Here is a 57,671-nt window from a genome sequence, read left to right as displayed (position 1 = left end):
CTTCCGCGAAGGCACCGACGATCGTTGGCGGGATGATGTTCATCAGGAAGCCGGTGACCGACTGCTCGCTGGCTTTTGCGGCATAGGTATTCACGGCCTGGACATCGAGCGAGGCCGGATCAATGTTGAGGCCGGCGCCAGGCTGGACGACATTGGCGACGATGAGGCCGACGATCAGCGCGAGTGTCGAGAAGGTGAGGAAATAGACCATTGCTTTACCGGCGACCCGGCCGACCTTATGAAGATCGTTCATGCCGGCAATGCCGGTGGCAATTGTCAGGAAGATGACAGGCGCGATGATCATCTTGACCAGCTTGATGAAGGCATCACCCAGCGGCTTCAGGCTCTCGCCGGTCTCCGGATAAAAATAGCCAATTGCGACGCCGAGCGCGATGGCGGCAAGCACCTGGGCGTAGAGCTTGGTGTAGAAGGGTTTGCGGGGCGCGGGACTCGCGCCGCGGACTTGTGCAGCTGACACTGGTTCTCTCTCCCTGACCGGATCGAGGTGGCGTGACTTCTCCCGGGCTTCTCCCTATCGCGGCGCTCCGGTCGAACGCTGCACCAACGCCGCCGCAATACCCATGCCAGATGAATCCGCATGACCTGAACTGACGTGGGCTCGCCAATGATGGAGGGATGCGGTGTCAGACCAGCGGGATAGGCCGCGGTCCGGCACGCCCTTGATGTCTCTGGCAGAGTGCTGCCGGTCGATCCCTCTGGCTAGCGGTTTGCTGCACAGAGCGTGGTGGGTTCCTCGTTTTAGCCGGCTTTGGACCGGGCCGCATCGCTGGCGCCAGCGCGTACCAGATAGGTCGCCTGTTCATAAGCCCGTCCAGATGACAGGCTAACTTACCCCTGTTCGGAAGCGCTGTGAGAGGCGAGTTCCTCTCGCCGGAACGCCTGCGCCACATGACGAAATCCGTTGGTCTAGAGGAGGCCGAGAGCTTCGCTTTCCCTGACTAGCCGTGGCACCCATGATGGAATGAATGCGCTGGCACAAGGCGGGAACGACGAGGGTCCAGCACGACCCGTTGATGTTCACTGACAGAGTGCTGCCGGTCGATCCCTCTGGCTCGCGGTTCATCGGTGGCACCAGAGCCGAGAATGGCTGTGCTCTTTGCAGCGCTCCCGCTGCATGAAAGCCACGTCGAGACGTAGAGATTGACGCCGTTGGCGCTGACCACGACGATGCGATCTGGAAATTGCGAGCACCGCCTACCAAGCCGTACTCGACGCCAGCTTCGCGCCTTCACACGCGACACCGCCGCCGCATGATCAACTCGAGCAAAATGGCGGTTGCCGCAAACGACCAGTGCCGTTGGCGGTTATTATCACTTCCGCCCCTCCTTCGCGGGCGCTGGTGAATGGCACGGCCCGGCTTTTACACTCGGCGAGGTCAGCCGCTCGGGCACCGCATCGCCGGCGCAAGTATTTCCGTCGTTCAACGGCAAAAACAGAATTGATGAATTCTATCATATGCCGCGAGGTTTCCTTTCACGAATGAAAGAAAGCTCGATTGACTATCCCGCCTCGCTCCAGTCTGTTGAAAACAACGTGTGGTTGCCTTGGTGCAAGCCGAGACCATGGCCAAGCTTCGTGGAGGGGAGAGCCAAGCGATGCATCAGGGTTCGATCCGCTCTGCACTCGACCAAACGGCGGCGGCACGAGTTCACGTCGGAGTATTTTCGCGCTTGCTCGCGACGTCGCGCGCGCACATGCCGTCGGCCTACGTTTGATGGCGCGAGATCGAGGATCACATGCACCACAACATTTGCAAATCAGAACAAAATGCCAGCGAGTGCGGCATATCGCTGCCGGATGCGATAAGAGGTTGTCCAACGTCCGAGACGAATCCTGCGAATGGGGTATTGCACGAGCGCGCCCTCACCGGAATCTTCGAAATATCGAAAATACTCACCGGTCCCGCCCGGCTCGAACTCACGTTGGCCAAGGTCGTTGATCTCCTGCACTCATTAGTGCAGATGCGGCACGGCATCATCACTCTCTGCGATGCCGAGGCCGGACTGGACATCACCGTGGCCAGCGACTGCGACACGAACAGCAATGAGCCCTCCCGGTCGCGCGTGCCGCGCAACGCCATCGATCAGATCGTGACGACGGACACGCCGCTCATCGCCGAGGACATAGCGATGCATCCGGCCTTCACTGCCGCTGACATCGAGGTGCTTGGGGCCTCCGACACCGTGTCCTTCATCGGCGTTCCCATTCGTGTTGATGGGAACGCCGTAGGCGCGCTGACTATGGACAGGGCTTTGGAAAGCAGGTCAAGCTATCGGCTCGATTACGATGTCCGACTGCTCACCATGATTGCCAACATGGTGGGACAGACAGTCAAGTTGCACCGCTTCTGCGCGGGGGACCGCGAGCGACCGCCGGAGTTGGAAGATCGGGTGCAAACGAAATTTTCAGATGTTAAGCACCCTGCACCCCGGCGCAAAAAAGTTCATGTCGAGGGGATGATTGGTGACAGTCCGGCGATAAGCGCGCTGCTGGAGAAGATCGCTGTCGTAGCCAAGGCAAAAACCACGGTTCTGTTGCGAGGCGAGTCCGGTACCGGGAAGGAGCTGGCTGCCAAGGCAATTCACGAGTTGTCGCCGCGCGCCAAGCGGCCCTTCGTTAAACTCAATTGTGCAGCGCTCCCAGAGACAGTCCTGGAATCCGAATTGTTCGGTCATGAGAAGGGTGCCTTCACAAGCGCATTCAATTCCCGCAAGGGGCGCTTTGAGCTCGCTGACAAGGGGACGTTGTTTCTGGATGAGATTGGCGAGATCTCGGCCTCGTTCCAGGCAAAGCTACTGCGCGTGCTGCAGGAGCAGGAGTTTGAGCGCGTCGGCAGCAATCAGACCATCAAGGTCGATGTTCGCGTGATTGCCGCCACGAACAGGAACCTGGAAGAGGCGGTTGCAAGGAATGAGTTCCGCGCCGACCTATACTACCGCATCAACGTGGTTCCCTTGCTGGTACCAGCATTGCGCCAGAGGCGCAGCGATATTCCGCTGCTCGCAGCTGAGTTTCTCAAGAAGTTCAACGACGAGAACGGCTGTACGCTTACCTTCGATCCGTGTGCGATTGAAGTGCTGATGAAATGTGAGTTTCCCGGCAACATTCGCGAGCTTGAAAATTGCGTGCACCGGACAGCGATCCTGGCCGAGGGACTATCAATCGGGAGAAACGACTTTGCCTGCTCCCAAGGCCAATGCTTTGCCGAGGCGCTGTGGAAGTGCAGATCGGGCAAGGCCGCGCTGCAACCAGCGCCGATCCTGCCGGAGTCAGTGAATCCGGCCACGCCGCCGGATGCGGCAGCCTGTTCGGCCGCGACCACAGTCCCGCGTGCCGGCGCAACATATCCAATTGGCGCGAGGACCCCCGACATAGAGCGCGTCATTGCTGCCATGGAAAGATGTGGCTGGGTGCAGGCAAAGGCAGCGCGCCTCCTTGGACTGACCCCGCGCCAGATTGGCTACGTGCTGAGGAAATACGGCGTCGAGATCAAGCGTATCTGAAACCGAGGAGATGAGCTGAGCTGCTAGCGCCTTGCGGCAGCGATGCAGGTCCGCTTCCACTCGGATTCATCGAGGACAGCCTGGCCGAATTCCCGTGTCTGCGTTGCGACCATCGTGCGAGAGGCAACGCTTCCATCGTCAATCCTGTCCGCCATGTTGCTCTCGTTGCGAGCTCATACGGATGCCCCTGGTGAATGAAACGGAGTTAAAATATGTCCGATGCAAAACTGCAAACTGTGCTTTCGGCTCTTCCGCCAGTGACGCGACAGTTAGATGCTCTGCCGTCCAACGGACCAGCGCCGGACGGAAATTTTGTCAAGCTGAATACGAATGAGAACCCGTTTCCGTTGCCGCCAATCATAATGCAAAGTGCTGTAGCGGCCCTCAAGTGCCAGTATCTATATCCGGATGACGATAACATCAGCTTGAGGGAAGCGGCGTCCAGCACCTATGGCGTTTCCAAGGATCAGGTCATCGCAGGCAACGGGTCGTCTGAACTGCTCGGACTCATCTACAGAGCTTTCCTCGCGCCTGGCGACAAGGTTGCGATGATGTCGCCAGGGTTTTCGTTCAACCGCAAACTTGCCATGATTCAGGGCGCCGAGTTTCTCGAAATCGGATGTCAAGCTCATTCCCTGCCAATGGAGCAATTGCTTTCCGGTCCGGCAAAAGACGCCAAGTTCATTATGTTGGCCAATCCAAACAATCCGACCGGAACATTCCTCCCGATAAGCGATATCGAACGCCTCGTAGCACAATCGGACCGCTTGGTTGTCCTTGATGAAGCCTACGTCGACTTTGCACCCGATCATGGCCTGCGCCTCATCAACCGGTATCCGAACGTTCTGATCTTGAGGTCATTCTCGAAAAGCTATGCCGCCGCCGGCATTCGCGTCGGTTTCGGTTTCGGTCACCCTGAAATTATTGGCAGGCTGCGAAACATCCAGAACGTCTTCAACATGAACGTCATCGGGCATGCCGTTGGTATCAGCGTGCTTGCGCATCGCGGCGCCTACGCAGAGAACCACAAGCACATCAAGGATGAACGAGAGCGAGTGACAGTCGCGCTGTCGCAACTCGGATTTTCCGTAACGCCCTCCCGCGCAAATTTCTTGCTGGCCCGTGTGCCCGCGGGACAGGACGGCTCATGGTGGCAAACAGCATTGGCCAGGCAAAAGATACTTGTCGCGTTTTTTCCGGACAAAGGCTTGGAACACTGCATCCGCGTCAGCATCGGCACAAAAGAGCAGATGGATGCATTTCTTGCTGCCGCTGGCGACATTGCTGGAAGCTTAACGGTGCCAAGCTCCAAGGGCAGGGAAGCGTCAGGCTCTGCTTCTTCGTTACGCTGACGTAATCGGCGATCACACACATCTCTTCCGACTTGCTTGGTCATCCCAGCAAGAGAACAGCCTGCTTTTAAAATCGGGGACTTATCGAGTGACAAACGTCTTTCCTTCAAACCTAGCGTTCGGCATCTTCGATCATCTGGACGAGGATGGCCGCGACATCGGTCGGCAATACGAAGATCGCCTGATATTAGCAGAGGCGTGCGATCAGCTAGGGTTCTACGCCTATCATCTCGCAGAACACCACTGTACTCCCCATGGGAGAGGTCCATCGCCGAATCTGTTCTTATCGAGCGTCGCCCAGCGCACCCGGCGCTTGCGTCTCGGACCCTTGGTGATGCTGCTTGCGCTTTATCATCCGCTGCGTGCGTTCGAAGAGATCTGTATGCTGGACCAGTTGAGCGGTGGCAGGCTCGAACTGGGCATAGGGCGCGGTGCTCTCCCGATCGAATTGGGCTACTTCGGGATTGGTGCGGACGCGGTGCCGGGCCGTTATGCCGAAGCCAGCGAAATCCTCATGGAAATACTTGTTAATCCGATGAAGGTCGGCACGCTATGCTATCAAGGCCACCATTTTGATCTCAATGACGTTCCTTTGACGCTAAGACCTCATCAGCGTCCACATCCGCCGACATGGGTCGCTGCCAATCGACCCGAGTCCGCAGCTTGGGCGGCTGCGAATGGAACAAATATCGCGTGTGTAGGACCTTCCTCTTCTGTTCGCAAAACGACTGATGCGTTCCGCGCCTATCGAGAGGACAACGCTGGCGCGGGGGATCAGGCGCAATTTATCGGATTGCTCCGCATGGTCGTGGTTGGGCGTTGTGACACACATGCCTATTCGCTCGCGGCACCTGCTTACGAACGCTGGCTCAAGAGCTTCCAATTCCTTTACGAGCTTAACGCTATCCCCACTCCACCAAACCTGCCGCTGACCTTCGATGCGGCAGTCGAGAGTGAATTGTGCGTGGTAGGATCAGCAGAATCTGTGCGAAAAGCTCTGTTAGGTCAGTTGGAAGAGGCAGGTGCCAACTACCTGCTTTGTCAACTGGCATTTGGAAATCTGCCGCTAGATGCTTCCCTGTACACTGCGACGACCATTCAATCCGAAATCATGGCTCGATTTGGCTGACCATGAAATTCGCGGTCTGAGGTTGAATCGTTGTACAGCGCTCCCTCACATCCACGTGCTCTAGCGTGCACGTGGTGGACGGGCAATCGGGAGGGAGGCCAAACTGACGACGAGCCGGCGGCACAGAATACCAGGTTTGTGCGTTGGCTGGCGTCTGGGCCATCTTGTGAACCTGCATGATCCTAAGGAGATGATGGCCGAGCGCGTCACGATGCAGGCACGCGTCTGCTCGTCGCGCTCGCGCTACCCGTTGCCCATAGCCCGCCGCAGAGGTTCTTCTCGCCCGGGGCGGCGTCGGTGCGGCGCCTCCAGCTTCATCAGCGGCCCGGCGGTAGCAAAGCCGCCACTCGCTACGGCGCTGTTGAGGGCGCGCTCGCGAGCGGCTTTGCTACGCCCCAGCCACCACCGGGAGCGAGCTCGCCCGATGATGGGTGCACCGCGGTCGGGATACGATGCTGGAGGAAATCGTTCGCAGCCGGTCTTCACGACTGCGAGGAGTGGTTGTCCTTGAATGCTGCCTGCTGGCCGTCTGCGGTGCCTGAGTGGTCCGCCGACACGCCCGAAAGTCAACGCCACTACCACAAGGCCGCCAAAAAGTCAGGTCTGGGAGCCCGCTTGCACGGTGGTCTCGTGTTCGGGGATGTCGTCGAAGGAGGCGTAGTTGAGATAGTAGAGTTTGGAATACAGGCCGCCCATGGCTATTAGCTCATCGTGGTTGCCAGTCGCAACAACTTGGCCATTCTGAAGCACGATGATGCGGTCGGCCCCCCGGATCGTGGCGAGACGGTGCGCGATGACGAGGCCAGTCCGCCCTTCAAGCAGCTTGATCAGAGCCTTCTGAATCTGCAATTCCGTGTAGCTGTCGATGTTGGCGGTAGCTTCGTCGAGCACGAGGATCTTGGCGTCAGCGACGAGGGCGCGGGCGAAACTGATAAGCTGGCGCTGGCCGAGAGATAAGTTGTCGCCGCGTTCGCCAAGTTGGGTCTCATACCCGTCGGCGAGGCTCATGACGAAGTCATGCGCGCCGACCGCCTTCGCCGCCTCGATCACCTTGTCGCGCGTGGCTTCCGTCTTCTGGTATCGAATGTTCTCGAAGACCGTCCCGGTGAACAGGAATGGCTCCTGCAGCACCATGGCGACCTGGCGGCCGAGCGATTCTTGGGTGAGGTCGCGCACATCATGCCCGCCGACCAGCACCTGACCCTGCTGAACATCATAGAAGCGGTGGACCAGGGCCATCGCACTCGATTTGCCAGAACCGCTCGGTCCGACCAGTGCGACCGTCTCGCCGGGGTTGACCCTGAAGGAGACATTTTTCAGAACCGAACGGTTCGGATCGTAGCCGAATGTGACGTCCCTAAACTCGACCGAGCCGTCCATTTCGGGCGAAAGTACCTCCGCATTGGGTTTGTCCTGAACATCGATCTTGACATCGAGCACATCGGTCAGGCGCTTGCCTGAGGCCATTGCGCGCTGCATGATCGAATATTGCAGGGTGAGTGAGCGGATCGGGTCAAAGAAGCGCTGGATGTAAAACAGGTAGGCTACCAACACGCCCACATCTATACGGCTATTCACGACCATCGAGCCGCCGACCACAATAACGGCGGCCAAGGCGAGGCCCGTGAGGCCATCGACGATAGGCACCATGACCAGTGCATATCTGGCAGCGATCAGTTGGGTCCTGAGGTTGGCATGGGCCCGGTCGTCGAAAAGAATGAAATTCACCTGCTGGCGATCCATCGACTGTATGGTCCGCACGCCGTGAATGGCTTCGGCCAGCGCGCCATTGACGACGGAATTGGTTTCGTGTGCAGCCATGAAGGCGTCGCGGGCACGCGGCAGCCAGACAATGCGGACGATCACCAGGATCGGCAGAACCGACAGCGTCAGGAGGCCGAGGCGAAAGTCGAGCCACAGCATTACGAAAACGATGCCGAAGAGAAGTGCAACATCGCCTAGGGAATATACCGAGGTTTCCAGGAACTCCTGTATGGAGTTAACGTCGCCTTGCAGGCGCGACATCAGGCGTCCGACCTCAGTCTTGTCCATGAAAGAGAGCGAAACCTTTTGCAGATGGCCAAACATGGCGCGGCGGATGTCGAACAGGACAGTTTCGGCAATTTTCCCATCCAAGGTTTCCTGCATGTAACCGGCGGCGAAATTGACCAAAATCGCCGAAAGGAACGCGCCGACGGCCGCAAGCTGGGCTGAGCGATCGCTCGCTACCGGGTTCATGCCCTGGTCGATCGCGTAGCGGATGATCAAGGGGATGAGAAGCTGCGTCCCGGTGAAGATCAACATCGCGACAATCGTGACAAATACCTTTGCCCGATAGGGATGGACGAAGCCCCAGATCCGGCGGAGGATGCTCTTGTCGAAAGCCCGGCCGAACATCTCCTCCTCGATCCGGTGCGAGCCGACGACCGCGCGCGGAGGGCGTCTGCCGTCGTCACGTTCGGCTTCGAGTTCGCCGGGGCCCTGGTCCATCAGCGGGCGCCCCCATACTGGGTCATATGCTATCACCTGGGCGCGTCTGGAGATCGTAAAGGGCCCTGTAGCGTCCCCGCTTCGCCAGAAGCTCTTCATGCGTGCCGCGTTCTACGATTTCGCCGTTATCGACAAAAAGGATCTGATCGGCATGCAGAAGCGCACTCAGCCGGTGCGCGATGATGATCGTCACCCGATCCTTGGCGAAGCGCCGCGTCGCCGCGCGAATGCGCTGCTCGGTGCCGGCATCGATCGCGGCCATCGAGTCGTCGAAAACGACGACAGAGGGGCGCAGCATCATGGTGCGAGCAATCGTGAGACGCTGGCGCTGGCCGCCAGAGAGAGAGACGCCGCGTTCGCCCACGACCGTCTCATACCCTGCTGGGAGCCCGAGGATGTAGTTGTGGAGCTGGGCGAATTCGCCAGCGCGTTCAATTCGCTGTCTCTTCGCCCAGGGGTCGCCATAAGCGATGTTGTTCTCAATCGTGGTGGTGAACAGGAACGCATCCTGCTGTACAACGGCAACCGCCTTGCGAAGGCTCTCGAGGGTGACATTGCGTATGTCCTGGCCGTCCAACGTGATGGCGCCACCGGTCACGTCGTAAAAGCGGGGGATCAGATGAGCCATCGTCGATTTGCCGGAACCCTGCGGACCGACGATCGCGATCGTCTCGCCTCTCCGGGCCTCAAAGCTGAGGTTCTTCAGAATGGCGCGGTTTTCGACATTGGGGTACGCAAATGAGACATTGTGGAAGCGCAGAGTGCCGTCGCTTATCTCAAGCGGTCTGGCCTCGAGAGCATCCCTGATCGTGATCTCCTGATCGAGGAGACCGAAAAGCCGCGAACCGCAGCTGGAAGCGCGGGCAAAGGCATTGACCATGAGGCCGATCTGGCGGACTGGCATTTGCAGGATGGTCATGAAGGTCAGGAAGGTCGCCATCGTTCCGACGCTGATCTCGCCAGCGATGAGCTTGTTGCCACCGATCCAAAGCACCAATCCCATTGCGAAAAAGAAGGACAAGGTCATCGCCGACGTGCTGGGTACGTAGATGTCAACGAGATCGTTGGCGAGGCCGAGCGCGGTCTTGGAAGCGCGGTCGAACTTCAGCATCTCATAGGATTGAGCCGCAAAAGCGCGGACCACGCGGATGCCTGCGAGATTTTCCTTCATCACGCGGCTTAGTACCGAAAGGCGCTCATAGAGGTCGAGCCAGGTGGCGCGCAGCCTAAGCTGTGTGGTCGATGAGCGCCAGGCGACAAAAGGCACGAAGCTCAGCGCGACCAGGCCGAGCATGAGATCGATCGAGATCATCATGTAAGCGCCGATCCCGATCAGCATGGTGAGCAGGACCACGCGAACGAGCGCGGTGGAAAAATACATCCGCACGCCTTGGAGATCGAGCATTCCGATGGTGATCAGATCGCCTGAATGGACCCGATCGTGAAAGGAAAAGCTGAGACGCTGGATCTTGTCGTAGTAGGCGAGCCGCAGTTCGTACGCGACATGATGCCCGACGGCTTCGGCAAAATAGTTCTGCGCCATCGTGAAAAGGCCGCGTAGCGCGCTGACGGCGAGCAGCAGGAGAGCCGGGGTCCAGAGCGCTTGTCCTGCCGCGCTCCCGGCGACACCGCCCCCGATGGCTGTCTGGGCCTGGTCGACAGCCCGGCCGAGAAGCTGGGGAATGAGCAACTGGAGGATTGCCGCCATGATCGTCGAGCCCATAGCGAAGGCGACCTGCCAGGGATGCCGAAAATTCATACGCGTTATGCGCAACAGCGTACTCAAATCCCGGCCCCAGCGCGCCGCTTCAACATGGGTCAACGAATTCAGAGCGTCCGTTGCGCTGCCGACAGCATCACTGTTCACGGGTGTATTCCCGACTGCATTTTGCGCCTTCGAGGAAAGCCGAAGGACGCATCATCAAAGGCGACCGCCATTTTAATCCTGTCCACAACCTGCAGCCTTGCCCGTTCCCAGAAGCCGAGCCGCCGCTTGACTAAGTGGCATGTCGATCACCGTGATTCCGCTTGCCGCAAGGAAACGCGCTTCGTTTCTGGTCAGGGTTTCCGCGTCCATTACGGTGCAATAGGGACCGCGGGAGCGCTTCATGATCTGTCTGGCGTAGGTGCGCAGCATTTGATCGTTGAAGCGGCAGCCAACGAAGAAAAATCCACGGGTGATGCGCCGTTCCTTCACCACGTCAGGGATAGGTGTCTGGATATCAATTTCGGTCAGGACTTCGACATAGTCGGAATCTGCGACGAGAAAGTTTTGCGAGGGCCTACTACTCCCGTGAGGTGCATAGAGGACCGTCTTTGCCCCCGATCGGGCGTCGAGCTCCCTCCCGGACAAATCGTAGGTTTTTGTCCAAATGTTGCCGATTTCGTTCGCCCGCGTGACGCCTTGTATCTCAACGACGTCCGTTCGGCCGGTCTCCACGAGAGCCGTGCGCATCGCGCTGTCATACCAGCTGTCGATGATGAGGGAGAGCGGCAGCCTTGCGAGCCAGGCGTGGAGGAGGGTTGGCCTCACCGGCGCTGCGAATATCTCGGTCATCCAAGCTTGAAGCGTCCGGCGATGCCGGCGCTGTTCGATGAACTGCGCAACCGACCACATATTGGTGCGGATCCTGGAAGGGGCGGGCGCACGTGCATTGAGTGCCGCGGCAACGACCTCCGGAGTATGCGGCACAGGCGGTTCCGCACAGTTGAACCCAAGAAGACCCGGACCGAGATAGGGGATCACCTCATCGGCGGCGAGCGCTGCCTTCGCCAGGTCAAGCAGCTTATCGGCAAAACTGTCCCGCACTATGACAAGGTGGCCCGATGTCAGGATCGTATTCATGCTCGTTTCCTCGCGACGCACTTAGCGGCAGCATCAGTCCTCTTCGGAAACCTTCCTTGCCTCGACAGTGATCGGCAGACGCGTATCCCGTGGGAGATCGGGTAAGACGAGCCGCCACCCGTTCCGGAGCGTGATAGTTCCGCCCCACAACTCTTCCTTCTCAAGCTTGATGATCGGCTCTTCGAGGTCTTTTTTGGGGACATACGCCGACAAGCCAGCATCGGTCCTGCGGATCATGACTTTCATCTGGCCGTCCCTTCATTGGAATTGCTTTCAGCACTGCAGGACTCGGCTTTCTCGAGGCTCATCAGTTCACGCGCTCGCATGCCGACGACGGTGCCACGGTCGATCCACTCGACCGCATAGATGAAGAACTGCTGGAGAAAGGTGCCGATGTCGCGCACATATCCCTCGTCGCCCTTGCGCACGAGATTTTCGCCGATCTCCCTGCCAGGATAGGTGCCGTCATTCTTTATGTGGCGAGTGGCACGTACCCGCTCTCCCGGCATGAATCGTGGAGGCCTGCGGATTTCGATCTCCTCTTCGCGTCCGAGCGACATGTCCGTTCCCTGATTTCTCTTGCGGCTGCAGGTTGTGAACAAGGCGTTGCAGGCGTCCTGCGTAGGCAGCCCCGCCCATGTCGGCAGCCCATGTGGTCACGCAGGAACGCAGGTCTTCGGCACCGGACATACCGAGGCACATTGCTGCGCATCGAAGACCCCCTCGCATTCGGTGCACTTCTGTGACTCGATCACGTAGCTCTCGCCTTTGAACTTGATCGCGCCGGAAGGACATTCGAATTCGCAGGCGCCGCATTGGGTGCATTGGGATGCGATGATCTTGAAAGCCATTTTAACTCCTGGTCCGAATGGATGAGACAGCTCAGGCCGTCGCCGCGAGTGCGGGGGCCCCTGACGCGGCGGTGTAAATCGCGCTGATTGCCGTCTCGATATAGGCATGGGCACAAGCGTCGGTGGCTCTGATTCCAGCGTCCGCGAGCTGATCCTGCGGGCAAGTTCCAATCCTGGCGCACAGCACGATATCTATGCCTTGAAGGGCTGCGACGATGCCACCGAGGGCGGCTTCCTTGCCCAAGCCGCCGAGGCAATACTTCTCCACCTTGCGATGCCCGACAAAGCTGATCCCTCTCGGCGAGGCTTCGTAAACCTGGAATTCCTTCGCATGGCCGAAATGTTCGTTGACGCGGCCGCCGCCCTTGGTCGCCACCGCGAAGAGGACGGCTTTGCCGGGCCTCGCTGCCTTGACCAATCCGATCGCTTCACTTCTGGCCGCCACGTGATCACGGCGCTCCTGCGCGACCAGCTCCCGATAGGCGTTACGCTTGCTGGCATCGTAGGTGACCTCGCCGGGAATCCGGTCGGCCCTGAATTCCTGGCCACGATCCTCGCCAAGCATGCCGACGGCATCTGCCCGGCACTGCCGGCAGTGGCGCATCAACTGGGCGCCGCCTTCGAGACGATCCTGAAGAGCCTTCAGCTCCATTGCGTTTGGGCCGCGCTGCCCACTCAGTCCGTAGTGCGTGCCGTGCGCCGGGTCCGAAATCAGCGGCATGAGGTTGTGCAGGAACGCGCCTCGCTCCTTGACCCATCTATTCACCTCGATCAGATGCTCATCGTTCACGCCAGGAATCATCACCGAATTGATTTTGGTGAGGATGCCGCGCGCGGTCAGCATCTCCAGGCCCAACATCTGCCGCTCGTGCAGCATCCGGGCGGCTTCGAGGCCGACGTAGCGGCGATGGTCGTAAAAGATCCAAGGATAGATCTTTGTACCGACCTCAGGGTCGACCATGTTGATGGTGATCGTCACGTGATCGACATTCATGTCGGCAAGCTCATCGACATGGTCCGGTAGCGCGAGCCCATTCGTGGAGATGCAAAACTTGATGTCTGGGATTTCCCTGGCGACCCTGGCGAAGGTCGCCTTCGTCTTCTTCCAGTCGTAACAGGCATCGCCCGGTCCGGCGATGCCGAGCACGGAAAGCTGCGGCACCTCGCTGGCGACCGCGATCACCTTGCGTAGCGCCTGGTCAGGCGTCAGCTTTTCAGAGGCCACCCCAGGCCGGCTTTCGTTGGCGCAGTCATATTTGCGATTGCAGTAGTTGCACTGGATGTTGCAGCCCGGCGCGACCGCGACGTGCATGCGCGCGAAATAGTGATGCGCCTCTTCTGAAAAGCAGGGGTGATCCTTGATCTTCTCCCAGACAGCCGGATCCGTGTCGTCGGGCTTTGTCGACGAGCCGCAGGATGACGCGCAGCCACCGGGTTTCATGGTGCCAAGCAACTGGTCACCGAATGTCGTGCTGAGGCTCTCAAGCGAAATTGCCGGTGCAGACATGAACGGCTCCGTTGCTGCGTGATGTCGCAGTTCAAAGCGCAAGAGCTATGCCAGCTCAAAGAGCTGTTTCGGTTCACGAATAGGCTTGTCGTGTCAGATTCCTTCGGATTGCTCCGACACACCTTTGTCGGGCTTACGACAGTGGACACGCAAATAGGGTCGCGAGGCTACCAGCCTTGGGCGCGCAAAGTGTGAACGAGACCACTCCGGGTTGCTTACGGTTGACGTCATCACGACGTCTAGAATTTCTTCACCACGATACCATGCCGGCGCAGGGCGTAGCCGACTTGCCGCGGCGTGAGCCCGAGGATACGAGCCGCGCTGGCCTGAACCCAACCGGCCTTGTCCATCGCGTCGATCACCCGGTCGCGTTCCGCCAGACGCGGGGGACAAGTGGGATCGTTCGGATCGCCTGCCGTAAAGGGAGATATCTTGCCTGCGGAGGCACCGATGCAACTGGCCGGCAGCCGCAATCCGACCGGCGCTGCGTTGACCCGTGCGAGATCGTCGATGGCATTGCCGCCATTCGAGCGGTCGGCTCGCTTCCAGAGGAGCCAGGAAAGGCACTGGCCCTTCTTACAGGCGAAATCGGATGGAGTGATCGTCCTTGAGCGCGCAAGTGTGGCCGTCCTTTTGACGCAGTTCTCCAGCTCGCGGACGTTACCAGGGAAGTAACATTGCGAGATCAGGTCAAGCGCCGGCGCCGCGAAGGCCAGTGCGCGATCGTTCTCCTTGTTGAACCGGTTGAGGAAGGCGTTCGCAAGGCGTGGAATATCGCCGGGTCGCTCTCTGAGCGGCGGCAGGATAATTGGCACGACATTGATGCGGTAATAAAGGTCGGCCCTGAACTCCCCTTTTATGACGGCCGTCTCAAGGTCCTTGTTGGTGGCGCATATGAGGCGCACGTCGACCTGTAGCGTTTTGGTGCCGCCGACTCGCTCCAACTCGCCTTCCTGCAAGACACGCAACAGCTTGGCTTGAAAGGCCGGCGAAATCTCGCCGATTTCATCAAGTAGCAGCGTTCCCTCATTTGCCAATTCAAAACGACCGGCGCGCTGGGAGATATCACCCGTGAAAGCGCCCTTTTCATGCCCAAACAGTTCTGACTCCAGAACGCTTTCAGACAGTGCGGCGCAGTTCAATTTGACGAAAGACTTCTTCCTCCGACGTGAGAGCTTATGGATGGCCTGCGCAAAGAATTCCTTGCCGGTGCCGCTTTCACCCCGAAGAAGCACGGTGGAATTGGTCCCTGCTACGACCGAGACGGTTTCGAGCACCTGCTTGAGTGCGGGGCTTTCCCCGATGATCCCGTCGATTTTGGCATCCGCATGCCGGGCAGGGTCGTAGGTCCTCCCCTCGTTGGGCGATTTCTCCGGTCCCGATTGCTCATGGCCACACCGCTGACGATCTGTACTCAGGGCGCGATGGAGGCGGATGGTCCGGCCGACAAGGTTGGCGACCATCGTCAGGAAATAAATGTCCTCGTCGTCGCGAAAGTCGGTGGCGCCGTCTCCGGCGCGGTCGATCGACAATGTCCCAAGGATATCATGATCAGCCTTTAGCGGGATACCGATAAAGGCAATTGGGATGGTTCCGATGCTCGAAGACGTTTGAAGGTCAGCCTGAAATAGTTGGGACTTGCGCACGTCCGGTATGAAGAGCGGCGTCCCCGTAGCGACGATTTGATCTGTTACGGCCTGTGGTATGACGCGGCGAGTGCCTGATTGACGTACGTGGGTATTGCCGGCAGTCGCGGCAATCTCCAGCTCTCCTTCAGCGTCCAGGACGACGATTGCTCCGTGACGCATCTGCAGAAATGAAGGCAGGACGTTCACGACATTGGCGAGCGTAATCTCCAGCTCGCTGGGGGCGGTCAGCACCTTCGATATCTCGTAGAGTCCTCTGAGCGCGATATCTGATTGGGGCATGCTTTTGATGGGCGGTTCAGGGCGGGTCTCCCGAGGTCCAACCTCGTCGACCCGATCTTGCGGTCCGTGGGTCATGGAAACACCTCAGGGGTTGTCGTCCAGAGTGCTCCTCCTTTTTTATCTGAATTCTGAAAGCACAGTATTCACGAGCTTCTCTTCGTCAAAGCGACGATCGAAGCAAAGAAAATAGACTTGGCGTTGGGCGAGACCTAAACTGGATCAAGATCAACCCTCTTAATACGTGCGTGCGTCGGTCATCCGAATTTGAAGAGGACTCCGAAACCGCCGCGTGGATAGTTCCACTCGATCTCGCCACTGGTCTCACACAAAATCCGGCAGGTGCCGCACTCCATGCAGCCGTCAGCAGTGATCTCCACTTGACCTTTGTCGTTCAACTCATAACATTTCGCCGGGCAGACGTGGGTAAGCGCGAGCAAGTTCGCGCTTGGCCTCTCGTGCGGCCGCACTTTGATATGCGGGCGGCCGGAATCCACCAAGTAGCGGTTCTGGTAAAGCTTGTCCTCGACACGTGACTTTGTCACTGCGATCGTCATTTCGTCTCCCTTCAGCGCCACGCCAATGCAAGGCGGACCGCGTCGCTGACCAGCCCCCAACGCGAGCGCGCCTTGATGAAGGCCGCCGTGGTCGCCTTTTCCTTCTCGATCTTCGGCGTGCCGTCGACACGCATGAAGTTCTGCGCGGCTTGCGACATCAACCGCGGATAAGTTGTGAAGTAATTGCAGGAATTGGTGTGGAGCAAGGCCGGCATATCTTTGTATTTCTTTAGGTCCTTGACCACGAAGGACTTGTCCAGCATGGCTTTGTAAAGGGCGAGATTCCGTTTGTTCATCGGACCGTTGCGGCTCTTGACCTCGACAATTGCCTCAGCCGCGATGCGGCCGGAGGTCATGGCGAGGTTCGAACCTTCGCGGTGAATGGCGTTGTTCAGTTGCGCGGCATCGCCGACCACGACCCAACCATCGCCAAAGAGCTGCGGAATAGCCTTGTAGCCGCCTTCGGGAATGAGGTGTGCGGAATATTCTTTCACTTCCGAGCCGGCGATCAGCGGCCGGATCGAAGGATGGCTCTTTAAGGCATCAAGGAGAACGTAGGGGCTCTCGACCATCGCGGCAAAATCGGAGACGAGGCAGCCAATGCCCAGTGAGATCGACTCCTTGTTGGTGTAGAGGAAGCCGAGCCCGGCCATGCTGCGGGAGGTCGTGCCCACCGCCTCGATCACGCAGCCTTCATCGCCCTTGACGCCGAACCGCTGCTCAATGACCTCTTCGGGCAGGAAATGCATTTCCTTAACGGCGAGCGCCACGGTTTGCGGCTTCGGCATCTCGCGCAGGCCGGCTCGAGTGCCTAGCAGTCCGCAGACACCTTCTGCGAGAACGACCACGTCCGCGTAGATGGCTCCGCCCGCCCGGTCTGTGCGCACGCCGATCACCCTGTCCTTGGCATCACGGATGAGTTCCGTCACGGTCGTCTCGCACAGAAGCGTCGCGCCGGCCTCGCGCACCTTACGCGAAAACCATTTATCGAACTGGGCACGGATGATCGTGTATCGGTTGGGCTTCGCCTCATTGAAGTCGTCCGACCGATAGTGAATCCCGGTATGGGATGTGTCGTCCATCACCCAAAGCCGCTGTTCAACCAAATGCCGCTCGAGAGGCGCATCATCCCGGAAATCCGGGATGATCTTCTCCAGCATGTCCGCGTACATGATGGCACCCTGGACATTCTTGGAGCCCGGATATTCACCCCGCTCCAACTGCAGCACCTTCAGGCCATGGCTGGCCATGGTGTAAGCAGCTGCGTTTCCGGACATGCCTGCCCCAACAACAATGGCGTCGAAGTTTTCCTCGATCATGTCCATCCCTTAGCTCGCAAGCTTATCGCGACTGTGGGGCGACAGCCGCCGGGTAAAGGCTTCCGTCAGTGCGGGCAGGAAGCGGATCGCGTCGGTGACGATTCCGAGGTGAGCGAAATCGAAAATCGGCGCGTTCGGGTCGGTGTTGATGGCCACGATGAGATCCGCCCCCTCGACGCCAACCCGATGCTGGACGGCGCCGGAAATCCCGGCCGCTATGTAAAGCTTCGGCCGGATGGTCTTGCCAGTCTGGCCGATCTGCCGATCAGCTGGCATCCAGCTCTTCTGGACCAACGGGCGCGAACAGCCGTGCTCGGCGCCGATTGCTCGCGCGAGGTTCTTCACAAGCTGCAGGTTCTCCGCCGCGCCAAGACCAAGGCCTCCCGCAACCACGACGTCGGCATAGGCAAGGTTTGCCTTCGCCGACTGATTGTCCGGCAGGAAGCCGAGGACTTTGGTAGCGATCTCGTCCTCGGCAAGCGAGAGCTTGTGCCGGATGACACGCCCGACCGGTTTATTCGTCCGCTGCGGCATGGGCATGACCCTCGGTCGCACTGTCGCCATCTGCGGGCGGAAATTGAGCGTATAGATCGTGCACAACAAGGAACCGCCGAAAGTCGGGCGCGTGGCGGCGAGCGAACTGTCGGTATCCACATCGAGTTCGGTGCAGTCGGCCGTGAGCCCTGTCTGCAAGGTCGTCGCCACGGAGCCGGCAAGATCCCTGCCGAGTGTGGTGGCACCGAGAAGAAGGATTTCGGGTTTGTGGGTATCGACCAGATCCGTCATCGCCTTGGTGAAAGGCTCGTTCCGATAGTCGGCGAGCAGGGGCGCCTCGGCGATGTAGACAAGGTCAGCACCATAAGCGAATGCTTCGGCAACGGCGTTCCCGACGGCCTCTCCCGGCGGTCCGAGCACGACGCCTGCAAGCTGGACCTCAAGCTTGTCTGCTAATTTGCGGCCTTCGCCGAGCAGTTCGAATGATACGGGATGGACCTGGCCGCGTTCGAGCTCGATGAAGACCCAGACGTGCCGGTAGTCCTTGAAATGGGCGGGCAGCTCCTTCTTTATGCCGGCGCGGCCGGCGGCAGGGCGAGGGGTTTCTCGGTTCGCGGTCGACATCGTTTGCTCCTTGCCGTCACGCGCCGCCGTTGAAGGCGAGCTCATGTTCCAGCGCCGGCTGGCGGGTGAAGATTGCGGTGATGAGTTCGTCAGCGACATCGCGCAAGGGCATCTCGGCGGTGTCGATTAGCGCCGCCTTTTCAGCTCGAGCAGGAGGGGCGAAAACACGCTTGACGACCGTCGGTGAGCCGCGCAGGCCGCATTTGGTGAGATCCTCAATGCCGGCGTCAGCCGCACTCCATTTCAAGATCTGGCTGCGCGCGGCGCACAAGGCGTCGTGGATCGAGCCCCGGCGGATCTCGTTTGTGCCTTCCAGCATGGTGATGAGGCAAGGCAGCCTGCTCTTCAGCATCTGTGTGCCGCCTTCGGAGCGGCGCTCGACCTTGATCTCGCGTGCAGCAAGGTCAATAGAGGGGATCTTCGCGACATAGGTCAGTTGCAGGAGTCCGAGGCGCTTGGCGATGCCGGGCCCGACCTGAGCGGTGTCGCCATCGATCGTCTGCTTTCCGGTGAAGACGAGGTCTGGCGTGCCAAACGTCTCGCCGACCTTCGCGATTGCCTGGGAAAGGGCGAACGAGGTCGCCAGCGTGTCGGAGCCGGCAAAATAGCGGTCGGTCAAGAGCACCGCTCGGTCGGCGCCGTAGCCGAGCGCCTTGCGCAGCGCGTCCTCTGCCATGGGCGGACCCATGGTGAGCACAGTGACTTCGCCGCCATAGGCATCGCGCAGTCTGAGCGCTTCTTCGAGGGCGAACAGGTCGTAAGGATTGATGATGGTCGGAACACCCTGGCGCATGATTGTGTTCGTCACCGGATGGACCCTTATCTGTGCCGAGTCCGGCACCTGCTTGATGCAGATTACGATGTGCATTGGCGGTTTCTCTAGGCTCCTGTCCGGGTGCGGGCATTGCGGTTATCTCCTTGATCCGCATAATTCGTGCCAAGTCTCTTGCGCTGCCCCCTTTCCTACAACTTCGGCTGGTTGCTTCTGACGGCGCTGTGGTGATGACCGGATTTGTCGGCTGCTCGACATTGTCGCGTCGCAACCCTTGTCGGCGGTCATTCCCGTCCGAACCGCTTCAGCACCGAGTCGAACGGGACAAAGGTGTGACCCGGCGCGGCAGGTTTGTTCGGATCGTGGTCTTTGAGCACCTTGAAGACCCGATGCGTGAGCGGCGAGGAAATCGCAAAGTCCTCGTAAGCGCGTTCGAGCGTCGCGCGCACCCTCGCGGCAATCACCTGGTCGGGCAGACCGGAGAAATCTTCTTCGGCAAGGTATTGGCCCACGCGCTTCATTATATGGAGCCGCGAGACATTCAGCACCTTGGGGTCATAGGAGACGCCAAGGACTGAGAAGAACTCCTCCGCGGCCGACAGGCGCTTCAGTCGTGCGAGGATGTCTGTGACATCGATGGGGCGGCTGTCAGCGGAACAATTCATTGCATTCTCCCTGGTCGCAAAACTGTGGCCTTTGCGCGCGCGCGCACGGCTGACCTGGACCCGCACAGCTCGAAGAGGGACGCCTCGCTGCACATTTTATCGTAGAGCTCGACCAGTTGAGTTGCAGTGAGCGTTGATTTGGTCTCGGCCGCCTCGCGCCGGACGCGGGCCACCATCGCGGCTGCCAGATCCGGGTCGAGATCGCGACCGCTTTCGCTCAGCACATGGGCAATCGCAGTGGCGCCGGAATGCTTGCCGATGACGATGCGCCGGCAGCGGCCCACGAGAGCCGGATCAAGCCCCTGATAAGTACGCGAGTCCTTCAGCAGCCCTGCGACGTGAATGCCGGATTCGTGGGTGAAAACATCGGCGCCGACGACCGGCTTAGTGGCCGCGGTCTGCCGGCGGGCGGCCCAAGCCACCTCGGCGGCGAGGCCGGGCAATGCGGTCAGCTCGATGCCGGTATCTGCGCCGCCGAAGACCGCCATCGCGGCGGCCACCTCTTCCAGCGCGGCATTGCCCGCACGCTCGCCGAGCCCCAGGACGGTGACGGAGGCATGGCGCGCGCCTGCGCGGATCGCGGCTAGCGTGTTGGCGCCAGCAAGTCCGAGATCGTTGTGCGCATGAAATTCAAGGTCGATTGGAGACTGCACCACCAGCTGGGCGACAAGTTCGAAGGTTGAAAACGGGTCGAGAACACCGACTGTGTCGGCCAGCCTCACGCGGCTTGCGCCGGCGCGTGCGGCCGTCTCGATGACGCGGGCGAGATGATCCCGATTGGCCCGCGAGGCATCCTCGCACCCCACCGCGACGAAGAAGCCGGCGGCGGCGGCGCGCCTGACCATATCATCGATGACCTGGAGCGCTCCCGCCTTGTCGAGGCCGAGCTTGGCGGCAAGTTGGATGTCCGACGCAGGCAGCGACAAATTGACCGCTTGGACCCCGCTCTCGATCGCTGCATCGAGATCCAACGACGTCATCCGGCACCAGGCCATGAGCCGAACCGGAAGACGCCGCGCGACCACAGCGCGAATTGTTTCGATCTCGTCGACCCCCATGACCGGCGTGCCGATCTCGATCTCTGTCACGCCGGCCGCCGCAAGAGCCTCGGCGATCTCCAGCTTTTCCGTCGTGGTAAAGGCGACGCCCGGCGCCTGCTCGCCATCGCGCAAGGTCGTATCGTTGAGAGAGACATGACGGGTCATGACCGGTAGCCTGTTCTTCTGCCGCTCACGCATAGACCGGATTACCCGGCCCAGAACCGAAAAAGCTGCGCAGCTTCCCCACGATTGCCGGCATGACCTCGAGCACCCGGTCGATATCCTCTTCGCTGTTGTCCCGCGCCAAGGAGAAGCGGACTGCCGCGTGCGGCGTTTTCATCGCGCTTAGGACATGGCTTGGTTCCAGAGAGCCGGAGGTGCAGGCCGAGCCAGAGGAACACGCGATGCCAATGCGGCTGAGGAGAAGTGGAATTCCATCACTGTCCACATGTTCGAAGGAGATGTTTGCGGTGTTGGGCAATCGTTGCAGGGGATCACCAGTGACACAGGTGCCTGGGATGCGCTGGAGGATCCCGCCCTCCAGGCGATCGCGGAGCGACTTTACCCGTGTGGTCTCGTCGTCCATGAATTTCAAGGCGAGTTCGGCCGCCGTCCCGAGCCCGGCTATGCCCGGCGTATTCTCGGTGCCGGCACGCCGATTGTGTTCTTGGTGGCCCCCCTTGATCAGCGAATGGAAGTTCACGCCACGTTTTACGAAAAGGGCACCGATCCCTTTCGGCCCGTGCAGCTTGTGGCCGGAGAGCGACAGCATGTCGATTGCGGTCGACTTCAGGTCCATCGGAAGCTTGCCGACCGCCTGCACAGCATCGGTATGGAATAGGGCGCCCACTTCCTTGGCCAACTCGGAAAGCCTGGCCACGGGGAAGATCACACCAGTCTCGTTGTTCGCCCACATTATGGATACGATTGCCACCTGTGGGGTGAGGGCGGCCATATAGGCGTCGAGGTCGAGCCGACCACGGCAATCCACCGGGATCCTGTGCACCTTGACGCGGCGGGTCTTCTCAAGATGCGCGCAAAGCGTCAGCACGGCGGGGTGCTCGACCGCGGATGTCACGATCTCGGTTCGGTTGGGCGCCGCCTCGAGCGCTGAAAGAAGCGCTGCATTGTCGCTTTCTGTCCCACCCGAGGTGAAGGTGATCTCATCCTCGAACTCCGCGCCGATCAGCGCTTGCAATTGCCTCCGCGCCTTTCTCACCGCCGCACTGACTGAGGCGCCAAGAGCGTGTGCCGACGAAGGGTTGCCGAATTGATCCCTAAAGAACGGCAACATCGCTTGCACGACCGCAGGATCGACCCGTGTGGTTGCGTTGTTGTCGAGGTAGACAGGCTTCATAGGTGCGATCCTCAGTTAAACAGAATGACGCGAGCGCTAGACCGACTCGTTGAGCCTCTGGCTCATGCCGTTGATGATAATGGGCCTGAACTGGCAGCGCGCGCAGACGCCCGGAGTGTTTGCGTAAATCGGATCTCCGTCGATATGGACATGTTCGCAGTGGCCGCAGGTCAGCCCGCAGGTAAGGACGCCCGAACGCGATAACGCTACCGATGAGCCGAATTTGGCGCAGCGGCGCGATTTGTCCGCAAGCAGCTCGGGTGCCACCAGGAACCGAGCTGCTTCGGGAGGCGACTTTCTTTGAATCCTGCTGGGAGCGAATGGCGGTCCCGAGATCGGCTTTGACCTTGTCTTGCTTATTAGGACGCGGACATCTGTTGTGCCGGCCATATAAGTCTCCTCTGCCGAAAATCAGTCTGTCGGCCGCACAGGCGCTTCGGGCGTTTAACTGAAGGACTTGCCGCAGCCGCACTTTTCGCGCGCATTGGGGTTATCGAAGACAAAACCGGAAGATTCGAGCCCGGTGCGGAAGTCGACGGTCATGCCGGCTACATGGGGTTGCGAGCCCGTGTCCACGAACAGCTTGATCCCATCGGTGTCAGTGATCGCGTCGCCCTCGCGCGACACGCTCTCCAGGCCCATTAAGTATTTGAAGCCGGCGCAGCCGCCGGCCTCGACCATGATGCGAAAGCCTTCCGCCGGCTCGCTGGCGCGGGAAAGAGCAGTCTTGAAGGCGGCAACGGCGTTGTCGGTGAGCGTAATCATGGCTCCATTCTCCTCAGTCCAGGACCGGCTTGCGCATCACGCCGCATGCACCGTGCCAAAGCGAAAAAACGTTTCAACACAGCGCGGCATCTCTGACACTGCCGTGCTTCTTGTGAGTGCATTGCAGCGAAGGTGTCGGCAAACCGACACGTACTGTCGGTTTGTCCGGTCCCGCCACCAGGGATGTTGGGCCTGAGTTCCCGGTTGAACTCACATCACCAAGTACAGAACTTCTTCTGAGCTTGCTTCGGCGCAATTGGCACGGTTTTTGAAGCTCCGTTTGGCGAGACGGCAAGAGCATGCCGATCCACAATCATGCCGTGGGTGCCCGCGCGATGGATGGGGCGAAGCAGGGGAGCAACATGTCAGGACCGGGTCAGACACGCGTTGTTTGGCAAAGCAGCGCCGCCCGTGGCATCCGAATGCCCGCTTGGCCGATTGCGACAACACCCACACTCGCTCACCCACCGCCCAGTAGCGGCCGACCGGCTCGATGGGATGCCATTGGCATGTGCCTGCCGCCGGTTTTCGCACGGGTGCGACGCCGTGCGCACGCTGTCCAGCGACACCTTGTTCATGGGCCCGCAGCAGATCAGGATCGAGCATTTCGGCGCGCCTTATCGGCTGAAGATTCCCGGGCAGGGCAGATGATCCTCACACGTCGTAGAAACAGGGGTAAGCATGGACCAACGCGAGAAACCGTCGCCGGACGAAATCCGGCGGGCGTGCAAAGACAATCCGAAGATCCGGGAGCATGATCTCGCCGCTCGATTGGGCATTTCGGAAGTCGAGTTGGTCGCGGCGCATTGTGGTCATGGCGCGGTGCGCATCGAGCCGCGCGTTGATGATCTGCTGACCGGCCTCGAAGCGGTCGGCGAGGTGATGGCAGTCACCAGCAACGAAAGTGCCGTGCACCAAAAGATCGGCGTGTACGGCAAAGTGGTCACCGGCAACCAGCATGCCATATTGCTCGGCGACGGGATCGACCTGCGCATCTTCCCGAAAGCGTGGGCGTATGGCTTCGCCGTCGAGAAGCGCGAGGGAGCCGAGATCCGCCGCAGCCTGCAATTCTTTGATGCCACCGGCGAGGCGATGCACAAAGCTCATCTCAGGCCCGCCTCGAACCTGCAGGCCTATCAGGATCTGACGGCAGAGCTTGTATCCTCCGATCAGGAGCCGATCATATTGCTCGAGGCGAGCGGGGCGCGCGATAACACAGTGAGTCCAGACCACGCCGCCACGGTCGACGACCTACGCGAGCACTGGGGCCGGCTAAGCGACGTGCATCAGTTCTACCATATGTTGAAGACACTGAAGCTCAGCCGCTGCCAGGCTATGCGTACGGCCGACGAGGATAACGCCTGGCTGCTCGACAATGATGCCGTTGGCGCCCTGTTCCAACAGGCGGCCGAAGACGAGATGCCGATCATGTGCTTTGTCGGCAATCGTGGTTGCATCCAGATCCATTCCGGCCCGATTAAGTCGGTCAAGCAGATCGGGCCGCGGATCAATGTGCTCGACGAGACCTTCCATCTGCATCTTAGGACCCATCGCATCCGCGAGGTCTGGGCCGTGCGCAAGCCGACGAGGGACGGTCACGTCACGTCCATTGAAGCCTATGGCGCGGACGGCAAGATGATCATCCAGTTCTTCGGCAGGCGCAAGGAAGGCGAACGCGAGGGCAGCGACTGGCGGTTTCTGGCCGAGAGTCTGCCATGTGTTCCCGGTCCGGATGTGGAGAGTGCCGACAGGCCCTCGGATTGAACCGGCCGCCATAGGACTCGGCAGCACGTCCCGACAGCGGCTCGCGAGGAATTTAGCTCCATGTGCGGAAAGGCTTGCCTTCATAAGCGCATACGGACGGTTGGGTGTGCACGCCGGAACAGACCGCATCGATATAGTCAAGCTCGTCGCGGCCGGACTGCTGCGCACGAGTGCATCGCCGTCTGACCGAAAATCCTTGCAGCGCCTGCGAGCGATAAAACGCATACGCCATCAACGCCGAACCGAAGCGCGGCTCGATCTTGTTGATATTCCCGATCAAACGCCGTCGGGTCTTGTCGGATCGCACCCGATCCTTGCGCTGGATCGCATCGTTGCTCAATCCGGTCCGTGCGAGGCGATCTCCTCGCTCGACCGGAAGGCTGTGCAGCAGCAGCCAGGCCGAACAGCCCGATGTCGCGGACTCGACAAAACCGACCACGGATGTCGGTTGTCGGACGTTGTCCTAAGAATGGTGGACAGGTGATCATCAACTTAGCGGCGGCGGCCCAGTGCAGGCTGGCATTGCTTGGTGCAGCGCCATGGGTACGCCTATCCGGCACGAGACTTGCTTCGACGATTTGATCAGCAGGGCATCAGCAGTGTGTCACGGAGTTCAGAGGTGATTGACCAGCCTCTCAACCCCAACGGGGATAGCGGCGGCTTTGCTTCATGACCGCAGAGCGGCGGAGATGCCCCTTCTGATCGACTTCGCAACCGATCTCATCCGCGCTGGTGCAGGTGGGCTGTATCAGGCGACAGAATCTAGAAGGCCCGACAAGAGACGTGCCCATGCTGGAAATCGACTTTATGAACAGCCGTGCAATCTCAATCGAGCCATGAACGCCAATGTAGAGAAAACAAAATGGCGACCAACCCCGTTCCAGATCATGTCCCACCCGAAATGGTGAGGGACTTCAGCCTGTTTACATCGCCAGGGATGCCACCAACACCCAACGGGGATCCACACGCAGCTGTCGCTCGCGTACATGACGGGCCCCCGATCTTTTACTCCCGCTACAACACGCAAGATGGCCGGGGTACCTGGGTCATCACCCGTGCCGCGGACCAGCGGAGGGTGCTGCAGGACGCAGAGACTTTTTCCAGCCATCGCAGCATCTTCTCCTCCATACTGGGTGAAAACTGGCCGACGATCCCGCTTGAGCTCGATCCACCGGCCCATGGCGTCTTTCGCTCACTGCTCAATCCGCTGCTTTCGCCAAAGCGGGTGTTGGCTTTGGAACCGGCTGTCCGCGAACGGGCGGTCGAGCTGATCGAAAGGATCGCCGCGTCGGGCACAAGCTGCGACGTGATGAAGGATTTTGCCTTTCCTTTCGCGGTGAGCACCTTTCTTCGCTTTCTGGGGTTGCCTGATGACCGACTCGATACATTCGTCGGCTGGGGGAAAGATCTGCTCCACGGCGACGATAAGGAACGACCTGTGGCTGCCCGGACGATCGTGGCATTCATCGACGAACTTGCAGCCATGCGCCGCGATGAGGCGGTTGACGATTTCATGACCTTTATCGTGCAGGCACAGGTCGAGGGCCGCCGGCTGACGGACACCCAAGTCCGCGGCATCGGCGTGCTTGTCTTCGTCGCTGGGCTCGACACGGTCGCAGCAGCTATAGGCTTTGACTTGGCGTACCTCGCACGCAACCTCAAAGATCAGCAATTGCTGCGGAGCGAACCGGACCGCATCCCGCTCGCAACCGAAGAATTGCTGCGGGCCTATCCGCCCATTCAGTTGATCCGCGTGGCCACGAAAGATATCGACTTCGAAGGCGCGCCGATCCGGAAGGGGGACTATGTTTCCTGCGCCACTATGATTGCCAATCGTGACCCGGCGGAATTCGCATGCCCCAACACGATTGATTTGGAGCGGGAGGACAACCGCCACGCAGCGTTTGGCTATGGTCCCCACCGTTGCCTTGGCTCACATCTTGCCCGGCGGGAGATTGTCATTGGCCTGGAGGAGTGGCTGGCGCGCATCCCGGCTTTCAGGATCAAGCAGGGTACGGCGCCGATAACTTCTGGCGGCCATGTGTTCGGGATCGAAAATTTGATCCTGGACTGGTCTTAGGCCCGCCCCGAGCGGGGGCACAGACAATGGAGGCAGCGCCATGCACATCATCGTCCAAAAGGCCAAATGCCAGGGTCACGCGCGATGCGCGGCGCAAGCGCCGGACATCTTCAAGCTTGATGACGAGGGCTACATCCTGCCTGGTGACATTGAAGTTGCGCAAGGGGAGGAACTGCCTGCATCGCGGGGCGCGCGATCCTGTCCTGAACGTGCGCTGGAACTCACCCGCTGCGCGCTGTGAGGACTCATTCAACCGAGAGTCTGGCGGGCTTGAAGCATGTGGCCGCACTCAGCACGCGACCTCTGTCCCGCACGGTTCACGTCCAACTCCGCGGGGGCATTTCCGGCGCCAGTGTTCCCCAAAAGGCGCAAACGGCAGGGCGGGGGCTCGCGAAACGCCTCTGCCAATCACAGAATTTGCGACAGAGCCGATGGAACATACGAAAATTGCCGAACTACTCGACCGCGAGGCGATCCGCGACTGCGTATACCCGAAGAACTGCCCGACCCATGTTGCGGCAGGCCGGATCTCGGCATGATTTGATAGGACAAACCAGGAGAACGCACCATATTTGCCCAACATTATGCCCGGCTCAGCACCGGCCAATGGCCGCACATCGAGCTGGAGAGGAGGTTCGACCAGCATGTACTTGCCTGTGTGCTCTCACGGGCGCTCGAGGAGATCGAGGCCGGCGAGGCGACTGCGACGGAGGCAACCGGACTCTCGCGCGCCGAGCTGCGCGATGTCCTGGCCCGCTGTTTCCCTGCTATTCCTATCAACGCGTTTGCCTTGAAAGAGGTGAGCGAGCCCGAGCCGGATCTGGAGGAAGAACTTCTGCACGGACTGCTGCTGGCGCATGCCCGGCCGGGCGACAAGGCGAGCGCCCGCTTCGCCAGGATCATCGCCCGGCGTGCCATGCGCAATGACCACCTCTGGCAGGACCTTGGCCTTTTTAATCGGACCGAGCTCGGCCGCCTGCTCGCCTCGCATTTTCCGACGCTGGCGGCCGGCAACACCCAAAACATGAAATGGAAGAAGTACTTCTACCGCAAGCTCTGCGAGGCCGAAGGTTTTTCGCTGTGCAGCGCTCCCAGTTGCCGGGAATGCACCGATTTCGAAAGCTGCTTCGGCCCGGAGGAAGGCGAAAGCCGCCTCACACGGATCAAGAACGGCTTCGCCCCGGATTGAGAGCCGCTTCGTCGGTCGTACAGCGCCAGCGCTCGCGCCGCCTCCTAGGTTACTTGTCGAATGCCGACGGGCCTTAGAGAGCGTCATTGTTCGCGCTGGTGCACAGTTTCGCCTCGCTCACCCATTGGGGCGACCAGATTGTCTCCGGCGTGGCCATCAATTTCGTTGCTGCCGGCTCCGCCATCATTCTCGGCCAGGTCCCGGCAGGGCGCGCGCTGGGGTTCCTGGAAGCTTTTCGAACTTTCTGGGTCGCGCCTCAGCCCGAATTGCGGTTGCTTATGGACAAAATAGGACACTAGATTCGGTTTTTGGATAGCTTTGAAGGCATCGACTTCTGGCACATGCGCCAGATAGCGCGTCAGCACGAACTTCCAAGCGTGCTACCTTTTGAACGACAGCTCTGCGCCTCATCCCGGCCATTCTGGCAGACTGCTCTTTGGCCGGAAGCTGCCTTCGCCGCTGATCATCGATGATGGTCGATAAGAGGTCGAAAACGGACTGGCAGTTTCGGGCGACGCCGCCGAGAAGGTTGCTTTTTATCTAATCACCGAGCTTGCGCGGAAACCCAACTTACATACTCGGCTGGTTCAAGCGCTTCGAATTCGCATTGCCAACAGGTTTGCTCGGTGTCGAATCCCCGTCAGAGCCAAGGCGATTGGGTCTGCCTCATGATTCTCGCGCCATAAAGCTTATCCTGAAGGGTTTCGCTTCTGCTCTTGATGGCTTGGTTCAGTACGGTCAGGTTCGTGTCCCAGTGTCGCCCGACCGGAGTCGTGAGCAGCTCAATATCCTTACCCTTGATCCAAAGGTTGCCTCGCCCGTCGATCGTCTTCGCGAGAACTTCGTGGGCGGCAAATGCGGTCGCTTGATCAGCGGCGTGTAGGTAGCGTCGATACCACTCGCGCGCCCATCTGTTTCGACGATAGTGATCACTGCCAGTCGCGTAAACCTCGGCCAGCCAGCCTGTTCGTGGCTTCCTCGCCTCGAACTCGGTCCATATCTTTTCGAATGCGGGTGTCAGATCGCAGAAACCCAGGAGCGTATAAGCCCGCGCGATCCGGGCCGCATCGCCACTGGCCTCGTCATCTCGGATGGTGGCCTCAAGCCAGCTCGATTGGCCGTGCTGGATGGCGGCCCTCGCCATGTCAAGCAACACATTGTCAGTCGTGCAGAGGTCAAGAGCCTCCCGGCGTCCTTCATCTCCGGCAGCGCATGCTGGCGCCTCAACTGGCAACAGGGTTATCCGAGGGTTCTTTATGATGCCTCGGTCCCTTGCGTCATTCAACTTCCGCCACAACGGGATGCCAGCCGCGGGCAAGGATCGAATGAGTCCCTCACACAGGGCAATGAGAGGAAATTCATCGAGCGTATCAACGTTCGAAATGTGGTTACGCTCGTCGAGCCAAGCGTTCAACCAGGCCACGAGGCTCGCCCCTTGCTTCGCAATCAAGATGGTCATCGGCAGGTCGTGGTTTGCCCAATATCTCGGGTAGGACCAGGAGCCTCCCTTTTGATCCAGCCTATCGAAGGCATCGCGAACGAAGTCATGATATTTTTGCTGCGCGACCGGGTCTTCAGGATTTCGTTGAAGCATGACGGCCCAGATTTCGGGATCCGCCTCATCCATCAGTTCCGGGCGTTGCAGAATCTCGCTTGCAGCCAGCAACGCCAATGATCCCCGGCAGCGGTCTTTGAGGTTCTTCGCTTCCGCAGCTTTCCATCCGCTATCGGCGATCGCCTGCAGCACCTGAGTGTCGCGTGTCTCTGGTGCCAGTTCGAAAGCGGCGCCGCGTATTTCTGCGTCCACGCTGCTGACAAGTGGCGCCAAATCTGACCAACCATCCAGAGCCTCTTCATCAGCTATGGCGCCCAGGAGCAGAAGCCCGCTGAGCACGTCATCGCGAGGACCGGTTAGCGGGAATCTGGAAAGGCGCGATCGTATGGCTGATTGTCCACAACGCAGCAGCACCTTCTCGATCCTGGCGAGGATCGGCAGCTTCAGACAATCGTCGAGCACTCTATCCAGCAGTTGTTCCGGTTCGAGGTCCCAAAGACGCAATTCCAGCTCGCGTGCTCGCCACCAAGGAAGATCATCGTCCTTGGCGATGGCCGAGGCGTCGATCAAATCCTTGATGGCATCGGCGATTAGAAGTCTCTCCTCCTGTCTATACAGTAGCGAAAGTCGGTTCGCCTCGGCCACAAGACGTTGCAATTCGAGTTCGTTTCGCCCCGGGGCGCTCAGGGCCGCCAAGCGAACGATTTGTTGCAGGAGATTTGGGTCTGTGCGGGCCAACATAGCTTTTAGGCGCTCAAAACGATTGTCGTCATCACTCGACTGGCGCCCGAGCAGCCAAAGCTGGTCGCCTGCGAACTTGGCATCATGGTTCGCTACGCATGCGTTCGGATCAAGCGGACTTTGGGTATCCGCGCGGTCTGCAAATACTGTAGGTGATTTGTCCTTTACTAACGCAGCCAGGTGCGTCCCGGCGACAGCGTCTCCAAGAGCCTCCAGAAGCCATTGCCCGCCAGTTAGCGCAATGTCATCACCTGTTGCGGTCAGTTCGTCCACGGCTTTCAGCAGCGCGGCATGAAAATCGCCAGATTTGCCGCCGCCCAGGCGCAAGACCCAGGCCAGCTCCTCGAAATGATTGGCGGTGGCCATGATTGCCCGGCTGATTGCCCAGGCCAGGAACGCGTCAGTGAATGCCTGCAGCGGCAGGAACGAAAGAATCCCGAACACCCGGTGAGCGAGCCAACTCACGTCGCCCGTGGCCACCAGTTCAACGGTCGGGCAGGTCGACGATATCGGCGAGTCATTCCATCGTTTCAGGTTGTCATGAGTTCGCTTGCGATTTGTGACCGATCGCTCGGAGTTCGGATCAATCTTACCAAGGAAGCGTCCGTCGTCTGGGTCTGCCCAGAGCCATCCCAGCCAGATCGTCACCTGCCTGACGAGGCGTGGCGCGATCTCTGCGAAGGAATGGGCTCGTGCCAGTCCCTTGATAAGGATTTCATCCATCGATCTGTTGCCGGACCGGGCGAGCCAGGTCTCCTCAGCAATCTGGCAAAAAAGTTCAAAATCCAGGCCGATCAAACGCCAGAAAGCATCATAGTCCACCTGAGAGAAGTTTTGTTCGGCTACCCACCGATGAACGATGGCACGCCGAGCAGGCCGGCCGACAAGCCCGTCCAGGAGCGCGATTGTTGCTGTCGCTCGCAGGATCGAAACGCCGAGCCGTTGCCCCTTGTAGGGATCTACGAACGTGGCGATGATGGCAGCGGCCTCGCCTTCATCGCCCAGGCCTCTCAGTTCAGCCGCCAATATTAGGCCGAGCACGAAAGGCGTAAGCTCCTTGCGGAGTTTAAACCGATGAGGACCGTCACCTGCTTCCAGCCAACGCCCGGCGATCAGCTCCGCCACGGTTTCGCGAAGGTCGTCCTGGCCCTTGCCGCTCTCCCGGCCCAGTTTCGTAACCAGATCAACGCGGGTGAACATTGCGTCATCAAGCGAAACCTTCACGCCGCTGCCGAGATCGCGGATGAAATCTCGGAATTCCTCATCGGAAATCGCCAGTGCTGCTCCGCGCCGGCCTACCCTGTGCTTCCAATCTTCGTATGCGAGCCGCTCGGGCGTTATGTCGCCTGTTGGCGCGAGGGCCTCACGCCGTTCGATAGCCAACTGGGAGAGACGCGGCACCTTCATAAGATCCAGCATCCGATCTCCAAACGCCTCACCCTCCACCGCGTGCAACTTCAACAGCGCTTTCAGCTCGTCGTTGCTGAAGGGACCAACACGAATTTCATCCGGACGGGGAGCCAACGGCGCCAGCCTGTGCAGATCGGCCCAATGGTCTGGCCAGCAGCTGGTCAGAACGGCAAAGCGACCTTTCCAGCGCTCGTCGTAGAGCGGTTGCAGGAAATCCGACCAATCGCGTTTTCGCCAATTCTGGTTCAGTCCATCGACGACCAGAATGAACTGCTGACCGGCGAAATCGGCGCGCTGCCAGAGCCCAACTCTGCGTAGCCAGAACGTCGCATCGCCATGGCCGAGCCGTCTGGCTAGAACCTTGGCCAGCAGCTCCTCGGCGTTGTCGTCCCGGACGTCATTGGCCGAGACGAAAACCGACAGAGGCAGATTACGGCCGTCTGCGGAATTCGCTGCCCACCAGGACAAGAAGGACCAGGTTTTCCCCATGCCTTCATCGCCGAGCAGAACCGCAGGTCGACCGCTGATGAGCCATTTGTCGAGCTGTTCGTTCAGCGATGGCCGTAAGACTTTCCTCACGGCAGGGTCATGCAGATTGTTAAAGCTCCCGCCAAGACGTGATGCCGCGTTCATGGGATTGGACAAACCAACCTCAATCCAGGTCTTCATGGCGCTCACAGCTGCCGCATATCCGATATCGGCGTCCAGCAGCCTTTGGCGGACCCTCTCGCGAGACTTTGCGAAATCCGGGTGGGATCCAATTGCTCTGACCACGTCCCGCAGAGATCGGTCGTTCCCAAAGTGGCGCGCCATGGCGACTGGCGCTTCAAGGCAAAGGACCGCCAAGTCGGGAAGCGAGTCTTTGTGGCTTGGCCAATCGAGGACCAGCACAGCTACTCCCAGGCGGTTTCCGATGTCTCGGAGCGCTTCGATATCGGTGACCGGGATCTCCCGCGAGGCAGCCAGTATCCATAGATCGACAGGGTCGCTTTGAAGAGCGGAGTCGACGACCTTTGCCTTCATCTGATCAAGGCTAAGCCGTGTTTTCGCGCCATATCTTTTGGCTTCCAGACCGACGCGAAATGTATTGTGCTCGATCGTCCGGACATCGGATCCTGCCTGCGGGCCTGATTTGGCCAACCTGAACAGCTGACCTGTGGTTTCTGACAGGACGTCTCGCATGAGACCTTCAAATCCACTCGTGCCGGTCGCATCGAGTTTGCGAAGTCGAGCCGCCAACAAAGTTTTTGCGCGAGCAAAGTCCATCAAGCTTGGTTTTTGGCCGGCGGAAGTGGTCATAAATCCCCCATGGGTTTCAGTCATTGATGGTTGTACTCACGCAGACGACGTGATCTGCAGAACCTGGATATGAATGCTCTGCAAGATTCGAGGTCGAATTCATGAGTAAGCTGACGGAGGCGTTGAGCCAGGACAAGCTCAGTGTTTGCCTTAAATTGGAGGCCTCCGAGGTCAGGCGCGTCTATAGGACCACTGAACTCCTTCCCGACTTCGATTTCATCCCGTACGACGGGGGAACCGATAAGGACTACCCAGTCTGGCACGAGTTCGATCTCTCGGACGAAGCGATTTTCATCCATAGTTTGATACTGGACGACTATGGGTACTTCGTTGACGATGACCCGCACGATGATCCCGAATATGAGCTACCGAAAGCAACTTCTGAAAGCACAGGGAAGCTTGCCTTGGAACTCCAGATGGCAGACCGCTTTGGGTGCCGAGCACTGGTCAGGGGAAGCTTGTCTGGTACTTCCATGGAAATGAATGGATGTGCGCTTCAATTTCATCGTGGCCTCCTACTCCGGAGAAAGCAGTCGTATCGGATATGCTGCGGAAGCGATTGCCGAAGGTTTCGCGTTCGAGGAAGAGGGAAAGCTCAAGCAGGCATTTTTCTCATATTTTTCGGCACTCGACAGCTTCGTTGAATCGGAGCGTGAGAAACTCAACAAGGGGCAATCCGACGATCAGCGGACCAAACCTGACATCCGACTGATGCAGAAACTGCAGGCGATCATAAAGGCGAACATGCCACCGTCTGTCGGCGGCCTCGATAAAGTGAAGATATGGGGAGACGTTAAGAACGGTTTCGACAAGTGCGAAAAACTCAGAAACGCTATCGCTCACAACACGAAAACAGAGCCGATTGCTAAGGCCGACGTTGATCTGTGCTTTGCCGTCGCCGCCATCATCGTGGCGATGGTTAGTGATGATCTCTACGAAGAAAAAGAGATTAGGAAGCACTACGTTGTAGAAAGCCACTGAGTCGGAGTTACGAAATTAAGGCGGATTGGCAGCTTGCGGCATCCACTGGCCATCCGCGGTGCAGGCTTACCAGGAAAGCCGAGACACAAGTCCGCTAAGTGCTAAAAGCAGTCCTACCGGAGCGCAGGAGCGGCGGCAATGCGGTCGAGAGCCGAACCGCAGCCTTCCGCATCCGTTCCCATAAGCGGACTGACCGCTGTCGACCCCTAGGAGGACAGTCAGACGGTTCTACAGTTACCATCGACTGGGCTTCCTGGAAGCTTTTCGAACTTTCTGTCTCTCATCTTCAGTCGAATTGCGTGTGCTCATCCAGGAAGTTCGCGTGTCAGAATCCGTTGCGGAAAGAGCTTGATCGACCCAATCCCTCTGGGGTTCGAGTCGGGAGAGCGCTATCACCTTTCCTCACACTCTGCCTCGCCGCATTTCGCGCTTCGTTGCCACGCGTAGCGCGCAGCGACCAGGGTTGCGACATGGAACTAGCAATTGCCGCGACCTGGCCCAAATTTAACCTGAAGAGCCCCTATACCTTTCGCGGAAGCCGACACTTCATTTGGGGCGCCATAAGTGGCGAAGAGCATTCGAAGCGCTACGAGTGGCGTCGGGCCGTAGCCGAAGCTGTTCCGAATGCAGCGTTGCCATGCGTCGGATCGAGACACCCACCGTGCGCGGCTTGTCTTGGCCATTGATCAACGTTTCCGCTGCCGGAGTTGGGAGTTGGGGCCGAACGCTACGTCGCCTTACTCGGTCCGAGCGCCTTCCGGAACAATCACGCCACCAGCTACTACTGGGTTGGGCAGATTTTCTCGACCTTACCCGAACAGACGGACTTCAGTTTCACCAGACTTGGAAAGTAGTCTGCCAACGCAGCAAAATCTTTTGCAAAGCAGCCGTTGGCGTCGGGCCAAAACCATGGCCCCCCCTTTGGATCGGGAGGCCAGTGCCCGGGAGGCATGGTCCTGTTAGCGGCCATCTCGATGATGCTGCTACAGAACTTGTGGTTCGTCGTCACTTGGGGCAGGCCGTGGCACTTGAAACACCCACCTGCGTCTGGGGGAATGATCAGGCCGAAATTAGACCAGGGATCACGTTCGTTCCCAAGACCGACAAACTCAAACGTTTGCGACTTCGGCACGTCCTCTGCGTACATTGACTTGATGGTCTGCCCAAGCAGCGTCTTCGGGTGCACAATAAACGGGTTATTGCCGAGGTGGCAGACGTTGCAACGATCTTCGCCGTCCTTGGGATGCACCAATTCACTGAAATCCCGCGTCTTGAAATCGTCCCAGCTGATGCGCTTCGTGGCGGAACCTTCGTAGACAATGTTGTCGAAGAAACACGCTTTCTTTTGCAGCTTGTCTGCGCAAATCGTGCCGACATATTGCACGGGCCAACCGGGTTTGCGCCTGACGAGCGCCACGCAGAAACCGCCGGAGACATTATCCCTGTAGGTCCACACCTCGGCGTCAGGCCAATCCGAGCGGAAGAAATACTGATGGGTTTCGGAGTCGAGATCCCCCCTATTGGTCCAGCGCGGGTCCGTCACGAATGATCCGGGCACCGGTACTCCCGCATCTCGACAGGCCTTCTGGTATGCTGGAACATCGTCGCGGTGTTTCGCCTCCCCGACTGCGGGCCAGTCACTCTCCTTGAGCGCCGGACCGGCTCCTTGTCGTTCGATAATGTCTTTGGCCTCATGCCATCCGCTGACGAGCCGGCGAGCAACATTGCGCTGCTGTTTGGCTGCATCGGTATTCGCGAGAGCCGCTGCAAGTTCGATCTTCACAAAGCTTCTTTCTACCCGATCCGCACCCGAAACGACTGGCCCATTGAGCGTATCGACCGTCTGCCTGTATCGACCAGACGCTTCCTCAACGAGCAGACTTTCGACGCAACCGCGAACCCGTTCCAGCAGTTCCCCACGATTCTGGTCGGTGACGTTGATCTCTACTCCTGAGGGCACTTCGAAAATTCCGCCATAGGCGGCGACCAGATCACACGATATGGCCAGTGGAGGCAGGTTTCCTGATCCCTCATCGCCCGCCATCAACAAGGTCGAGACGTAAGCGGCGATCAGCAACGCCCCTGAAGCTGCGATGATCCTCCAATGCCCCAGCATTTAGTTTCTCACGAGCTCGAGCAGCCGGGCCGAAAACGGCGTGTGAGGGAAAGGTCCCGCAGCGGGGTTGTACGACGACGTTTCCCCGATCCTGTTGATCAGCAAAAGGGCGTCGCGGGTTTTCACCGCCGGTCCACTGGCGGCGATCCACCGTAGCGTGGCCTCCTGAAACTCTCTCTGCATGCCTGCGCCGGCCAGCACCTGTTTCCACGTCCGCGACTTGAAATGGGTCTTGCCGGCCACAGCCGTGATGGCACTGGCGAGCGAGGTGTCAAGCACGCTCGCTGCAAGCATTCGCTGCAGAACGTCGGCCACATCGACGAGCGGAACCGTCAGCGGCAGATAGCCAATCTCTGCCGGCCCGTGAACCAAGGCGACGTCGGCATCAGCACTGCGGCGGCCTGTCCTATAGTCCTCGAAGACGTGGCCGATGCCGATCATCCCGAACTGCCAGCATTCAGCTGCTCGGAGGGCACCCATGCTCGCCGCACCGAGCAGGCGGCAGCCGGCGTCAAGCGCGAACAGAATTTCCTTGTGCCATACTGCAGGTCCGGATTCGAATATGCCGTCGATCAACCCGATGACCTTGCGCCCCTCGAGCACCGCGCGCATGACATCGCCGCACCGGGCCGGTGGCGCAATGTCAAACGCCTGCCCACCTTGCACACCCCCGCGGTAAAGGCTCGGACCGACGAAGATCAGAGGCCTCATGTGAGGCTCCATTGACGCAGCAGCTTCCGCGCAGCGCGCCCGGAATGTGCATAGGATTCGGGTTGGTGCATGCTGACCAAATCGTCGGCAAGCACGCGGACCGCTTCGATCCCAAACCTGCCTCCGCCGAGCGGGAAGACATAGATGTCGCGGACGCCTTCCATGACGCTGCCGATGGTATCTTTCAAAGTCAGATCCTGGTGGCGGTTCAGGCCGATGCTTTGCGGCAGAAGCCGGTAGCTGCCGAACAACCTTTCGGTGCTGCTCGTCAGCACTCCGCCATATTCATCCTCGAACAGATCGTCCCTGGCACCGGAGATGAATAGGGCTCTGCATTGAACGGCTTCAAGCAGAGCAGCGAGCGCCGCCTGCTCCAAGCCAGATCGGCAGCCGGAGCCACTGAAGTACGACCGCCCGCGCGAGTAATCTTCCTCTGGCACCAGGGCGGCCATGACCACCGGCAACCCATCGTTGTCGCCAGCCACGCTGAAGCGCGCTTCAACCCCTGCTGCCGCGAGGAGCGAGATTGCGCGAACCAACTCATGATCCTGACCCGCGTTGAACTCGACACAAACGGCTTGCCGCCCGGCACCGGGGAGTAGCGCGCCGAACATCGCATCGTCCTCGACGATCTCGCGAAGCGCGTGTGTGAATGCTCCTGCAATATCGCCACCCGAAGCCAGACCGACGGAAGACATCCGGAACGCCCGCGTGTTCCACGGCGCGAGCGTGACCATGTCCATGCCGACCAACTCATAAGGGGCATAGACAGGTTCCCCGGTCATCCAGGACAGGCCTCTCACCCAGGCAAGGTCCTGGTCCTGCGGCAAATGCCTGGCCGCGCATCTCGACTGTCGATCAAGTGGCACGCTACGAAGTCTGCGGCGAGCGAGCCCGCGTGGGCTGTCCACGACGGCTGTAAGAGTGCGCGCGTCCTCGGCCAACGCTTGCTCGCAACTCTCCATGACGGCCGAGGTCCAGGCGGCCTCATATGTCATGCCTTTGCCCGCAGAAACTGACAGTGAGCGCGATGCCGGTCTTACCGCCGCGCAGACGGGAATACCGATCAGGTCGAGATCCGTGAGGTCTGCGACCCGGGTGATACCGAAGCTGCCGAGGACGGGCTCCAGATCGCCTCGCGTGAGCCAACGCGAGGCCGGCTCCAGGTCCGCCGCCATCTCGCCGCGAAACGCCTGAACCCGGCGAAACGCCTGCTCGACGTCAGAATGTGAGGAGAGCATTTCCTCACACCTTGTCGACCCACGGATCGAGGGGGTCGAGGTTGTCTACAGGCAGGTTGCTGATGACAAAGGTCTGGGGACCGGCAGGCACGGTAGCAGAGCCCTGGTGTGTGGCGAGATAGCCCTGAATGTCGATTGCCGGACCTGTATTCCTCCCTTTGGCGACGATGTCCCCGGGATCGACGTCCAGCGCTACGCAGAAGTCGACATCGCAGACCGTTCCGTTGTTGCGGATGATGCGGCCGATCGCAGCCGCGTTGTTGAGCTCCTCGAGCAGTTTCGTCTCGTAGGGAAGTTCGAATTGTCCATGGGGCGGGCTTTTCATCTCGACTTCGCGTTGCTTCAGCAAGTCAAGGTCGACGCCGCGCAGAAATGGGAGAAGTTCCTGCACCACGGCGCCCATCGCAGCAATAGGTTCCTTGCCCGCCATCTGGTTGATGGCGACGTTGTTCAGATCGTCCATCGAATAGTGGACGACCATGACCGGATCGGTGATTACGATGGTCAGGCCGTGATCTTTGTCTCCAATGATGAATGCACGAGATGGCTTGTTGGGCATGTTTCCCTCCTATTTGATTCCCGCAATGCGCAACCCCTCGATGAAAGGCTGCATGTCGGCTGGCGAGCGGTGCGGTTGCAGCCGCGTCATGCTGTTTGCTGTCTCTCCGGGGTAGATTTCCTGGAGACGGCGCGCATATCCGCTCGCCTCCGACAGATTGCCTAGATGCCCGTGGCTTGCTGCCAGCAAGCGCAGCACCGGCTCGTCGTTGCTGAGGCGACCGCAAAGACCGATCGCTTTAAGATAATCTGCCTGCGAGAATGCTACACTCGCCCCTGCCCACCAATAGTGGTCAGGGGGTGTCGGATTGAGATCTATTGCCTGCTCGAACGTGGTCCACGCTTCGTCCGGGTCTCCGACGAAGCCCATCGCGTCGCTGTAGTCGAGCAGGATGTCGGCAGAGTTTGGGTGGCGATCCCGGGCAAGCATGAAACTTTCATCGCACTCATCAAAGTCGTGCTGATAAAGGGCTACCATGGCGCGGCGCCAGTAGCCGACCGAGTTGAATGGATCAGAGGCGATCGCCCGTTCGGCGAGATCGCGTGCTTCTGCCAGCAGCAATGGATCGTTGCCACCGAGCAGCAGCCATTCGAGGTAAAGGGAGCTGGAGGCGCCAGAATAGGCGTCGGCAAACCGGTCGTCTTGCGAAATGGCCTGTGCATAGAAGCGTCGGGCGCGTCTTACGCTGCGCAGGTCGCATGTCTTCAGCGTATCCTGCCCCTTCAGGAACATGAGATATGCAGAAGGGTTGCCAGTACGATCCGGCGAAGCCAAGCTGTGCCGCTCGATCGCACTCGACAGCTCGGATGCTACCCGGCCGACAAGCGCCCGGTTCGAGCTGGCGATGAAGTCTGGCGACAGCGGATAGTCGCCCGCCCAAACGATCGAGCCCGAGCTGCTTTCGACCACGCGCACGGTGATTTCGTTGCCCCCAGTCCGCGAGCGTACGAATGTGCTCACGGCGTAGTCGGCGCGCAGCGGTGAGCCTTTGTCGAGAACACCTCCGTCGCTGCTTGCCTGGAACGAGCTGTGCGACGCCAACGTTACGAGGCTCTTGTGTCGCGCGAGCTCGTTCGCCGCGTCTTCCACAAAGGCACGCTGGAGGTTCTCCTCGCCGGATGGCGAGAGCCAGTTCGGCGCCAGCAGCGCAACGCGTGGCCGGCACGGAGTTGTATGTCGGTCGGGGCCGACAGCAGTCGACCCGAGATCGATCGATCTCGCCGTAGCGCGCGCAAGCAGGGCGCGCGTGTCCGGTCTCGGTCCGTTGGCCCCATCCAGACGAAGCACGTCGGTGAGAAGAGCAAAGACGCGTCGGGACTCATCGGCCCGGCCAAGTGCGCCGTAGGCCGCGATGAGGGACCTATAGGTCTCCTCTCGGCCATTGTCGATTCCGAGAGCATGTCGCTCGAGGGCTTGGATCGAGGATGCGTCCGCATGCCCATACCGCGTCAGCTCTTTCAGCGCGCTGTGGGCGAAGCCGAAATAGCGCTCACGCAGATAGGTGCGTGACACGGTAAAGGGGTCCTCATGCGCCGGCACCTCAATGCCCTGCAGCAGATCGCCCCGGTACGTTTCCATGAGTTGCCACAGCGAATTCTCTCCAGCAAACGCATCGAACTCGAGGAAGCGGCACACATCGATGCGAGACGGATCGGTGATCCTCAACATCTTGTCGTCGACAAACAATATCGACCACAAAGAGGGCAATGCCTTCGACATGCGCAGTATCAGTTGGCGCATGTTGCCCATATTGGCATGCGTATCATGACTATCCCAGAGCTGGGATGCGGCCTGGGCGCGGGTAATTGTCCGGGTGGGATTTAATGCAAGCAGGGCAATTAGGCAAAAGCCGCGCGACGGAAATGTCCGATCCTTTACGCCTTCTTCGATCGCAGGATTTCCAAGTAACCTTATCGATACAGCGTTGCTCATACCCAAAATAACCCCAGCTCAGATGAAGCTTCTGCCGGATTTGCGGAAATATCAATAGCACTTCGGATTACTCGCCGCGTGAGGAGTCCGCAGTGTAACGCCGGTGTAACGCTGGTGGGTAAATGGTGCCCGCCAGCCGTTCAAACGGTCGTGCAACGAGCGTTCTCCCAGCGGTTGCACCGCGCTTGATCGGGGCGGGCGGCGGGCCCGTCCCGATTTCTTCAAGGGGCACACATGGTCACGCATATCGACCTCAAGCTCGGTGGATTGACGGCAACACTCTCGCGAAGCGATGTGCTCGTCGCGCTCAAGCCTGAGCCGGGGCGTTCAAGATCCTTCGAGGCCGAGGTGAATTCGATCGAGCTGCGCGGCCGCGGCGTCCGGCGTGGCACGGTTGGCGGCTACGACATCATTGAACTTCCCAGCGCGCCGACTAGGCGGCAGGCAGCGCATGAAGATCTCGGCCGCATGATGTCGATGCAGAGGCAGATCGCGGTCTATCACACCTCGGATGACAACGTTCCTTTCGTGCCGACCGGCACCATTTACATGTCCTTCAAGGAAGGAGCCGATCAGGCAAGCCTCGATCGCGTCCTCCAAGAACACTCACTTGTCGTGCTCAAGGCGGAACGTGACGGTTTCATCACCGTCGGCACGCGGGCAGACCCCGTCGAAGCGTGTTTTGCCCTGCAGTCGAATCCGGTTGTGGGCATTGCGGAACCCGACCTCGTCACGCCGAGACAGCCCGCCAACATTCTGCTTCCCGAAGACCGGCTCTTCGGCCGGCACTGGCATCTCAACAATATCGGCAAGCATGACGGACAAACCAGCGGCTTGAAAGCCGGTGCCGACGCGCGTGTCGTGCAAGCCTGGTATGCCCTCGGCAGCCTCGGCTCCGATAGTGTGGTCATAGGCATCGTTGACGACGGTTTCGACCTCTCGCACCCGGACTTGCTGGGCAAGGCCGTGCTGGCGTGGGATTTCGGACGAAATTCGCCCAACGTTGGGCCCAGTGAGCCGGCCGCCGGCAATCGCGACTGGCACGGCACGGCGTGCGCCGGCGTCGCCGCCGGCAGGGTCGACGCAGGAGATATCGTGGGCGCTGCTCCCCATGCGCGCATCATGCCCGTGCGCATGGGTTCTGACATCGATTCCGAGGGGCTGGCGCGGATTTTCGACTACATGAGGGACAATGGGGCGTGGGTCGTCAATTGCAGCTGGGGGCCAAAGGCAGCCCGCTACCCCATCGGCCAGCGCGTCTTCGACGCCATATCGCGCTGCGTTAGGGAAGGTCGGGGCGGGCTTGGAACGCCCGTACTCTTCGCCGCCGGGAACCGGAACACCAGCATAAATGACGAAATCCATTTCAACGGGCTTGCCACGCATCCCGACGTCATCGCGGTGTCATCGTCGACCAGCCTCGACCAGAGGTCCGATACCTCGAATTACGGCTCCGAAATTTGCCTGTGTGCGCCCTCGAGCGGTGGCGGCGGCTGGACAATCGTGACCAGTGACGTGACCGGCAGCTGGACCGATGCCGCAGGAACCGTCAGGCCACGCGGCTACAGCAGCGGCGACTATCACGAATGTTTCGGGGGCACGTCCAGTTCCTGCGCCCTGCTGGCGGGCGTTTGCGCTCTGGTCCTTTCGGCGGCGCCGCGGCTTGGCGCCGCCGAGTTGCGCTCGATCCTGCAGCTCACCGCGCGACGGATCGGCGGCCAAGCATACGGGCCGAACGGCCACTCAATCTACTTCGGATTCGGTTGCGTTGATGCTGCCGCAGCAGTTGCGGCCGCCCGTGCAAGTCTAACGAGGTGATCCCCATGGGCGGCCCGCATTCCAGGACATTTCAGAATGAGTGATATCGAGATCAAGCTTGGACAGTCGAAGGTCATCCTGACCAGAAGCGACGAATTGGTCGCGCTCAGGCCGCGGGCCGGCAGAACGATGTCCTTCGAAAACGAGGTGCGGTCGCTCGAAGCGCGTGGCAGAGGCGCACTTCGCGGCAGGGTCGCAGGGTTTGACATCGTAGAACTTCCCTCGTCGCCAGCGAGACACAAGTCGGCGCGTGAGGATCTCGGCCGCATGATGTCGATGGACCGGCAAACCGCAGTCTATCACACGTCCGATGACCTGGTTCCTTTCGTGCCGATGGGCACGATCTACTTATCCTTCGCCGAAGGCGTCGCCCAGGAAGACGCCGATGGCGTCCTGCGGCGTCATTCCCTGACGGTCTTGAAGGCCGAACGCGATGGCTACTTCACAGTCCGTGCGCCGACCGATCCGGTCGAGCTCTGCGTAAAGCTTCAGGCCGAGCCCGCGGTTGCCGTTGCAGAGCCAGACCTCGCGACGCCCATGCAACCTGCCCAATTCCTGCTGCCGGGAGACCAGCTGCTCGGCGAACTCTGGCACTTACGAAACATCGGCAAGCACGGAGGCAATACGTTGGGATACAAGGCCGGCGCCGACGCGCGCGTCGTTGATGCGTGGGCAGCGTTGGGAGGTCTCGGTGCCCGCAACGTCATTATTGGGATCATCGATGACGGTTTCGACCTTGCGCACCCCGACCTTCGGGACAAGGCGGTGCTGCCTTGGAACTTCGTCACTAACTCGCCCGATGTGACCCCCGGCGTTCCGGTCAACGGCAATGACGATTGGCACGGCACGGCCTGCGCGGGCGTCGCCGCAGGCATGTCGGGCGCCGGCGACATGATCGGGGTGGCACCCAACGCACGCATCATGCCAGTTCGCATGGGAGTGGACGTCGAGCCGGAACCGCTCGCCAAGATGTTTGAATACATGGCGATGAGTGGGGCGTGGGTCGTCAATTGCAGCTGGGGGCCAAGGGCGGCGAAGTATGCGCTTGGGGATCGTTTGTTCAACGCGATCACATTCTGCGCCAAGCAAGGCCGTGGGGGGTTGGGCACCCTAGTTCTGTTCGCCGCTGGAAACTCCAACACCAGCATTAACGACCAATTCCATCACAACGGACTTGCGACACACCCGCTTGTGATAGCTGTCGCGTCATCGACCAGCCTTGATCAAAGGGACGACAACTCGAACTTCGGCGCTGAAATCGCAGTCTGCGCGCCATCCAGCGGCGGTGGCGGGTGGGCCATCATCACCAGCGACGTGACCGGGAGCTACGCGGACGCCAACGGTGTTGTGAGATACCGCGGCTACGGGCCGGGCGACTATTACCGGCAGTTCGGCGGGACATCGAGCGCCTGCGCGCTGGTCTCGGGCGTATGCGCGCTGGTCCTGTCCGCCGCACCTGCGCTCAGCGCCGACCAACTGCGGGCGATCCTTCAGCGAACAGCTCGTCGAATCGGCCCTCCGGAGGCTTACGACCCGACTGGGCATTCCATCCATTTCGGCTTCGGCTGCGTGAACGCCGCGGCGGCTGTCGCTGCTGCCCGTACACAAGTCCTAACTAGTTGAGGTGAGTATATTTACCTCCACTTACGAATACAAAATAAATGAAGTAAGTCCAGCTGCAAAACAGGAGAATATGCAATGAAACACTACCTTATAGCAAAGAGCGCAGCAGTAGTCGCGTCAACCCTGATCATGAGCGCGTCTCCCGCCGCATCCCAATTCCAGGACTTCATCGTTGGCGGTGTCAAGGTCGACGACATCAGCGAGCTGCCGTGGCAGGTCGCGCTTCTCCAGGGAAAACCTGTTGCACCTTTCCAGTTCTGCGGGGGCTCGATCGTAGCACCGCAGTGGATCCTTACCGCCGCACATTGCGTCGACAACAGCCTGGTCAATAAGGATGCCGCAAATGTGGACGTATTGGCTGGCACAGTCTTCAAGACCTCAGGAGGGGTCCGGGTCGACTCCACGGCGATCTTCATCCATCCAAAATGGGGACAGACGGCACAAGAGATGGATTTTGATGCGGCCCTCATCAAGTTGAAGGAGCCGCTAGCGGTTGGCCAGCCGATCGCGCTCGCCACGGTCGCGACCGAGCTGCCCGTCGATTTCCAGATACGCGTATCGGGTTGGGGCGCAACCAGCCAAGGTGGGAGTAGTTCTAACCAGTTGCTCCGCGTTGATGTCCCCGTCGTGTCGAACGACACCTGCAATGCCCCCACCAGCTACGGCGGCGCGATCTCGGAGAACATGATCTGCCTGGGGAAGGCGGCGGGCGGCAAGGATTCCTGCCAGGGTGACAGCGGCGGACCTGCTGCGCGGATGGGGAGCGCCGCTGAGTTGGTCGGCATCGTCAGCTGGGGTTGGGGCTGCGCCCAGCCGGACCTCTACGGCGTCTACACGCGCGTGTCGACCGTCAAGGACTGGGTCGATCAGACCATAGCCGCCAACAAGTGACGACCGCCATGCAACGGAAGCTCAAGATATCGGCGGAGAGCAAGGCTGCTCTCCGCCAGTTCCTGGCGGAGAGCGAAGTCGATCTCGGCTGCCGCCCTGTTGCCCGCCGAGAGGGCGATCACACGAGCACGATCGGGATCGCTGACGAAGCGCAGATCGCAGGCCTCGTCGCGCGTGCGGCGACGGGCATCTCGATCGAAGTCCTCGAGGCCGTCCCCGACGCAAGTTCTCGCCTCGGACTCGTCTCGTCAGGCAACCGCTTTCTGAGCGGCGAACTGCCGCGCGGACCCGGAAGGAAGGAGTAGGACATGGCCTACCTCAACTATGACGAGATCGTTAGCGCGGTTCAGATTCTCTCTGAGAAGTATCCGACGCTGACTACGCAAATACCGCTTCCCAAGCTCACCGTGGAATCACGGCGCGTTGGAGCACTCGCCATCGGAAAGACGCGTGGTCCAGATCAGCGGACCGCTGTCTTCGTGGGCGGCGTCCACGCCCGGGAGTGGGTGCCGCCGGACGCTTTGATCTCTCTTGCTGCCGATCTTCTGGAAGCCTACAGCTCAGGCACCGGGCTGCGATACGGTTCCTCCTACTTCGACAAGTCGACGATTGCCTCGATCGTCGATCGAATCCAGATCGTGGTCCTGCCTTGTGCCAACCCTGACGGGCGCGTGTTCAGCCAGAACGTCGACGGGGATTGGCGCAAGAACCGCAGGCCAATGGTCAATCAGCAAGGTGGCGTCTGCCACGGCGTCGATATCAATCGGAACTTCGACGTCGCCTGGGACTTTCGGCTGCATTTCGCACCCGGCGGCGTGAGCGCGTCCGACGATCCATGCCACAAATATCTCTACGTCGGTCCTGCTGCCGCATCGGAATCCGAGACGCGCAACATCGTGTGGCTGCTCGATAGCGTGCCTGGCATCGGCTGGTTTGTCGACGTCCATAGCGCCATACCGGCGGTGTTTCACTCGTGGGGCCTTGATTCCAACCAGACCACGGCTCCTGAGCAGAATTTTCTGAACCCGGCGTTCGACGGGATCCGTGGCAATCCCGACGATTCCTACGGAGAGTTCATCACCGAGGTCGATCTCAACGTCGTGCGGAGTCTGGCACGAGCGATGAAAGATGCGATCACCCTCGTGGCAGGGGATGATTACAGCGTCGGCCCCGCATTCGAACTCTATGCGACATCAGGCGCAAGTGATGACTATGCCTACAGTCGTCACCTCGCCAGGCCTGGGCTGCCCAAGGTGCTCGGCTTTACGATGGAGTGCGGCTACGAGTTCCAGCCCGATGACAGCGGGCGCGAGACAACCATCAAGGAGGTTTGCGCGGCTCTCCTGGCGTTCTGCGCAGAAGTCAACTCGCCAGGCTACTCGCAGCTTCGGAAAAACACTGAATAGCAGGAGAGAGTGATGTTGCTAGTGGAATGCGAAGACCGTCGTGTATCTGGCAAATCAGTAACGTCGGGTTTCCCTGATATTGGCGATGTCGCAACGCGACCAGAACCTTTGGCCGAAGAGGAACCCTCGGCTTTGGAGCGGAAAGCAGGGGGACGGCATCGTCAAGCTGTTGGGCGTGCTTCCCGCCGTCGCAGCCACCGGCAGCGCCAAAACGTTCCTTGTGTTGGAAGAAACCGAAAATGTCTATCGCACGCTCGCCTTGTTCGACTGTGTCTCGATCGGTGGGGCGCTCGAGTTCACTATCGGCAAATAGCCGGAAGCGGTCGGCCTGCATGCGCCGGGTTCGCCTGCGGTCAGAAGGCGCCCCGGGGCCGATCGCGGCGACCGAACCAAGCCGAGGGACGGGAGATGAAATTCTCGATAAGCGACGACGTTTTGCGGGACATGTTTAAACTCGGTTCCTTCGTCGTGCCGGAGAACGAACTGGTCTTCTTTGCCTTGCGGGGCGCGCAGCCCATTGAATTCGGCGGTTCCGATTTTCGCAACGCCCACGAACTCCTGATGACGCCGATCGACTACCGCCACATGCGATGTACAGTAGGTCAATGGCAGACCGGCACCGGCAAGCTCGCCGTGTTCGTCGGCAGTTCCGTGCCGCATGTGACCGCCGTTGCGGCGCAGCTTTCCGACAACGGCAATGGCGTGAACCGCCTTGCGTCCGGTTTCTTCGGAAAAGTGCCCGGAATGCCGGATCATCGCTACTTCAAGGGCAATCACGGCTCCGACCGGCACCTGGCGTTCCGCAACGAAAGCAAACTGCCCGTATGGCGGACAAGCGACGACACGGACTATGAGGGGGATGACCGGCTCGAATTCGAAGTAGTGTACGACAATCTGCATTGTTCGCGGCAGATCAACGAGACGGCGAGTTACTATTCCTCCTACGGCTGCGTCGTCGTTGCCGGCAAGGAAGGCGACAGCGGCGCGACGGCGATCACCACCGAACTCGGTCCGTGGAAGAAGTTCCTCAACAACGCCTATCGCCTCGACCAGTTTCATTTCGCGCTTGCCGTCTTCGAAGAAAACGAGGCGTTGCGGACCGCCGAACTCGGCTACGCCAAACGTGCGCCGACAGTGCGCTTCGGTTCACGTGGACTATTGGCCGAGCGCCTGCAGACCGGCCTTCTCGCCAAGGGCTACAACATTGGTTCGGCTACCCCGGACGGCCTGTTTGGCGGGCACACGGCCAAGGCGCTGCGGCAGTTCCAGCTCGACGTATTCGGCAAGAACGGAACCGACCTGATCGGCGGCCCCGCCACCGCGGAGGCGCTCGGCATAGCCTGGCCGAAGAGCGGCGCCGAACTGGACGCGGCGCTGCAGCCTTCGCCCGGCGGGATCCCGGACGGGAACGGCGACCCCATCATAAGCAACGGCACGGAGGACGAGCCGGCGATGCCGGCGACGAGCCTTTCGCCCGATCCCAATCTCAAGATCGCGCTCGACACCGGTTACAAGCCGCTCGCCGGCTGGCTGGTGCGCAAGCAGCCGGGTGCGAGCCGGTGGGATGTGCTATACGACGCCAGCACCTCTCCGGTCTTCCTGGGACGCTTCTTCGAATATAGCGGCTATCCGGAAGGCAAGACCCGCGGCCTGGCGCGGACAACCGGCGACCAGCCGCGGATCGCCTACGACCCGGCCGACTGGACCGAGTTCGGGAAATGGCCTGAGCTTATCTACCCGACGGGCTGGGCGGAATCCAACGCCTGCTTTACGGTGATCAACGCCTGGGACAGGGCGGCGATGACGTTCGGCTTCATCCAGCTGGCGGCACATACAGGCGACGATTTCTTGCCTTTCTTCCGCAGATTGTTCGTCGATCTCCACAGCGAGGCCAAGCAGTGGTTCCCGGAGCTTGATGTGGTCAATGGCAAGCTCTGCTTCGTCAAGGGCGCGGCCTACCGCTCGCTGGAGAACAAGGTACCGCCGGCGGATGGCGGCTACAGCGCCAGCTACTACCATGGCGACCTGATGGGCTTCTTCAATCCGGATCGCTATCACACGAATCTCAAGCCCGACCCGGAAGAGCTTCATGCGGCGGCGCGATGGCTGATCTGGACGATGACGTCAACGGCGATGCGCGCCATGCAGGTCGGCGGCTCGATCGACAACGTCAAATCATCGCTGATGAGGCTGCATCAAAAGATGTTGGCGACGCCAGCAGTGCGGGCGAAATATCCGAACGGCGTTGACGGGATGAAATGCGATCTGCTTTCCGTAGCCGTCGCCGCGCCACATCTGAGCGAATCCCATCTTCCCATGGTGCTGAATGCGCTGCTCAAACCTGATCCGATCGAGGCAATCCGCCTTTCGGGATACGGGCCTGGCGACCGCGCCCAGAACGTGCATGACGGAATGAAGAGGAGACCGATCCTCAAGAACCTTGTCTACGACATGGGCAGCCAGCAGCCGGTCTGAGCGGGCACGACACTGGTTCGGCGCCACCGACCGCCTCCGGTCGCCGCTTGCCAAGTCCCCGACCGTCGTGACGACCAAGCGATTTTGTGCAGAAGAAGGAGTTATCTCATGCCTGCCGCAGAGACATCATTCGACAGCCTTGCCGGCGTTCCAGTCCACTACGATCGCCTTCCGAGTTTCCCTTATGGAAGCAAGGGAGATCCGCGGAGCTTTTCATGCCGCCACAAACTCAAGGATACGCTGAACACTTGCTTGGCGGAATTGTTCGAGGTTTGGGGCCGCGGTAGGCCCAGCATTATTCTGACCGCCGGAACGATCGGCGATGGCATGAACGCACACGGTCAGGGATTGGCCTTCGACCTGGACGGATTCTACTGGGGCGACGACCGTTTCATGATGGATCGGTATCCGGACGACAGGAAGCTCTATATTGGCATCAATGCGCACCTATTCCTGCATTTCTTCCAAATCCTCAGCTATCACTATCCGAGTCACAAGGACCATTTTCACGTCGACTTCAATTTCTCGTTCTCGTTCAGGACGGCGTCGAACGCGCAGACGTTCTTCCTTCAATCCGCGCTGAAATACGTATTCGGTCGCGAGATCGGCAAAACGGGGCCCGAAGACGATGGCGTCGACGGGGTCTATGGCAGTGCGACCAAGCCCGCCGTTGCCAGTGTCCTGGACGAACTCGGCCTGTCCGGCCAGGGAGGCCTGACCGTGCCCAGTGTCTGGCGGGATTTTCTGCTGAAGTGCCGCGCGCGCGCGTTTGCGTAAACAACAACCCCGGGGGAAACTATGGACAGGACGGAACGACGGATTGGCCTTTTCGTCGGCATCGCCATTATCGGCTTTGTCATGTATCTGGTCGTGCGCGACAAGGAATTCGCAACGCCAGAGCTCTATCAGTTGGTGCGTATCATCATATCGCTCGGCATCGGCGTAGTCGCCGGCACCGTCCCCGGATTTCTCGGGGTATCAGGAACTGTGGCCGGGCTAACCTTGCGTGCGGGAGGCGGGCTTGCCGCATTCGTCATCACCTATTTCTTTTCTCCCGGCACAATACCCGCACTGTCTCCGCCGCCTCCCGGTATCGTTTCGATCGATCCTATCAAGATCGTGGACTTTCGCACCATCGTTGCGGCGACAGCGAGCGATGCAGATCGCGCGGCGGCTCCGCTCGCCGTGATGATGCCGGTGACCGCGCGCAATGCTGTTCAGCCAAGTCTTGTCAGCACGATCGAAAAAACACAAATCCGCTTCTCTCTTGAGGAAAAGCCGTACGTTTTTCCTTGGCGGGACTTCGTTCAAATGGACGAAGAGAACTTCGGCAAATGGCTTGGGATACTGGGGGATGCTGTTCCCTACTCGGTCCCGTCGGGCGCTGTCGTTCATCACGAAATTCTTCACACGGCTGACGGGATCCTGACATGGGGAGAGTTTCTCGGTGCGGTAAGATCAGCTAAACGCGATTTCATGGATGTCGAGATCATGATCGAGACCGATCAGGGATTTGTCACCGCAAAATGCATTGCTGACATGCGGGAGAGGAATCGAGAGATCGAAGAATTCATCGCCAAGGCCAACAAAAATCCCGGGCGGATCACGACGGCCTGCGCACAAGGGGGAGTCTGACATGAATCGACATTGCTTGATTGCTTCTACACTCTCAGCCTGCTGCATCATGATGACGGTCTCAACGTCGCAATCTCGCGCGCAAGAAACGCCCATCTTCAAGCCCGATACCGGCATTGTCGACTTCTACGCCGAGCATCGTGAGCCAACACCCATTTATGATAAGTATTCCTGTCCGCCCGGCGTCAGCGATATCGCAGGGACCCCCTGCGGCGGTGGCGGCGCAGCCGGTCCTATCAACCCTTGTGGCGCGACGAGCAGCTGTGGTCCAGCGGTTGGTCTCGACGGCGGCCTGATCAAGTTGCCGCCCGAGAAATGGAATATCCAGGACTATCTAAAGCAGTAACCATCTTTGAGAATTGATCGAAATAGAGACTGCGGGCTCAATGGAGGACATCGATGGCGAAGAAACAAAATTTTTCCAAGGCGATTGTAGTTGGAAAGGCACTTGCTGCAGCAGCACTCAAACGTCGCGCTGAAGCGATTGAAAAACGACAGCGCGTGCTGGCAAATGCAAAGTTGAAGATCGACCCGACCGCAAAACGTGTGCTCGCCAAGGCTCCCGTGACGCATGCTAGCATGGGTGTCCTGATTGCTGAGGGGGATTCCTGGTTCGACTATCCGTTTCACGATGTCCTGAGCGATCTTGAGGACAGTTACGGGTTCGATGTGGAGTCGGCGGCTCACCGCGGCGACACAATTGAGGACATGGCTTATTCGGACGGACAACTCGACGCCTTCTCACGCCGAGTCGAAAAGGTTCTTCGTACGGGCGTTGAACCACGTGCGATCCTTCTGTCAGGAGGTGGCAACGACGTGGCGGGGGACGAGTTTGCTATTCTGCTCAACCACGCTGCATCAGGCATCGCCGGCCTTAACGAATCGATCCTTACGGGCGTTATTGATCAGCGCGTGCGTGAAGCCTACGCCACTATCCTTGCTGCTATAACTCTGATCTGCAAATCGTATCTTGGTCATCCCGTTCCCGTCGTGATTCACGGTTATGACTATCCCGTACCTGACGGCAGGGGCTTCTGGGGCGGGGGTCTGTTTCCAGGTCCTTGGCTTGAGCCTGGCTTTCGCCGCAAGGGCTACGCGGAGATGAGCAAGCGAAAGCAAATCTGTGTTGAGCTTATTGACCGCTTCGACACGATGCTCGCCGGTCTCGCCGGTAGGCCTCCCTTTGGACACGTTAAGTTTCTGGATTTGCGGAACACGCTTTCGACGGGCGCAACTTATAAGACTTGGTGGGCCAATGAGTTACATCCAACGACAAAAGGTTTTGACGCAGTAACAAAAAAATTTGTCTCCATGATTTGACGCTTTTGCGTCGACGCGCCGGCCGCGAAAGCCACTCGGCGCCGGCAAGCGTCATCAAAGGATCGAAGCTTCTGGGCCGCTCCTGAGTTGGTCGAAAGCGGAGTGCGCCTATGTTGATAATCTGATCGGCCGGGGGATACTTCGAGCCGATGCTGTTGAAAGATGGAGGTATTGATGAATACCAAATTTGACCGCATCCTCACTTTAATCAATGTTAGCGCCGCGGTAATAACCGCTGCTGCGGCGCTCGCCATTCCAATCGTCCTCTATGTCGATGCAAAAAGTACAAGAACATTGGATGTAATGAACGATCTTGATAGCAAGGCCTCAGAAATTGTTGCGGAAAAGATACGTCTGGATGATCTTAATAAGGTCGCAGGAACGCAACGTTTCGAGCCAAATTATATTGACCATAAAGATCACTATGCCGTCCAGACTCAGGTCTATCGCCTACTCAACCTCTATGATTATGTGTGCCTCGGCGGGAAAACGAATCTGTTCTCGCTTGAGCTTATTCAGCAAATGCGAGGAGACGCCTTGAGGCAAACATGGGCTGACTATGGAGCCTACATCAAGGCACACCGCGAAAAGAGCGACCAAAACAAGCGGGCTTGGGAAAACTGCGATAGCGTGGCGGCTGAGCCAATGGCGGGCTGATCGAACTAATCGGAAACAAACCTTGTGTTTGAACCTCGGAACCGGCGAATGTATTCGCCGCCCGCTACAAGAGCGACGGCTGCCTCCCACCCCAGGCGGACCCGGTCCCGCGTACGGTCGCGTTCAGTCACTACTGGCTGACATAGGCAGAGACGATGTCTGCTGTCAGCCCGATCAGATCGGCCGTCACGGCTTCGTCTTGATCGCTCAAGTATTCGCTCCTGGTACTGGGGGTGGTCAAAGCTCGCTTCACACATCTGTGGTATATCGCAATTTTGAGCAATGCCGGATAACTTCCTCGTTCATGACTGCAGGATAGCGAAAACGAATCCAATCGCCCTCGGCAGCACAGTTCCGGCGTAACAGTAGTAGGAAGCCTTCGGCCTACAAAGAGTGCGGTGAACGGGACAGGACCCGGCGGTCGGCAGCCACCGGTTCCACCTGTTTACAGTCCGGGAACTGATTACATGCACGAAATACGCCTCCGTTATTATCACGGCGTTCAACCAATTGGCCGACTAGGCAAGCTGGGCACTGGCTTAGGGCGGTGCCATCGATCGTCTCGAAGCGGACTTCGTCGCTGGCGATCTCGCAAAGCTCGCGGATATAGCGGGATGGTTGACGGCGATTGGAGATCATATAGACGCCTCGGCTGGCACGCGTCAGCGCCACGTAGAAAAGGCGTCGCTCCTCCGCGTAGGCGAAGGTCTCGGGGCGGGGGATGACCAGATTGAGCAGCTCATCATCCTCGATGCGGCTTGGTACGCCATAGTTGCCCTCGCTCACGTCGAGCAGAACTGTGTAGTCGGCCTCGAGCCCTTTAGCCCGGTGAAACGACAGCCCGGATACTTCGATGTTGGCAAAGGATGGCGGTTTTCCTTCGAACGGATCCAGGGTGTTATAGCGCCACAGCACCAGGACCTTCAGCTTGTCGCGCGCTTCGTTGCGCCACAGAGTGGCGATGCCGCCTAGAGCGGCGTCAAGCCGTTCGAGCAGGCGCCGACAAGCCACCCCGAAGTCAAGCTTGCCACGTTCATCGATGGGAATGACACGGATCGACCTCGAGATAGCCGGTCGTGTCGAGCGGACCGACTTTTTGATCTGATCGGGATTGCGCTGGACGAACTTTGCGGCCGTTTCGGCAATGAGCTGGTTGCAGCGATAAGTCTGCTCGAGGCGCCCCTGCCAGCTGGTACCAAAATTCGCTTCGAACTGCGTGAAGATGGTGATGTCCGATCCAGCAAAACGATAGATCGACTGCCAGTCGTCTCCGACCGCGAACACCTTGCTGAACGCCTTCTGTTGTTTGAGAGCCTTGATCAGATTGGCTCGCGGCTCGGAAATGTCCTGAAACTCGTCCACGAGGATTAGGGCATAGGGGCTTCGATATCGGCCGGTCTCGACCAGCCGAACCGCATCCGCGATCATCGAATCGAAGTCGATCCGTCTGGTTTCCTCAAGCTTTCGGGAATATTCCCCCGCGATCATCCAAACCACCCGGGCGTATAGCTTCGCACGCTCCTTGTCGTGCAGGGTCTTGGCACGCTCAAGCAGCATTTCGAGGGTGAGATGGCTGGCGCGGATATGCTTCAGGCAGGTGGATATTAGCTGGTGGTAGTGCTTGATCACCACAGGGTCGATCGCCTTGGTGATTTCGGCGTAGCTCTTGCGATCGAAAGGCATGGAGCGCTGCGCCAGTTCCGATTCAAGCGTACTAAGCAGCGTCTCGTTGCTGGCCTCGGCTGAAGTCGTCTCGAAGAAATCGATCTCCTTGCGGCGATATGCCTGCCGCTTCTTATCGGCGTGCAATGCATAGTCCGCAAAGGGCGACGTTCCGTCGGCGTTGAGCGCGAAATGCTCATGCACGGTTTCGGTCTGCGGATAATAGAAATCGGGATGTAGATGGCGCACCGTGCCGTCATCGTCCACTACCGCAATCTGCCGTTCATACTCGAAGCTGACGGAATGCAGCCAAAGCCAGTTGGCGATCTTCTGCTCCTGCAGCGACTTTACAATCACGCCTGACAGGGAGCCGATAGTGGCCTTACCCTTCCTGAGGCTATCCGAAACATAGCGGCGGTAGTCGGCCTGGGCGTCAAAAACCTCAACGGGGATGTCGGCCTTGGGGTGCACGACGAGAAGGTCGCTCCAAAGTCGGGCGAATTCCGGATCACTCTTGACGAGGCTGTGGATGATTGCCTCAAAGACCCTCGTTTCACCACCAGGATGATCCACCCAGTTGGCAAGCTGGGGCGGCCGACCTTCGACTGCCTCGATGATTCCGCGCCCAAGCGCATGAAACGTCGTGACGCGGCATTCCAACGCGCTTTCCGCGACCTGTAGCTGACTGGCGATCCTCGTCTTGAGTTCATCGGCTGCACTCTTGTTAAAGGCCAGAAGCAGGATCTCGTCAGGCCGATAGAGCTGCTTCTCCAGAACGTAGGCGACCTTGCCGACCATCGTCGCGGATTTGCCGGACCCCGCGGAGGCAACGAGCAGGTTGTTGTCCTCCAGGCGGATGCAGGCCTCGCGCTGCTGGTCGGAAAGCGAGCGCCGGTCGAGGTCGTCGAAGAATGTCTGGAACTTTTGCAGTTCAGACCTGACAAACGCTTCGTTGTAGGCGTGGCGAACAGCCGGATCGGTTATCATGACGAATGAGGCCGGAAGCGATGCCTTAAGCCCCGGTGGCATCAAGTTAGGGTCGAGAAGCGGGTGGGAGAGGGCAGCAGCTGCGGCGCCGGAAACGCTGGCAATGGCTCTGCCGAGATCTGCCTGGGCAAGATACTGTCCATTGTCTTCGGTAATCTTCCGAAGTCGGTCGTCGACATCAAGCAAGTGCTCTCTCTCGGTACCAATCAGACCAAAGAGATGAGTGTTGATGAATGCGTGAAGGTCCGCGACCAGTTGCGCAGCCGCGTCGCCCGACAGTGCCGACAGCGTGTCTGTTCTGCCGCGAGCGCGTATCTCGACTGTATGCCACAAGATGGCCTTGCTGGTCGAAATCGACACGATGTCGAGGCAGCTAAGCTCGACTTCGCTATCTTGAGCCAGCCGGAGATGTCCCGACAGTTTCGGGTCTAGAGTCAGCCTCCATTTTCCCGCTGGAAACAACCGAGCAAAGAAGCCAGGGCGGTAGGTGCGTGAGCGGCCTGATAGTAATTTGGTCAAAACCACATTCGGTACGCCCAGTAAGCAAGCGGTGCGGAAAGCCGAATATCATGAACAGGTTGAGATGTTCCAAATCATCCGGGGAGGCTACGTTGAATTGCACGCTGGCGAGGCGCAGGGGTTCGCCGAATATCCGTGAACCTCATTGTCCGTCGCCGCGTCCATTTTGCCTGGGTCTTGGAAGCTTTTCGAACTTTCTGCCTCGCGCCTCCAGCCGAATTGCGCGCGCTGATGTAGGAAGTTGGCGGGTCTGGATCCGCAGTGTTGCAACTTTGATCGAAGCCCTTATCTGTAACCGCTGTTCTCAGGACCACGGCCCTAAGCTCGAGCTTATTGATGTGCGCCCACCCTTTAGCAAATGTTCGAGGGAGAGATCCAGTTGTTCGAGCCTATCGGCAAGCCTTTTTCAACATAGACCGGGGGTAGCATTTTTGGTTGACATTTTTTTGCCTGACACCTGCGATCCTCAATGCTCTATTGCCTCCCCGAGCGAAGCCTGTTCGTCAGTAGGGGGCGCGTCAGCCGAAACAAGGTTGCTCGAAAGCTCGTAGTTGCTAATATCTCACCGGTGGGGGATTCGGTACATGCAAGTCATTGGCGGGCGCTTTGTTGTTGACCCGAGTTGGTCGCTGTATCAAGGAGAAATAAGCAAAGTTGTGCGTGCCGTCGATTTAGAAGACGCGATGGCAAAGGTCGCTATTAAAATCTTCGACAAGGACGCCTTCCAACAAAATATTGTGATAGAGGCTTTCGCTCGCGAGTGTGAATCACTTCAAAAATTGTCGGCACATGACAATATAGTCGGACTTATTGACATTGGGCGTGACGCGGATACCGGTTGCAGTTACCTAGCCCTTGAATGGTGTGACGCAAATTTGCGCGACCACCTTGCTGAGAATCCTGAGCGCAGTTGGGAGGCCTTTTATAAACGATACGGCGCAGATATATTGGACGCGTTGAGATTCGCTTATTCTCAAGATGTGCTTCATCGTGATATAAAGCCTCAAAATGTTCTTGTTAATTCTGAAGGCCGCGCCTGTCTGACTGATTTTGGAATTTCTAAATTTCGTCGATACTATCGGCCGGGAGTGACCTTGGTTCACTTCAAATCTGTCCCCTATGCGCCACCCGAAGACACGAGCGACTTTCCGGATACGCGAGACGTATATTCGTTTGCAGTGCTTTGCCTCGAATGCATCTCAGAGGGAGCACTTCCCGATCGGGCGGCGGTAATGCTAGCCGCAACGTCACTTGAACTGCCTGCGGAGATACGCGAGATCCTGATCCGATGCCTTAGCGTTGATCCAGCATTGCGACCTGCAAACGTTGTTGCGCTAGCGGAAGAGATTGAGGCCTCTAGCGCGAAAGCCATAACTCTAGCGGCGGTCACTCGCGATATCCCCGTTCACTTGACTCAATCTGCGCTCGAAGCGATGCGGGTTGAGGGCCATTTGTCCAGCTCAGACCAAGCGGCTCGCCAAATTTTCAAAGAGTTGAACGAGATCTGTGGTATCGACGAGTTGGATGGCACGCGGCTTCAGGGCGATCGCCAATTCGCCTTGCTAACAGCTGAGTTCCGTTTTCGCGCGGTGATCGATGAAACGCGGCACGCTCTGACAATCATCGGCCTGTCACACCAGAACCCATCTCGGCTTGAGCGGCAGCGAAATAAGGCTTGGCAGCCGCTCCTCAGATTTATCCCCAACACACCTCGCGGCGATGAAGCTGCCGTAGAATGGTTGGCGACCGAATTTGATGAATTCTTGACCGGTAGGAAGGTCCTTGCTGATCAGTTGGCGATCGTGTCCCAGGGAGTGGTGTAGCTGACGGCTTGGTCGCCGCGTTCTCCGGCATGGGGCCGGGCTGATCAACGTGCCACGGCT

The 57,671-nt window shown here is 59.3% G+C and carries 45 protein-coding genes and 1 pseudogene (1 of these 46 running past the window's edge); 21 read left to right on the top strand and 25 right to left on the bottom strand.

The window, feature by feature from the left end:
* On the bottom strand, window positions 1-478 hold the 5' end (the start) of the coding sequence (locus NKJ37_RS18245) for a dicarboxylate/amino acid:cation symporter (protein WP_032923201.1). It extends 851 nt beyond the left edge of the window; only the first 478 of its 1,329 coding nucleotides appear in the window; its start codon is at window positions 476-478; the stop codon falls past the left edge of the window.
* A 1,279-nt stretch (window positions 479-1,757) separates the two neighbouring features.
* Between NKJ37_RS18245 and nifA (NKJ37_RS18240) the strand changes: the two genes are divergently transcribed.
* From nifA (NKJ37_RS18240) to NKJ37_RS18230, 3 genes are all read left to right on the top strand, one after another.
* Window positions 1,758-3,524, top strand: a complete 1,767-nt coding sequence (nifA, locus tag NKJ37_RS18240) for a nif-specific transcriptional activator NifA (protein WP_352774567.1) — start codon at window positions 1,758-1,760, stop codon at window positions 3,522-3,524.
* 212 nt (window positions 3,525-3,736) lie between these two features.
* Window positions 3,737-4,876, top strand: a complete 1,140-nt coding sequence (gene hisC, locus NKJ37_RS18235; RefSeq protein ID WP_352774565.1) for a histidinol-phosphate transaminase — start codon at window positions 3,737-3,739, stop codon at window positions 4,874-4,876.
* A gap of 88 nt (window positions 4,877-4,964) precedes the next feature.
* On the top strand, window positions 4,965-6,005 hold the full coding sequence (locus tag NKJ37_RS18230) for an LLM class flavin-dependent oxidoreductase (protein ID WP_352774564.1): 1,041 nt from the start codon (window positions 4,965-4,967) through the stop codon (window positions 6,003-6,005).
* A gap of 597 nt (window positions 6,006-6,602) precedes the next feature.
* On the opposite strand, the gene NKJ37_RS18225 is transcribed toward NKJ37_RS18230, so the two are convergent.
* The 16 genes from NKJ37_RS18225 to NKJ37_RS18150 form a co-directional block, all read right to left on the bottom strand.
* Entirely contained in the window at window positions 6,603-8,495 is a 1,893-nt protein-coding gene (locus NKJ37_RS18225; RefSeq protein WP_352657244.1) for an ABC transporter ATP-binding protein, read from the bottom strand.
* A 22-nt stretch (window positions 8,496-8,517) separates the two neighbouring features.
* On the bottom strand, window positions 8,518-10,362 hold the full coding sequence (locus NKJ37_RS18220; RefSeq protein ID WP_352581812.1) for an ABC transporter ATP-binding protein: 1,845 nt from the start codon (window positions 10,360-10,362) through the stop codon (window positions 8,518-8,520).
* Window positions 10,363-10,434: 72 nt separating this feature from the next.
* Window positions 10,435-11,340 (bottom strand): SIR2 family NAD-dependent protein deacylase, encoded by a 906-nt coding sequence (locus tag NKJ37_RS18215; protein ID WP_031213722.1) that lies wholly within the window; start codon window positions 11,338-11,340, stop codon window positions 10,435-10,437.
* A 33-nt stretch (window positions 11,341-11,373) separates the two neighbouring features.
* A complete protein-coding gene (gene nifT / locus NKJ37_RS18210) occupies window positions 11,374-11,586 on the bottom strand; it encodes a putative nitrogen fixation protein NifT (RefSeq protein ID WP_023813715.1) in 213 nt (70 codons plus the stop codon).
* On the bottom strand, window positions 11,583-11,900 hold the full coding sequence (locus tag NKJ37_RS18205; RefSeq protein WP_023736294.1) for a nitrogen fixation protein NifZ: 318 nt from the start codon (window positions 11,898-11,900) through the stop codon (window positions 11,583-11,585). Before NKJ37_RS18205 ends, nifT begins: the two co-directional genes overlap by 4 nt.
* A gap of 96 nt (window positions 11,901-11,996) precedes the next feature.
* Window positions 11,997-12,191 (bottom strand): 4Fe-4S dicluster domain-containing protein, encoded by a 195-nt coding sequence (locus NKJ37_RS18200; RefSeq protein ID WP_023672218.1) that lies wholly within the window; start codon window positions 12,189-12,191, stop codon window positions 11,997-11,999.
* 31 nt (window positions 12,192-12,222) lie between these two features.
* The gene (nifB, locus tag NKJ37_RS18195; protein ID WP_352774562.1) at window positions 12,223-13,698 is read right to left on the bottom strand and encodes a nitrogenase cofactor biosynthesis protein NifB; all 1,476 of its coding nucleotides are present in this window, start codon (window positions 13,696-13,698) and stop codon (window positions 12,223-12,225) included.
* Window positions 13,699-13,937: 239 nt separating this feature from the next.
* Entirely contained in the window at window positions 13,938-15,701 is a 1,764-nt protein-coding gene (gene nifA, locus NKJ37_RS18190; RefSeq protein ID WP_502902002.1) for a nif-specific transcriptional activator NifA, read from the bottom strand.
* 179 nt (window positions 15,702-15,880) lie between these two features.
* Complete coding sequence (locus NKJ37_RS18185) at window positions 15,881-16,180, bottom strand: ferredoxin family protein (protein ID WP_023678245.1); 300 nt, start codon at window positions 16,178-16,180, stop codon at window positions 15,881-15,883.
* A gap of 11 nt (window positions 16,181-16,191) precedes the next feature.
* A complete protein-coding gene (locus NKJ37_RS18180; RefSeq protein WP_352752773.1) occupies window positions 16,192-17,499 on the bottom strand; it encodes an FAD-binding protein in 1,308 nt (435 codons plus the stop codon).
* Between the two features lie 9 nt (window positions 17,500-17,508).
* On the bottom strand, window positions 17,509-18,618 hold the full coding sequence (locus NKJ37_RS18175) for an electron transfer flavoprotein subunit alpha/FixB family protein (protein ID WP_352774560.1): 1,110 nt from the start codon (window positions 18,616-18,618) through the stop codon (window positions 17,509-17,511).
* Between the two features lie 16 nt (window positions 18,619-18,634).
* The gene (locus NKJ37_RS18170; RefSeq protein WP_352774559.1) at window positions 18,635-19,486 is read right to left on the bottom strand and encodes an electron transfer flavoprotein subunit beta/FixA family protein; all 852 of its coding nucleotides are present in this window, start codon (window positions 19,484-19,486) and stop codon (window positions 18,635-18,637) included.
* 188 nt (window positions 19,487-19,674) lie between these two features.
* Window positions 19,675-20,055: a nitrogenase stabilizing/protective protein NifW gene (nifW, locus tag NKJ37_RS18165; RefSeq protein WP_023736300.1), complete on the bottom strand. Its 381-nt coding sequence runs from the start codon at window positions 20,053-20,055 to the stop codon at window positions 19,675-19,677.
* The gene (nifV, locus tag NKJ37_RS18160) at window positions 20,052-21,260 is read right to left on the bottom strand and encodes a homocitrate synthase (RefSeq protein WP_352774557.1); all 1,209 of its coding nucleotides are present in this window, start codon (window positions 21,258-21,260) and stop codon (window positions 20,052-20,054) included. The genes nifW and nifV overlap by 4 nt, the downstream gene beginning before the upstream one ends.
* 25 nt (window positions 21,261-21,285) lie before the next feature.
* Complete coding sequence (gene nifS, locus NKJ37_RS18155; RefSeq protein ID WP_352774555.1) at window positions 21,286-22,452, bottom strand: cysteine desulfurase NifS; 1,167 nt, start codon at window positions 22,450-22,452, stop codon at window positions 21,286-21,288.
* A 444-nt stretch (window positions 22,453-22,896) separates the two neighbouring features.
* A complete protein-coding gene (locus NKJ37_RS18150; RefSeq protein ID WP_352774554.1) occupies window positions 22,897-23,217 on the bottom strand; it encodes an iron-sulfur cluster assembly accessory protein in 321 nt (106 codons plus the stop codon).
* A 681-nt stretch (window positions 23,218-23,898) separates the two neighbouring features.
* On the opposite strand from NKJ37_RS18150, the gene NKJ37_RS18145 reads away from it, so the two are divergent.
* Window positions 23,899-24,981, top strand: coding sequence for a hemin-degrading factor (locus NKJ37_RS18145; RefSeq protein ID WP_352774552.1), 1,083 nt, complete (start codon window positions 23,899-23,901; stop codon window positions 24,979-24,981).
* A 52-nt stretch (window positions 24,982-25,033) separates the two neighbouring features.
* Here the strand turns inward: NKJ37_RS18145 and NKJ37_RS18140 are convergent, their stop codons facing one another.
* Entirely contained in the window at window positions 25,034-25,420 is a 387-nt protein-coding gene (locus NKJ37_RS18140; RefSeq protein WP_502902001.1) for a hypothetical protein, read from the bottom strand.
* Between the two features lie 423 nt (window positions 25,421-25,843).
* Between NKJ37_RS18140 and NKJ37_RS18135 the strand changes: the two genes are divergently transcribed.
* From NKJ37_RS18135 to NKJ37_RS18120, 4 genes and pseudogenes are all read left to right on the top strand, one after another.
* A complete protein-coding gene (locus NKJ37_RS18135) occupies window positions 25,844-27,061 on the top strand; it encodes a cytochrome P450 (RefSeq protein WP_352774550.1) in 1,218 nt (405 codons plus the stop codon).
* Window positions 27,062-27,101: 40 nt separating this feature from the next.
* Window positions 27,102-27,302, top strand: a complete 201-nt coding sequence (locus NKJ37_RS18130; protein WP_352774548.1) for a ferredoxin — start codon at window positions 27,102-27,104, stop codon at window positions 27,300-27,302.
* Window positions 27,303-27,629: 327 nt separating this feature from the next.
* A complete protein-coding gene (locus tag NKJ37_RS18125) occupies window positions 27,630-28,250 on the top strand; it encodes a nitrogen fixation protein NifQ (protein ID WP_352774624.1) in 621 nt (206 codons plus the stop codon).
* An 89-nt stretch (window positions 28,251-28,339) separates the two neighbouring features.
* Window positions 28,340-28,447, top strand: a pseudogene (locus NKJ37_RS18120) (ABC transporter permease); the annotation flags it as partial.
* Between the two features lie 443 nt (window positions 28,448-28,890).
* Here the strand turns inward: NKJ37_RS18120 and NKJ37_RS18115 are convergent.
* Window positions 28,891-33,255, bottom strand: a complete 4,365-nt coding sequence (locus NKJ37_RS18115; protein WP_352774546.1) for an NACHT domain-containing protein — start codon at window positions 33,253-33,255, stop codon at window positions 28,891-28,893.
* 483 nt (window positions 33,256-33,738) lie between these two features.
* Here NKJ37_RS18115 and NKJ37_RS18110 point away from each other — a divergent pair, with 483 nt between their 5' ends.
* Window positions 33,739-34,236, top strand: a complete 498-nt coding sequence (locus tag NKJ37_RS18110; RefSeq protein WP_352664239.1) for a hypothetical protein — start codon at window positions 33,739-33,741, stop codon at window positions 34,234-34,236.
* A 781-nt stretch (window positions 34,237-35,017) separates the two neighbouring features.
* On the opposite strand, the gene NKJ37_RS18105 is transcribed toward NKJ37_RS18110, so the two are convergent.
* The 5 genes from NKJ37_RS18105 to NKJ37_RS18085 are packed head-to-tail and all read right to left on the bottom strand — an operon-like array spanning window position 35,018 to window position 40,795.
* Window positions 35,018-36,352: a hypothetical protein gene (locus NKJ37_RS18105; protein WP_352774544.1), complete on the bottom strand. Its 1,335-nt coding sequence runs from the start codon at window positions 36,350-36,352 to the stop codon at window positions 35,018-35,020.
* A complete protein-coding gene (locus NKJ37_RS18100; protein WP_352664235.1) occupies window positions 36,353-37,063 on the bottom strand; it encodes a TfuA-like protein in 711 nt (236 codons plus the stop codon).
* On the bottom strand, window positions 37,060-38,304 hold the full coding sequence (locus NKJ37_RS18095; protein ID WP_352664233.1) for a YcaO-like family protein: 1,245 nt from the start codon (window positions 38,302-38,304) through the stop codon (window positions 37,060-37,062). Before NKJ37_RS18095 ends, NKJ37_RS18100 begins: the two co-directional genes overlap by 4 nt.
* Before the next feature lie 4 nt (window positions 38,305-38,308).
* A complete protein-coding gene (locus NKJ37_RS18090) occupies window positions 38,309-38,863 on the bottom strand; it encodes a hypothetical protein (RefSeq protein WP_352664231.1) in 555 nt (184 codons plus the stop codon).
* A gap of 9 nt (window positions 38,864-38,872) precedes the next feature.
* Complete coding sequence (locus NKJ37_RS18085) at window positions 38,873-40,795, bottom strand: AfsR/SARP family transcriptional regulator (RefSeq protein ID WP_352774542.1); 1,923 nt, start codon at window positions 40,793-40,795, stop codon at window positions 38,873-38,875.
* Window positions 40,796-41,029: 234 nt separating this feature from the next.
* Here NKJ37_RS18085 and NKJ37_RS18080 point away from each other — a divergent pair, with 234 nt between their 5' ends.
* The 11 genes from NKJ37_RS18080 (at window position 41,030) to NKJ37_RS18030 (ending at window position 52,620) form a co-directional block, all read left to right on the top strand.
* Entirely contained in the window at window positions 41,030-42,613 is a 1,584-nt protein-coding gene (locus tag NKJ37_RS18080) for a S8 family serine peptidase (protein ID WP_352664225.1), read from the top strand.
* 36 nt (window positions 42,614-42,649) lie between these two features.
* Window positions 42,650-44,236, top strand: a complete 1,587-nt coding sequence (locus NKJ37_RS18075; RefSeq protein ID WP_352664223.1) for a S8 family serine peptidase — start codon at window positions 42,650-42,652, stop codon at window positions 44,234-44,236.
* Window positions 44,237-44,311: 75 nt separating this feature from the next.
* Window positions 44,312-45,127, top strand: a complete 816-nt coding sequence (locus NKJ37_RS18070) for a serine protease (RefSeq protein WP_352664221.1) — start codon at window positions 44,312-44,314, stop codon at window positions 45,125-45,127.
* An 8-nt stretch (window positions 45,128-45,135) separates the two neighbouring features.
* Window positions 45,136-45,432, top strand: a complete 297-nt coding sequence (locus NKJ37_RS18065; RefSeq protein ID WP_352774539.1) for a hypothetical protein — start codon at window positions 45,136-45,138, stop codon at window positions 45,430-45,432.
* A gap of 3 nt (window positions 45,433-45,435) precedes the next feature.
* Window positions 45,436-46,533 carry a M14 family metallopeptidase gene (locus NKJ37_RS18060; protein WP_352774537.1) on the top strand — a complete coding sequence of 366 codons (1,098 nt, stop codon included), beginning with the start codon at window positions 45,436-45,438 and terminating at the stop codon, window positions 46,531-46,533.
* 12 nt (window positions 46,534-46,545) lie between these two features.
* Window positions 46,546-49,008, top strand: coding sequence for a peptidoglycan-binding domain-containing protein (locus NKJ37_RS18055; RefSeq protein ID WP_352774535.1), 2,463 nt, complete (start codon window positions 46,546-46,548; stop codon window positions 49,006-49,008).
* 108 nt (window positions 49,009-49,116) lie between these two features.
* On the top strand, window positions 49,117-49,785 hold the full coding sequence (locus NKJ37_RS18050; RefSeq protein WP_352664211.1) for a hypothetical protein: 669 nt from the start codon (window positions 49,117-49,119) through the stop codon (window positions 49,783-49,785).
* 21 nt (window positions 49,786-49,806) lie between these two features.
* Window positions 49,807-50,643: a hypothetical protein gene (locus tag NKJ37_RS18045; RefSeq protein ID WP_352664209.1), complete on the top strand. Its 837-nt coding sequence runs from the start codon at window positions 49,807-49,809 to the stop codon at window positions 50,641-50,643.
* 1 nt (window position 50,644) lies between these two features.
* Entirely contained in the window at window positions 50,645-50,989 is a 345-nt protein-coding gene (locus tag NKJ37_RS18040; RefSeq protein WP_352664206.1) for a hypothetical protein, read from the top strand.
* A gap of 53 nt (window positions 50,990-51,042) precedes the next feature.
* Window positions 51,043-51,963 (top strand): SGNH/GDSL hydrolase family protein, encoded by a 921-nt coding sequence (locus tag NKJ37_RS18035; protein WP_352774532.1) that lies wholly within the window; start codon window positions 51,043-51,045, stop codon window positions 51,961-51,963.
* Window positions 51,964-52,137: 174 nt separating this feature from the next.
* A complete protein-coding gene (locus NKJ37_RS18030) occupies window positions 52,138-52,620 on the top strand; it encodes a DUF4760 domain-containing protein (protein WP_352774530.1) in 483 nt (160 codons plus the stop codon).
* Window positions 52,621-53,004: 384 nt separating this feature from the next.
* On the opposite strand, the gene NKJ37_RS18025 is transcribed toward NKJ37_RS18030, so the two are convergent.
* Complete coding sequence (locus NKJ37_RS18025; protein WP_352774528.1) at window positions 53,005-55,794, bottom strand: UvrD-helicase domain-containing protein; 2,790 nt, start codon at window positions 55,792-55,794, stop codon at window positions 53,005-53,007.
* Between the two features lie 578 nt (window positions 55,795-56,372).
* Here NKJ37_RS18025 and NKJ37_RS18020 point away from each other — a divergent pair.
* Complete coding sequence (locus NKJ37_RS18020; protein ID WP_352774526.1) at window positions 56,373-57,611, top strand: serine/threonine-protein kinase; 1,239 nt, start codon at window positions 56,373-56,375, stop codon at window positions 57,609-57,611.
* Window positions 57,612-57,671 lie beyond the last annotated feature (60 nt).

Source organism: Mesorhizobium sp. M0140, assembly GCF_040322475.1.
Taxonomy (GTDB): domain Bacteria; phylum Pseudomonadota; class Alphaproteobacteria; order Rhizobiales; family Rhizobiaceae; genus Mesorhizobium.
The sequence above is the reverse complement of the archived record's forward strand: the minus strand, read 5'-3'. Positions and strand labels throughout refer to the sequence as shown.

What these genes read in the sequence shown, in the direction of transcription:
- nifA (WP_352774567.1), top strand. Translation starts at nt 1,758, where the DNA reads ATGCACCACAACATTTGCAAATCAGAACAAAATGCCAGCGAGTGCGGC.
- hisC (WP_352774565.1), top strand. Translation starts at nt 3,737, where the DNA reads ATGTCCGATGCAAAACTGCAAACTGTGCTTTCGGCTCTTCCGCCAGTG.
- NKJ37_RS18225 (WP_352657244.1), bottom strand. Translation starts at nt 8,495, where the DNA reads ATGGACCAGGGCCCCGGCGAACTCGAAGCCGAACGTGACGACGGCAGA.
- NKJ37_RS18215 (WP_031213722.1), bottom strand. Translation starts at nt 11,340, where the DNA reads ATGAATACGATCCTGACATCGGGCCACCTTGTCATAGTGCGGGACAGT.
- nifT (WP_023813715.1), bottom strand. Translation starts at nt 11,586, where the DNA reads ATGAAAGTCATGATCCGCAGGACCGATGCTGGCTTGTCGGCGTATGTC.
- NKJ37_RS18205 (WP_023736294.1), bottom strand. Translation starts at nt 11,900, where the DNA reads ATGTCGCTCGGACGCGAAGAGGAGATCGAAATCCGCAGGCCTCCACGA.
- NKJ37_RS18200 (WP_023672218.1), bottom strand. Translation starts at nt 12,191, where the DNA reads ATGGCTTTCAAGATCATCGCATCCCAATGCACCCAATGCGGCGCCTGC.
- nifB (WP_352774562.1), bottom strand. Translation starts at nt 13,698, where the DNA reads ATGTCTGCACCGGCAATTTCGCTTGAGAGCCTCAGCACGACATTCGGT.
- nifA (WP_502902002.1), bottom strand. Translation starts at nt 15,701, where the DNA reads ATGACCCACGGACCGCAAGATCGGGTCGACGAGGTTGGACCTCGGGAG.
- NKJ37_RS18185 (WP_023678245.1), bottom strand. Translation starts at nt 16,180, where the DNA reads ATGACGATCGCAGTGACAAAGTCACGTGTCGAGGACAAGCTTTACCAG.
- NKJ37_RS18180 (WP_352752773.1), bottom strand. Translation starts at nt 17,499, where the DNA reads ATGATCGAGGAAAACTTCGACGCCATTGTTGTTGGGGCAGGCATGTCC.
- NKJ37_RS18175 (WP_352774560.1), bottom strand. Translation starts at nt 18,618, where the DNA reads ATGTCGACCGCGAACCGAGAAACCCCTCGCCCTGCCGCCGGCCGCGCC.
- NKJ37_RS18170 (WP_352774559.1), bottom strand. Translation starts at nt 19,486, where the DNA reads ATGCACATCGTAATCTGCATCAAGCAGGTGCCGGACTCGGCACAGATA.
- nifW (WP_023736300.1), bottom strand. Translation starts at nt 20,055, where the DNA reads ATGAATTGTTCCGCTGACAGCCGCCCCATCGATGTCACAGACATCCTC.
- nifV (WP_352774557.1), bottom strand. Translation starts at nt 21,260, where the DNA reads ATGACCCGTCATGTCTCTCTCAACGATACGACCTTGCGCGATGGCGAG.
- nifS (WP_352774555.1), bottom strand. Translation starts at nt 22,452, where the DNA reads ATGAAGCCTGTCTACCTCGACAACAACGCAACCACACGGGTCGATCCT.
- NKJ37_RS18150 (WP_352774554.1), bottom strand. Translation starts at nt 23,217, where the DNA reads ATGATTACGCTCACCGACAACGCCGTTGCCGCCTTCAAGACTGCTCTT.
- NKJ37_RS18145 (WP_352774552.1), top strand. Translation starts at nt 23,899, where the DNA reads ATGGACCAACGCGAGAAACCGTCGCCGGACGAAATCCGGCGGGCGTGC.
- NKJ37_RS18135 (WP_352774550.1), top strand. Translation starts at nt 25,844, where the DNA reads ATGGCGACCAACCCCGTTCCAGATCATGTCCCACCCGAAATGGTGAGG.
- NKJ37_RS18130 (WP_352774548.1), top strand. Translation starts at nt 27,102, where the DNA reads ATGCACATCATCGTCCAAAAGGCCAAATGCCAGGGTCACGCGCGATGC.
- NKJ37_RS18115 (WP_352774546.1), bottom strand. Translation starts at nt 33,255, where the DNA reads ATGACCACTTCCGCCGGCCAAAAACCAAGCTTGATGGACTTTGCTCGC.
- NKJ37_RS18110 (WP_352664239.1), top strand. Translation starts at nt 33,739, where the DNA reads ATGGATGTGCGCTTCAATTTCATCGTGGCCTCCTACTCCGGAGAAAGC.
- NKJ37_RS18105 (WP_352774544.1), bottom strand. Translation starts at nt 36,352, where the DNA reads ATGCTGGGGCATTGGAGGATCATCGCAGCTTCAGGGGCGTTGCTGATC.
- NKJ37_RS18100 (WP_352664235.1), bottom strand. Translation starts at nt 37,063, where the DNA reads ATGAGGCCTCTGATCTTCGTCGGTCCGAGCCTTTACCGCGGGGGTGTG.
- NKJ37_RS18095 (WP_352664233.1), bottom strand. Translation starts at nt 38,304, where the DNA reads ATGCTCTCCTCACATTCTGACGTCGAGCAGGCGTTTCGCCGGGTTCAG.
- NKJ37_RS18090 (WP_352664231.1), bottom strand. Translation starts at nt 38,863, where the DNA reads ATGCCCAACAAGCCATCTCGTGCATTCATCATTGGAGACAAAGATCAC.
- NKJ37_RS18085 (WP_352774542.1), bottom strand. Translation starts at nt 40,795, where the DNA reads ATGAGCAACGCTGTATCGATAAGGTTACTTGGAAATCCTGCGATCGAA.
- NKJ37_RS18080 (WP_352664225.1), top strand. Translation starts at nt 41,030, where the DNA reads ATGGTCACGCATATCGACCTCAAGCTCGGTGGATTGACGGCAACACTC.
- NKJ37_RS18075 (WP_352664223.1), top strand. Translation starts at nt 42,650, where the DNA reads ATGAGTGATATCGAGATCAAGCTTGGACAGTCGAAGGTCATCCTGACC.
- NKJ37_RS18070 (WP_352664221.1), top strand. Translation starts at nt 44,312, where the DNA reads ATGAAACACTACCTTATAGCAAAGAGCGCAGCAGTAGTCGCGTCAACC.
- NKJ37_RS18065 (WP_352774539.1), top strand. Translation starts at nt 45,136, where the DNA reads ATGCAACGGAAGCTCAAGATATCGGCGGAGAGCAAGGCTGCTCTCCGC.
- NKJ37_RS18060 (WP_352774537.1), top strand. Translation starts at nt 45,436, where the DNA reads ATGGCCTACCTCAACTATGACGAGATCGTTAGCGCGGTTCAGATTCTC.
- NKJ37_RS18055 (WP_352774535.1), top strand. Translation starts at nt 46,546, where the DNA reads ATGTTGCTAGTGGAATGCGAAGACCGTCGTGTATCTGGCAAATCAGTA.
- NKJ37_RS18050 (WP_352664211.1), top strand. Translation starts at nt 49,117, where the DNA reads ATGCCTGCCGCAGAGACATCATTCGACAGCCTTGCCGGCGTTCCAGTC.
- NKJ37_RS18045 (WP_352664209.1), top strand. Translation starts at nt 49,807, where the DNA reads ATGGACAGGACGGAACGACGGATTGGCCTTTTCGTCGGCATCGCCATT.
- NKJ37_RS18040 (WP_352664206.1), top strand. Translation starts at nt 50,645, where the DNA reads ATGAATCGACATTGCTTGATTGCTTCTACACTCTCAGCCTGCTGCATC.
- NKJ37_RS18035 (WP_352774532.1), top strand. Translation starts at nt 51,043, where the DNA reads ATGGCGAAGAAACAAAATTTTTCCAAGGCGATTGTAGTTGGAAAGGCA.
- NKJ37_RS18030 (WP_352774530.1), top strand. Translation starts at nt 52,138, where the DNA reads ATGAATACCAAATTTGACCGCATCCTCACTTTAATCAATGTTAGCGCC.
- NKJ37_RS18020 (WP_352774526.1), top strand. Translation starts at nt 56,373, where the DNA reads ATGCAAGTCATTGGCGGGCGCTTTGTTGTTGACCCGAGTTGGTCGCTG.